Origin of the sequence: Acetatifactor muris (genome assembly GCF_024623325.1) — a bacterium.
GTDB classification, from domain to species: Bacteria; Bacillota; Clostridia; order Lachnospirales; family Lachnospiraceae; genus Acetatifactor; species Acetatifactor muris.
Genome location: NZ_JANJZD010000010.1, coordinates 57,456 through 109,303 on the forward strand (window position 1 = coordinate 57,456; position 51,848 = coordinate 109,303).

80 protein-coding genes (2 of these 80 cut by a window edge) are annotated in these 51,848 nt (G+C 51.1%); 3 read left to right on the forward strand and 77 right to left on the reverse strand.

The features are described 5' to 3' along the window. From NSB25_RS11210 to NSB25_RS11585, 77 genes are all read right to left on the reverse strand, one after another. A protein-coding gene (locus NSB25_RS11210; protein WP_242982407.1) for a Rha family transcriptional regulator crosses the window boundary here: on the reverse strand, window positions 1-250 show its beginning. Its footprint begins 560 nt before the window's first position; the window shows 250 of its 810 coding nt (coding positions 1-250); the start codon lies at window positions 248-250; its stop codon lies off the left edge, out of view. A gap of 81 nt (window positions 251-331) precedes the next feature. Further along, window positions 332-577, reverse strand: a complete 246-nt coding sequence (locus NSB25_RS11215; protein WP_103239750.1) for a hypothetical protein — start codon at window positions 575-577, stop codon at window positions 332-334. A 118-nt stretch (window positions 578-695) separates the two neighbouring features. Next, a complete protein-coding gene (locus NSB25_RS29930; protein ID WP_306817594.1) occupies window positions 696-869 on the reverse strand; it encodes a ribbon-helix-helix domain-containing protein in 174 nt (57 codons plus the stop codon). 63 nt (window positions 870-932) lie between these two features. Next, on the reverse strand, window positions 933-1,070 hold the full coding sequence (locus tag NSB25_RS29935; protein WP_416385568.1) for a defense against restriction DarA-related protein: 138 nt from the start codon (window positions 1,068-1,070) through the stop codon (window positions 933-935). Next, complete coding sequence (locus NSB25_RS11225) at window positions 1,045-1,266, reverse strand: hypothetical protein (protein ID WP_103239749.1); 222 nt, start codon at window positions 1,264-1,266, stop codon at window positions 1,045-1,047. Before NSB25_RS11225 ends, NSB25_RS29935 begins: the two co-directional genes overlap by 26 nt. Before the next feature lie 14 nt (window positions 1,267-1,280). After that, window positions 1,281-2,108 (reverse strand): Rha family transcriptional regulator, encoded by an 828-nt coding sequence (locus tag NSB25_RS11230; protein WP_242982408.1) that lies wholly within the window; start codon window positions 2,106-2,108, stop codon window positions 1,281-1,283. 81 nt (window positions 2,109-2,189) lie between these two features. Then, a complete protein-coding gene (locus NSB25_RS11235; RefSeq protein WP_103239750.1) occupies window positions 2,190-2,435 on the reverse strand; it encodes a hypothetical protein in 246 nt (81 codons plus the stop codon). Between the two features lie 119 nt (window positions 2,436-2,554). Then, complete coding sequence (locus NSB25_RS11240) at window positions 2,555-2,725, reverse strand: hypothetical protein (protein ID WP_172455084.1); 171 nt, start codon at window positions 2,723-2,725, stop codon at window positions 2,555-2,557. Window positions 2,726-2,811: 86 nt separating this feature from the next. Further along, window positions 2,812-3,117 (reverse strand): hypothetical protein, encoded by a 306-nt coding sequence (locus NSB25_RS11245; protein ID WP_103239751.1) that lies wholly within the window; start codon window positions 3,115-3,117, stop codon window positions 2,812-2,814. Continuing rightward, complete coding sequence (locus NSB25_RS11250) at window positions 3,114-3,290, reverse strand: hypothetical protein (protein WP_172455085.1); 177 nt, start codon at window positions 3,288-3,290, stop codon at window positions 3,114-3,116. The genes NSB25_RS11245 and NSB25_RS11250 overlap by 4 nt, the downstream gene beginning before the upstream one ends. A gap of 497 nt (window positions 3,291-3,787) precedes the next feature. Beyond that, entirely contained in the window at window positions 3,788-3,961 is a 174-nt protein-coding gene (locus tag NSB25_RS11255; RefSeq protein ID WP_172455078.1) for a hypothetical protein, read from the reverse strand. A 15-nt stretch (window positions 3,962-3,976) separates the two neighbouring features. Beyond that, window positions 3,977-5,575, reverse strand: a complete 1,599-nt coding sequence (locus tag NSB25_RS11260) for a phage tail tip lysozyme (RefSeq protein WP_103239752.1) — start codon at window positions 5,573-5,575, stop codon at window positions 3,977-3,979. 20 nt (window positions 5,576-5,595) lie between these two features. Beyond that, window positions 5,596-5,964 (reverse strand): phage holin family protein, encoded by a 369-nt coding sequence (locus NSB25_RS11265; protein ID WP_103239753.1) that lies wholly within the window; start codon window positions 5,962-5,964, stop codon window positions 5,596-5,598. After that, window positions 5,957-6,238, reverse strand: coding sequence for a hypothetical protein (locus tag NSB25_RS11270; RefSeq protein WP_103239754.1), 282 nt, complete (start codon window positions 6,236-6,238; stop codon window positions 5,957-5,959). Before NSB25_RS11270 ends, NSB25_RS11265 begins: the two co-directional genes overlap by 8 nt. Window positions 6,239-6,250: 12 nt before the next feature. Continuing rightward, window positions 6,251-6,580, reverse strand: coding sequence for a hypothetical protein (locus NSB25_RS11275; protein WP_103239755.1), 330 nt, complete (start codon window positions 6,578-6,580; stop codon window positions 6,251-6,253). Between the two features lie 127 nt (window positions 6,581-6,707). After that, window positions 6,708-7,904, reverse strand: a complete 1,197-nt coding sequence (locus NSB25_RS11280; RefSeq protein ID WP_103239870.1) for an RNA-directed DNA polymerase — start codon at window positions 7,902-7,904, stop codon at window positions 6,708-6,710. 394 nt (window positions 7,905-8,298) lie between these two features. Next, entirely contained in the window at window positions 8,299-8,712 is a 414-nt protein-coding gene (locus tag NSB25_RS11285) for a four helix bundle protein (RefSeq protein ID WP_103239756.1), read from the reverse strand. Between the two features lie 61 nt (window positions 8,713-8,773). Continuing rightward, on the reverse strand, window positions 8,774-9,847 hold the full coding sequence (locus tag NSB25_RS11290) for an SUMF1/EgtB/PvdO family nonheme iron enzyme (RefSeq protein ID WP_103239757.1): 1,074 nt from the start codon (window positions 9,845-9,847) through the stop codon (window positions 8,774-8,776). An 18-nt stretch (window positions 9,848-9,865) separates the two neighbouring features. Beyond that, window positions 9,866-10,204, reverse strand: a complete 339-nt coding sequence (locus tag NSB25_RS11295; RefSeq protein WP_103239758.1) for a hypothetical protein — start codon at window positions 10,202-10,204, stop codon at window positions 9,866-9,868. Further along, the gene (locus NSB25_RS11300; protein WP_103239759.1) at window positions 10,204-10,383 is read right to left on the reverse strand and encodes a hypothetical protein; all 180 of its coding nucleotides are present in this window, start codon (window positions 10,381-10,383) and stop codon (window positions 10,204-10,206) included. Before NSB25_RS11300 ends, NSB25_RS11295 begins: the two co-directional genes overlap by 1 nt. Beyond that, entirely contained in the window at window positions 10,380-10,784 is a 405-nt protein-coding gene (locus tag NSB25_RS11305; RefSeq protein ID WP_146040036.1) for a hypothetical protein, read from the reverse strand. The genes NSB25_RS11300 and NSB25_RS11305 overlap by 4 nt, the downstream gene beginning before the upstream one ends. A gap of 65 nt (window positions 10,785-10,849) precedes the next feature. Then, the gene (locus NSB25_RS11310; protein WP_146040037.1) at window positions 10,850-11,167 is read right to left on the reverse strand and encodes a hypothetical protein; all 318 of its coding nucleotides are present in this window, start codon (window positions 11,165-11,167) and stop codon (window positions 10,850-10,852) included. A gap of 19 nt (window positions 11,168-11,186) precedes the next feature. Continuing rightward, window positions 11,187-12,515 carry a hypothetical protein gene (locus NSB25_RS11315; RefSeq protein WP_103239762.1) on the reverse strand — a complete coding sequence of 443 codons (1,329 nt, stop codon included), beginning with the start codon at window positions 12,513-12,515 and terminating at the stop codon, window positions 11,187-11,189. Next, complete coding sequence (locus NSB25_RS11320; RefSeq protein ID WP_103239763.1) at window positions 12,512-13,960, reverse strand: hypothetical protein; 1,449 nt, start codon at window positions 13,958-13,960, stop codon at window positions 12,512-12,514. The genes NSB25_RS11315 and NSB25_RS11320 overlap by 4 nt, the downstream gene beginning before the upstream one ends. Continuing rightward, a complete protein-coding gene (locus NSB25_RS11325; protein ID WP_103239764.1) occupies window positions 13,942-14,304 on the reverse strand; it encodes a contractile injection system sheath initiator in 363 nt (120 codons plus the stop codon). The genes NSB25_RS11320 and NSB25_RS11325 overlap by 19 nt, the downstream gene beginning before the upstream one ends. 11 nt (window positions 14,305-14,315) lie before the next feature. After that, window positions 14,316-14,891: a Gp138 family membrane-puncturing spike protein gene (locus NSB25_RS11330; RefSeq protein WP_103239765.1), complete on the reverse strand. Its 576-nt coding sequence runs from the start codon at window positions 14,889-14,891 to the stop codon at window positions 14,316-14,318. A gap of 13 nt (window positions 14,892-14,904) precedes the next feature. Then, on the reverse strand, window positions 14,905-16,047 hold the full coding sequence (locus NSB25_RS11335) for a phage protein (RefSeq protein WP_207656159.1): 1,143 nt from the start codon (window positions 16,045-16,047) through the stop codon (window positions 14,905-14,907). Then, window positions 16,047-16,367, reverse strand: coding sequence for a phage baseplate plug family protein (locus NSB25_RS11340; protein WP_103239766.1), 321 nt, complete (start codon window positions 16,365-16,367; stop codon window positions 16,047-16,049). Before NSB25_RS11340 ends, NSB25_RS11335 begins: the two co-directional genes overlap by 1 nt. Before the next feature lie 11 nt (window positions 16,368-16,378). Next, a complete protein-coding gene (locus NSB25_RS11345) occupies window positions 16,379-17,038 on the reverse strand; it encodes a phage baseplate protein (RefSeq protein WP_103239767.1) in 660 nt (219 codons plus the stop codon). A 6-nt stretch (window positions 17,039-17,044) separates the two neighbouring features. Beyond that, window positions 17,045-19,729 carry a phage tail protein gene (locus tag NSB25_RS11350; protein WP_103239768.1) on the reverse strand — a complete coding sequence of 895 codons (2,685 nt, stop codon included), beginning with the start codon at window positions 19,727-19,729 and terminating at the stop codon, window positions 17,045-17,047. Window positions 19,730-19,731: 2 nt separating this feature from the next. Continuing rightward, the gene (locus tag NSB25_RS11355; protein ID WP_172455086.1) at window positions 19,732-19,896 is read right to left on the reverse strand and encodes a hypothetical protein; all 165 of its coding nucleotides are present in this window, start codon (window positions 19,894-19,896) and stop codon (window positions 19,732-19,734) included. A 35-nt stretch (window positions 19,897-19,931) separates the two neighbouring features. Beyond that, window positions 19,932-20,426 carry a phage tail assembly chaperone gene (locus NSB25_RS11360; RefSeq protein WP_103239769.1) on the reverse strand — a complete coding sequence of 165 codons (495 nt, stop codon included), beginning with the start codon at window positions 20,424-20,426 and terminating at the stop codon, window positions 19,932-19,934. Window positions 20,427-20,446: 20 nt separating this feature from the next. Beyond that, complete coding sequence (locus NSB25_RS11365; RefSeq protein ID WP_103239770.1) at window positions 20,447-20,857, reverse strand: phage structural protein; 411 nt, start codon at window positions 20,855-20,857, stop codon at window positions 20,447-20,449. A gap of 19 nt (window positions 20,858-20,876) precedes the next feature. Then, entirely contained in the window at window positions 20,877-22,010 is a 1,134-nt protein-coding gene (locus tag NSB25_RS11370; RefSeq protein ID WP_103239771.1) for a DUF3383 family protein, read from the reverse strand. Next, entirely contained in the window at window positions 21,988-22,605 is a 618-nt protein-coding gene (locus tag NSB25_RS11375) for a phage neck terminator protein (protein ID WP_103239772.1), read from the reverse strand. Before NSB25_RS11375 ends, NSB25_RS11370 begins: the two co-directional genes overlap by 23 nt. After that, window positions 22,586-22,990, reverse strand: a complete 405-nt coding sequence (locus NSB25_RS11380; RefSeq protein ID WP_103239773.1) for a hypothetical protein — start codon at window positions 22,988-22,990, stop codon at window positions 22,586-22,588. Before NSB25_RS11380 ends, NSB25_RS11375 begins: the two co-directional genes overlap by 20 nt. Further along, window positions 22,987-23,457: a hypothetical protein gene (locus tag NSB25_RS11385; protein ID WP_103239774.1), complete on the reverse strand. Its 471-nt coding sequence runs from the start codon at window positions 23,455-23,457 to the stop codon at window positions 22,987-22,989. The genes NSB25_RS11380 and NSB25_RS11385 overlap by 4 nt, the downstream gene beginning before the upstream one ends. Beyond that, window positions 23,447-23,875, reverse strand: coding sequence for a DUF4054 domain-containing protein (locus tag NSB25_RS11390; protein WP_103239775.1), 429 nt, complete (start codon window positions 23,873-23,875; stop codon window positions 23,447-23,449). The genes NSB25_RS11385 and NSB25_RS11390 overlap by 11 nt, the downstream gene beginning before the upstream one ends. Before the next feature lie 18 nt (window positions 23,876-23,893). Beyond that, on the reverse strand, window positions 23,894-24,286 hold the full coding sequence (locus NSB25_RS11395; protein ID WP_103239776.1) for a hypothetical protein: 393 nt from the start codon (window positions 24,284-24,286) through the stop codon (window positions 23,894-23,896). 16 nt (window positions 24,287-24,302) lie between these two features. After that, on the reverse strand, window positions 24,303-25,352 hold the full coding sequence (locus NSB25_RS11400; RefSeq protein WP_242982410.1) for a DUF2184 domain-containing protein: 1,050 nt from the start codon (window positions 25,350-25,352) through the stop codon (window positions 24,303-24,305). 20 nt (window positions 25,353-25,372) lie between these two features. Next, window positions 25,373-25,873: a structural cement protein Gp24 gene (locus NSB25_RS11405; protein WP_103239777.1), complete on the reverse strand. Its 501-nt coding sequence runs from the start codon at window positions 25,871-25,873 to the stop codon at window positions 25,373-25,375. Continuing rightward, window positions 25,873-27,309, reverse strand: a complete 1,437-nt coding sequence (locus NSB25_RS11410; RefSeq protein WP_103239778.1) for a DUF2213 domain-containing protein — start codon at window positions 27,307-27,309, stop codon at window positions 25,873-25,875. The genes NSB25_RS11405 and NSB25_RS11410 overlap by 1 nt, the downstream gene beginning before the upstream one ends. Beyond that, the gene (locus tag NSB25_RS11415; protein WP_103239779.1) at window positions 27,306-27,563 is read right to left on the reverse strand and encodes a hypothetical protein; all 258 of its coding nucleotides are present in this window, start codon (window positions 27,561-27,563) and stop codon (window positions 27,306-27,308) included. The genes NSB25_RS11410 and NSB25_RS11415 overlap by 4 nt, the downstream gene beginning before the upstream one ends. Window positions 27,564-27,578: 15 nt before the next feature. Further along, the gene (locus NSB25_RS11420; RefSeq protein WP_172455087.1) at window positions 27,579-28,508 is read right to left on the reverse strand and encodes a phage head morphogenesis protein; all 930 of its coding nucleotides are present in this window, start codon (window positions 28,506-28,508) and stop codon (window positions 27,579-27,581) included. Next, a complete protein-coding gene (locus NSB25_RS11425) occupies window positions 28,501-30,393 on the reverse strand; it encodes an anti-CBASS protein Acb1 family protein (RefSeq protein WP_103239781.1) in 1,893 nt (630 codons plus the stop codon). The genes NSB25_RS11420 and NSB25_RS11425 overlap by 8 nt, the downstream gene beginning before the upstream one ends. 18 nt (window positions 30,394-30,411) lie before the next feature. Continuing rightward, a complete protein-coding gene (gene terL / locus NSB25_RS11430; protein WP_103239782.1) occupies window positions 30,412-31,782 on the reverse strand; it encodes a phage terminase large subunit in 1,371 nt (456 codons plus the stop codon). Further along, a complete protein-coding gene (locus tag NSB25_RS11435) occupies window positions 31,775-32,257 on the reverse strand; it encodes a hypothetical protein (RefSeq protein WP_103239783.1) in 483 nt (160 codons plus the stop codon). The genes terL and NSB25_RS11435 overlap by 8 nt, the downstream gene beginning before the upstream one ends. Window positions 32,258-32,295: 38 nt before the next feature. After that, window positions 32,296-33,015 carry a methyltransferase domain-containing protein gene (locus tag NSB25_RS11440; protein WP_103239784.1) on the reverse strand — a complete coding sequence of 240 codons (720 nt, stop codon included), beginning with the start codon at window positions 33,013-33,015 and terminating at the stop codon, window positions 32,296-32,298. Then, entirely contained in the window at window positions 33,005-34,564 is a 1,560-nt protein-coding gene (locus NSB25_RS11445; RefSeq protein ID WP_172455088.1) for a ParB N-terminal domain-containing protein, read from the reverse strand. The genes NSB25_RS11440 and NSB25_RS11445 overlap by 11 nt, the downstream gene beginning before the upstream one ends. Then, entirely contained in the window at window positions 34,557-35,165 is a 609-nt protein-coding gene (locus tag NSB25_RS11450) for a ParB N-terminal domain-containing protein (protein ID WP_103239786.1), read from the reverse strand. The genes NSB25_RS11445 and NSB25_RS11450 overlap by 8 nt, the downstream gene beginning before the upstream one ends. Beyond that, the gene (locus NSB25_RS11455) at window positions 35,162-35,770 is read right to left on the reverse strand and encodes a ParB N-terminal domain-containing protein (RefSeq protein WP_103239787.1); all 609 of its coding nucleotides are present in this window, start codon (window positions 35,768-35,770) and stop codon (window positions 35,162-35,164) included. The genes NSB25_RS11450 and NSB25_RS11455 overlap by 4 nt, the downstream gene beginning before the upstream one ends. Window positions 35,771-35,864: 94 nt before the next feature. Then, window positions 35,865-36,368, reverse strand: coding sequence for a hypothetical protein (locus tag NSB25_RS11460; RefSeq protein ID WP_103239788.1), 504 nt, complete (start codon window positions 36,366-36,368; stop codon window positions 35,865-35,867). After that, window positions 36,361-37,185, reverse strand: a complete 825-nt coding sequence (locus NSB25_RS11465; protein ID WP_242982411.1) for an antA/AntB antirepressor family protein — start codon at window positions 37,183-37,185, stop codon at window positions 36,361-36,363. The genes NSB25_RS11460 and NSB25_RS11465 overlap by 8 nt, the downstream gene beginning before the upstream one ends. Next, window positions 37,182-37,472, reverse strand: a complete 291-nt coding sequence (locus NSB25_RS11470) for a hypothetical protein (protein WP_103239789.1) — start codon at window positions 37,470-37,472, stop codon at window positions 37,182-37,184. The genes NSB25_RS11465 and NSB25_RS11470 overlap by 4 nt, the downstream gene beginning before the upstream one ends. A 125-nt stretch (window positions 37,473-37,597) precedes the next feature. After that, window positions 37,598-37,765, reverse strand: a complete 168-nt coding sequence (locus NSB25_RS11475) for a ribbon-helix-helix protein, CopG family (RefSeq protein ID WP_103239790.1) — start codon at window positions 37,763-37,765, stop codon at window positions 37,598-37,600. 301 nt (window positions 37,766-38,066) lie between these two features. Further along, window positions 38,067-38,642, reverse strand: coding sequence for a hypothetical protein (locus tag NSB25_RS11480; protein WP_103239791.1), 576 nt, complete (start codon window positions 38,640-38,642; stop codon window positions 38,067-38,069). A 110-nt stretch (window positions 38,643-38,752) separates the two neighbouring features. Then, entirely contained in the window at window positions 38,753-39,013 is a 261-nt protein-coding gene (locus NSB25_RS11485; protein WP_103239792.1) for a hypothetical protein, read from the reverse strand. A gap of 1 nt (window position 39,014) precedes the next feature. Then, entirely contained in the window at window positions 39,015-39,236 is a 222-nt protein-coding gene (locus tag NSB25_RS11490; protein WP_103239793.1) for a hypothetical protein, read from the reverse strand. Further along, entirely contained in the window at window positions 39,190-39,639 is a 450-nt protein-coding gene (locus NSB25_RS11495) for a hypothetical protein (protein WP_103239794.1), read from the reverse strand. Before NSB25_RS11495 ends, NSB25_RS11490 begins: the two co-directional genes overlap by 47 nt. Window positions 39,640-39,678: 39 nt before the next feature. Further along, window positions 39,679-39,846, reverse strand: coding sequence for a hypothetical protein (locus NSB25_RS11500; RefSeq protein WP_172455089.1), 168 nt, complete (start codon window positions 39,844-39,846; stop codon window positions 39,679-39,681). A 13-nt stretch (window positions 39,847-39,859) separates the two neighbouring features. Then, window positions 39,860-40,243 carry a hypothetical protein gene (locus NSB25_RS11505; protein ID WP_103239795.1) on the reverse strand — a complete coding sequence of 128 codons (384 nt, stop codon included), beginning with the start codon at window positions 40,241-40,243 and terminating at the stop codon, window positions 39,860-39,862. A gap of 2 nt (window positions 40,244-40,245) precedes the next feature. Beyond that, a complete protein-coding gene (locus tag NSB25_RS11510; RefSeq protein ID WP_103239796.1) occupies window positions 40,246-40,983 on the reverse strand; it encodes a hypothetical protein in 738 nt (245 codons plus the stop codon). Then, window positions 40,984-42,120 (reverse strand): DUF1351 domain-containing protein, encoded by a 1,137-nt coding sequence (locus NSB25_RS11515; protein ID WP_103239797.1) that lies wholly within the window; start codon window positions 42,118-42,120, stop codon window positions 40,984-40,986. 12 nt (window positions 42,121-42,132) lie between these two features. Then, entirely contained in the window at window positions 42,133-42,282 is a 150-nt protein-coding gene (locus tag NSB25_RS11520) for a hypothetical protein (protein ID WP_172455090.1), read from the reverse strand. After that, the gene (locus NSB25_RS11525; RefSeq protein ID WP_330406117.1) at window positions 42,279-42,707 is read right to left on the reverse strand and encodes a RusA family crossover junction endodeoxyribonuclease; all 429 of its coding nucleotides are present in this window, start codon (window positions 42,705-42,707) and stop codon (window positions 42,279-42,281) included. Before NSB25_RS11525 ends, NSB25_RS11520 begins: the two co-directional genes overlap by 4 nt. A gap of 20 nt (window positions 42,708-42,727) precedes the next feature. Beyond that, window positions 42,728-42,910, reverse strand: a complete 183-nt coding sequence (locus NSB25_RS11530) for a hypothetical protein (protein WP_103239799.1) — start codon at window positions 42,908-42,910, stop codon at window positions 42,728-42,730. Between the two features lies 1 nt (window position 42,911). Beyond that, window positions 42,912-43,796: an ATP-binding protein gene (locus NSB25_RS11535; RefSeq protein ID WP_242982412.1), complete on the reverse strand. Its 885-nt coding sequence runs from the start codon at window positions 43,794-43,796 to the stop codon at window positions 42,912-42,914. Window positions 43,797-43,808: 12 nt separating this feature from the next. Continuing rightward, complete coding sequence (locus tag NSB25_RS11540; protein ID WP_103239800.1) at window positions 43,809-44,630, reverse strand: hypothetical protein; 822 nt, start codon at window positions 44,628-44,630, stop codon at window positions 43,809-43,811. Window positions 44,631-44,663: 33 nt separating this feature from the next. Then, window positions 44,664-45,467: a PD-(D/E)XK nuclease-like domain-containing protein gene (locus tag NSB25_RS11545; protein ID WP_103239801.1), complete on the reverse strand. Its 804-nt coding sequence runs from the start codon at window positions 45,465-45,467 to the stop codon at window positions 44,664-44,666. A 13-nt stretch (window positions 45,468-45,480) separates the two neighbouring features. Then, window positions 45,481-46,515: a recombinase RecT gene (locus NSB25_RS11550; protein WP_172455091.1), complete on the reverse strand. Its 1,035-nt coding sequence runs from the start codon at window positions 46,513-46,515 to the stop codon at window positions 45,481-45,483. A 14-nt stretch (window positions 46,516-46,529) separates the two neighbouring features. Continuing rightward, window positions 46,530-46,745, reverse strand: coding sequence for a hypothetical protein (locus NSB25_RS11555; protein ID WP_103239803.1), 216 nt, complete (start codon window positions 46,743-46,745; stop codon window positions 46,530-46,532). Beyond that, window positions 46,738-46,923 carry a hypothetical protein gene (locus NSB25_RS11560; protein WP_103239804.1) on the reverse strand — a complete coding sequence of 62 codons (186 nt, stop codon included), beginning with the start codon at window positions 46,921-46,923 and terminating at the stop codon, window positions 46,738-46,740. Before NSB25_RS11560 ends, NSB25_RS11555 begins: the two co-directional genes overlap by 8 nt. Then, the gene (locus NSB25_RS11565; RefSeq protein ID WP_146040039.1) at window positions 46,901-47,194 is read right to left on the reverse strand and encodes a hypothetical protein; all 294 of its coding nucleotides are present in this window, start codon (window positions 47,192-47,194) and stop codon (window positions 46,901-46,903) included. The genes NSB25_RS11560 and NSB25_RS11565 overlap by 23 nt, the downstream gene beginning before the upstream one ends. A 2-nt stretch (window positions 47,195-47,196) precedes the next feature. Next, on the reverse strand, window positions 47,197-47,823 hold the full coding sequence (locus NSB25_RS11570; RefSeq protein ID WP_242982413.1) for a cell wall hydrolase: 627 nt from the start codon (window positions 47,821-47,823) through the stop codon (window positions 47,197-47,199). Continuing rightward, window positions 47,789-47,962, reverse strand: coding sequence for a hypothetical protein (locus NSB25_RS11575; RefSeq protein WP_172455092.1), 174 nt, complete (start codon window positions 47,960-47,962; stop codon window positions 47,789-47,791). Before NSB25_RS11575 ends, NSB25_RS11570 begins: the two co-directional genes overlap by 35 nt. Before the next feature lie 9 nt (window positions 47,963-47,971). Further along, window positions 47,972-48,448 (reverse strand): helix-turn-helix domain-containing protein, encoded by a 477-nt coding sequence (locus tag NSB25_RS11580; protein WP_242982414.1) that lies wholly within the window; start codon window positions 48,446-48,448, stop codon window positions 47,972-47,974. 43 nt (window positions 48,449-48,491) lie between these two features. After that, a complete protein-coding gene (locus tag NSB25_RS11585; protein WP_103239808.1) occupies window positions 48,492-48,893 on the reverse strand; it encodes a helix-turn-helix domain-containing protein in 402 nt (133 codons plus the stop codon). A 244-nt stretch (window positions 48,894-49,137) separates the two neighbouring features. Here NSB25_RS11585 and NSB25_RS11590 point away from each other — a divergent pair, with 244 nt between their 5' ends. The 3 genes in view from NSB25_RS11590 to NSB25_RS11600 are tightly spaced (at most 47 nt apart) and all read left to right on the forward strand, a layout consistent with a single transcriptional unit that may run on beyond the window. Continuing rightward, window positions 49,138-49,506, forward strand: a complete 369-nt coding sequence (locus tag NSB25_RS11590; RefSeq protein WP_146040040.1) for a hypothetical protein — start codon at window positions 49,138-49,140, stop codon at window positions 49,504-49,506. 42 nt (window positions 49,507-49,548) lie between these two features. Continuing rightward, window positions 49,549-50,091: a hypothetical protein gene (locus NSB25_RS11595; protein ID WP_103239810.1), complete on the forward strand. Its 543-nt coding sequence runs from the start codon at window positions 49,549-49,551 to the stop codon at window positions 50,089-50,091. A gap of 47 nt (window positions 50,092-50,138) precedes the next feature. After that, window positions 50,139-51,848, forward strand: partial view of a recombinase family protein gene (locus NSB25_RS11600; RefSeq protein WP_172455093.1) — the 5' portion only. It continues 24 nt past the right edge of the window; 1,710 of the gene's 1,734 nt are visible here — the first part of the coding sequence; the start codon lies at window positions 50,139-50,141; its stop codon lies beyond the right edge, outside the window.

The following is a 51,848-nucleotide window of genomic DNA, read 5'->3' on the forward strand; positions in this document are numbered from 1 at the left end:
TTACCAAGTAACAAGGTGCTACTTTATTTTGCTCTGTGATATAGGTTGATTCTGTGAAAAAATCGGTAAGGCCAATCTTGGCCTCTCCTAATTGTTCACAATACCGCCTGATATCCCGAAGCAATTTCTTATGCTCTTTCCCAACCAACCTTGCCACTTCCCGGCTGTCGATGTAGTGGACAGAGCCGCTCTTGTACGGCTCCTCCTGGACTGCCCCCTGCTTCATGATTTCATTTTTCATTTCTTCCATGCCTTTTCCTCCTTATTCAGTTTTCAACGTCCATACAGCCCCAGGGAGCGGTTATTCCGCACCCCGGGATATTTTATATGCCTATCTGGTTCTCTCTGCCATATCGTCTACAACAGCCTTCAACGCTTCGCAGTCCTTAGCTGCTTTTTCCACCGCAAATGAAATAGTCACAGCTTTGCCTATCGCCTCCGGCTCACTTTGCAGATTATAAAGGGCGATGGATGCGGTCTCCAGGACTGCATACAGTTCAAACAGATTATTGCTCAATGCCCGGATTTCCTCCTGGCTTACTTCTTTTATTTCTGGGATTTCTCTGGAATTTTTCATGGTTCGGCTCCTTTTCGATTGATTTAGCCGAATTGATGTGATAGAATAGATTTATCAATCGTTTCGGCGGTTGATTTGCTGAAGGAAGTCTAAACTTTGGTCGGTGCGGACTTCCTTTTCATTTGTCCAGCATTTCCACTATCGCTTTTCTAATTGCCTCTGCTTTAGTGATTCCATTTGCTTCACAATATTTTTGCAGCCTTTCGTGTGTTTGGTCGTCCACACGAACCTTAATATCGTTCTGCTTTGGATTGCTGGATGGGGGTCTGCCCATCTTGGCACTCAACTTCATCACCTCACTTTTTGAGTTCCTATAAATATTATACTAAACGGAACTCAAAATGTCAATGCTATTCTACCACGTATTCAATTTTATAATTCCTGGGGCTGTTCTGGCTCCCTCCCTGGGAAAAGTCCCAGGAGAAACCGGCCTCTGTGTGCTATAATATTTAACCATCCTTGACCTCCTACCATGCGTATCCATATCCATCATCCGCGAACAATTCCTCCGGAGACTGCCATCTCTGCCGGTCCAGGTAGTATTCGCAGCAGCAACAATCCTCTCCTCCGCAGCCAGCGCACCTATCGGCATCCTCCCTCTCGATTTCAGCCAGGCGCTCTGCCAACCTCCGCTGATCCGCTGTCAGCAATGCGGTAAATTCTCCAGTTCCACTCAATCCCTTTGCCATGCCATATCCTCCTACTAATCAAACAAATTTTTTCTGGCAATTACGTCCTGGCACATCTCCGCCGCCTGTTTATAGAACCTGTCCACGCTGGCTATCACATGCAGATTGCAGGCGGTATCGTCTCCACGCTCTGACTTCATCACCATCAGGTACGGATTCAATGTCATTCCCAGGCTCTCCTGCAGCGTCTTATACAGAAAGTGCAGGACTTTGTTCCGCTCCATCTGGCACAAGTCCGCCACCTGGTCTACCAGGCCATTCAGCGTCCTCATGCGCTGATCTATCACGTCCTGCTGGACTGAGAACGGGTTCCAGGAAAGGATACCTGCTTTCTGGGTTTCCAGCTTTTCTAATCGCTCCATCACCTGTCCAATCAATCCAATAGTAGTCTGAATGGTTTCTTCCTGCTGCTGATCTCTCTTGCTCTGTTGAATCATGTACTCTTTCATGACATCGAAAAACTTGTCCAGTTCATCCTTCCCCTCCAACGCACCTTTCATTTCGTGAAAACGGTCTATGTACGCCACAGTAAATGCTGTGCCCTTTTCACTGGTCATCTTGTGGGCAATAAATTCACAACCCTTTTCCGTAACCAGATAACACGGATATTCTCTGCTCTGGCCTTCAACACGGTATAATGATTCGATAAAAAATTCAGAGAAGTCAATTTTTACTTTTCCCATTTGTGTGATATACCTGCGGATGTCTTTTAGTAAATTACTGTGTTCCTTTTCGACCATTTTTGCCACTTCCCGGCTGTCGATGTAGTGGACAGAGCCGCTCTTGTACGGCTCCTCCTGGACTGCCCCCTGCTTCATGATTTCATTTTTCATTTCTTCCATGCCTTTTCCTCCTTATTCAGTTTTCAACGTCCATACAGCCCCAGGGAGCGGTTATTCCGCACCCCGGGATATTTTATATGCCTATCTGGTTCTCTCTGCCATATCGTCTACAACAGCCTTCAACGCTTCGCAGTCCTTAGCTGCTTTTTCCACCGCAAATGAAATAGTCACAGCTTTGCCTATCGCCTCCGGCTCACTTTGCAGATTATAAAGGGCGATGGATGCGGTCTCCAGGACTGCATACAGTTCAAACAGATTATTGCTCAATGCCCGGATTTCCTCCTGGCTTACTTCTTTTATTTCTGGGATTTCTCTGGAATTTTTCATGGTTCGGCTCCTTTTCGATTGATTTAGCCGAATTGATGTGATAGAATAGATTTATCAATCGCTTCGGCGGTTGTGTGGAAATGGCGGTTACAAACTTTGGTCGGGGCGTAACCGCTATTTTATTTTGACAATTCATCAAAGACTTTCTGAATGCCCATTCTTATTACCTCGGCACGTTTCTTGGATGTTTTCTCACAGCAAAAATCCAGTTTTTCAATATCTGCCTCGGAAATTCTAATCTCGAACCGGCAAGTCTTCGGATCGTCAGTCGGTCTACCTTTCGGACTCATTCTATCGCCTCCTTTATGTCCGTACATATATCATAACATATGCACGGACATAAATCAACATTATTCTATCACATATTCAATTTTTCTTAGACCTCTCTCGCCTCCTCGTACGCTTTCAGAATCACTCCCCGGAACTCCCGGAGCCGCCGGTTTTCTTTCTTCACATCTGACAGCTCACGTTTCAATTCCCCGACCTCCTCTATCAGCCTTCCGCGCTCCATCACCAGTGAGTACAGAATATCAATCCCTTTTTCTCCCCACACCACGTAGATATATGACATCTGGGAGGGAGTTACGATTGCTTCTGTGTTCATATACACTAGCTGAATCTTCCGGAACTCCTCGGCGGAAATCGGACGCTCTATCAAATGTTCAAACTCCAGCTTTGTCATGCAGCCTCCCCTCTGGAGAGGATGCCTGCAATAATTGAATACGGACACTCGCAGACCTCCCGGCCTTCCGGGAAATCAAACTCCAGTTCCGCTTTGCCATCTCCGGCAGACACCACCTTTGCCAGTATCCCGATGTCCGCTACCTTTACAATCCAGCCAGCCTTTACTCTCATAGCCGATACCTCCTTGTGAGTTTTCTTTGCAACTTCCTTTTGTATATTAGTATCATAACACACTATAGGGTATTTGTCAATAGTTTTAATGACATAAATACCTTTTGGTGTATTTTGGACTTATATCTTTTTATTTATTATGGTTACGGTTACGGTTACGGTATGTTTGTGGATGTTCCTATGGATTGTCCACGGATGCGTCCACGGACAGTCCATAGGATGGTCTAAAATTCCAGGCACATTATAATAAGAAGAAACGGCTCCCGGAATCTCCGCCTGGATGCGCTGGAGAATGAGCGGAGATACTGCGTCCACGGACAATCCGCGGACAGTCCATAGGACAAAATGCCTTAGACTTCCGGACATTCTTTGGACATTTCCACGGACAGTCCATTGGACAATCCACGGACGGTCTAAAAAACGGCAATAAAAAAAGAGCCTCCCTGCCTGGAATTGACAGAGAGGCCCTTTTGCCTTATTGAGATGCAGATGCGGTGTTACTCCTTCTTGTTGATGAAATCTTCACAGTCAAGTATTCTGTATGCCTTTTCAAAGACGTCCTTCGGAGACCACGACACATAGCCATCCGGATACACTACCTTATATCCGGGCCTGCCGTCCTTCTCCTGCGGCTCCGCCTTTACGATTTTGACGCCGATGTAATTTTTCATACGCTGTATGCCCTCCTATGATCCGGAAACTTTGTCAGCATCCACCCAGCCGTACACGGTGCATCCGCTCCCGGTGTGCTTCAAATGGTAAGGGTGCGCCCCGGTCTTGTTGATGGCCGTCACCTTCGCGGTACCGCCTTTGCAGCTGGAGGATTTCGCCCCCTTGTAGCTGCTGGTGTAATGGACGTTCCCGGAATAGTTCACGGTATCGCCCACCTTGATTGCCACGGTTCCCCCGGAAGGACCGGAGCCGGATGCCGCGCCCTGGATGTCAGCAGCATCCACCCAGCCGTATACATTGGAGCCTTTCCCGGGAACCGCCACCAGATGGTACGGATGCGCTCCCTTTGCATTTATGGCCGTCACCTTCGCCTGGCCGCTCATGCAGGAGACCTTTTTGGCGCTTGCATAGGAGCTGGCGTAATGATTCTTTCCGGTGAATGTCACAATATCACCCACTTTCAGATTTCCGGAAGTGTTCGGCTCGTCCGGCTTGTCTGCCTTGCCTGCGTACTTCGGAAGGATATACCCTCTGATATACCGGCCGTTGACCTGGAGGTTCCTGCGGCCCACAACGCCGCCGCTCATATTGCCCTCCAGGACGGTAATGGTGCTGCCTGCCACCTTCTCCGCCATGCCGACATGATCGGGCCAGCCGGTGTTGTTCCCGATGCCGTTATCATCCCAATCATAGAGGATGATGTCCGCCGGTTCCGGTACATAGGCGTCGTTTTCTTCCCAGATTCCCATCTTCTTTGCCAGCTCTATCATCTGGCCGCATCCGCACTCCAGGGGGATGATGTCATCGAACCCTGCCTCGATTGCTGCTGCAGATATAGTGGTGGCGCAGTATGCGTCCGTGTACTTCACGGAATAGTTCCGCGCCAGCGGCTTATGTCCGTTGTAGGTATCAATAATTACCTTGTGGGAGCCGTCCGACCTTTTCAAGCCTACCCAGCCCTGCATGATGCTCAATATGTGCTGCCTCGCCTGCGTCTCTGTCATAGTTGCCTTACCTCCTTCTGGTTTGGTGCTTGTGCCTGCCGTATTGACCGATGCAGGCTTTACAAACTCGTCATAATACTTTTGTCCATATCCAGCCCTTTTCTTCTTTACAGCCTCTCCCTGGTTCTTCGGACGCTCAAAATCAATGAGGACGGCATCAGACGCCGCCCTCACAGAAGTTGCAGATTTCAGAATCTCCAGGACATTTCTGTAGCTGGTGGAAAGTTCCTGCATGAGGAAATCCAGCTGCATCTCCAGATCACCGATTGACACGCCCCTGGACTTTGCCAGGTCATAAAGGCCGGCTTTCCTTCCGGGTGATGTCCATTGTGCCAGCCCGTACCCGTACTGTTTATTCGGGAGAGGATGCAGGAACTCCTCTTGGCTGATTTCCCCGCTGTCCACCGCCACTGTGTACGTTTCATCCGTACAGTACAGCTTTCCGGCCTCTTTGAGCCGCGCCTCACAGAGATCCTCCAGGTTCTTAGGATTGAGCCTGGACTCTGCGGACAGATTCCCCATGAGGCCAGCCACTCCATGATTGCTTAGTCCTGCGGATGCCAGATAGTTCCATACCTGCTCCCGGACCGTACTTCCTTTCAGTGCCATAGCGTTTCCCTCCTCCTACATCATTTTGCAGTCTTTTCTCCCGGAGCTTCACCGGCAGAGTTATTGATAGTGACACCGGAGCCTGCTTCAATTTTCATCTGCTTCACTGCTGCTTCAATCAGAATGTCCAGCTGTTCATCCGAAAGGGCAATGTTCTTCTCAATAAGCAGCTCTTTCAGAAACTCCGTAACGTATGCCTTGCGTTCCGGCCCATCATCAGCCCACATGACCTGCTGGGCTTTCAGTACCGCGTACCGAACCCACTTCTCTGCCAGGGCCAGCTTATCCGCCCCGATGCGCTCCCTTACCCAGGGAATGGCATACCGCGTGATAAGCATGACTGCCACCATGATAACTACCTTCAAAAGCTCAAATAAAATCTCATTCATTCAGATTTGCCTCCATTTCTTTCTGTCTTTGTTCCTCGTGTTCCCTGTCCTCCAGCTCGAATGACCGCTCCCTCTGCCGCTCCTTCGTGGTCTTTATCCAGCCCATGACTCCACACTCCCCTCCGCAGGCAGCAAATACGCATGTGCAGAGCGTGTCCGGGATTGCCCCGGTCTGGTAGTAAAGCCACACCATCACCACGATAAAGAGAAGCAGGAAAACGGCAATCACCGCCAGGATGATGTCCATTGTCCGGACGCTTTTCTTTTCCTTCATGCCTCGCCTCCTCTACAGCCCAATCTTGGCAAATACAATAGCCAGGACAGCTCCCAGTATCGCGGTTCCGATGTATGCCATCGCTTTCCGCCACTTCTCGCCGTCCCGGTTCTCGATTTGCTCCAGGCGCTTGCTCTGCTCCTCCTGGACCTTCAACATGTTCTGCATGTTCACCGCCAGCTTTTCTGTGGACGCTGCCAGGTCGGTCATCTTCTGGATGCTGTTCTCCAGGACTCCGATGCGGTGATTCTGGCGGTCGTTTTCTTCCTTCAACCGCTCATTCTCCGACTCCATCAGCTGCCGGAACTGCTCCAGCTCCCTATGTGTCACCGGGTTATCCATAGCCTTTTCACCTCCTTCCACTGAAAAACCGCCCTCTCCAGGCGGTCTTAAATCTATTCTTAAATTCGCACATGCCAGACAAGGCTCCTGCCCTGCCGGTATGTGGAAATTCAAGCAATGCTCACACTTACCATACCAGCTGCAAGTCGTTTCGCATTTCCCATTCCCCATAGGACATACGCATTTCCTGCTGTATGGGGAGCATGTAAAGAAGTTCTTCCTCTCCATCCTCCAGCTTTCCTCCTTCCGCGGTTGTGAGAACCATCTCTTGATATATCTTATCTAAAAGAGCCTGGCTGTCTGTATGGCCCAACATCCCTATGTAGCTGTTGAACCGCTGCGTCACTTCCTGGAGCGTCAGTTTCCCTTCGGCATACTTCACACAGACACCGGCCAGGTTCCGTTTTATTCGTAATGATGTGCTTTTCCGCACGTTCACTTCGTCCGCCCACACTCTGTATCCTACAAATTCGATTCCCTGCGCTATCGGACGGATGCAGGTCTTTTGATTCAGATTAAGCTCCAGCTCCACTTCCAGGAAGGTGCCTATCCGGTCTTTCCATTCCCGGAGCTGCAATTTGCTGTTGCTCAATATAATCACATCATCCATATAGCGTATATAGTAACGGATTCCCAGGACGCGCTTGCAGAACTGGTCCAGGGCATCCAGGTAAATGTTCGCAAAGAGCTGGCTCAAAAGGTTCCCTATCGGCATCCCGACATCATAAAGCCGTTCCTCCAGCGGCACATCCTCCGGATTCTTGCCAGGTGGCAAGCCGAATGGCGTATGTTTGCAGTCGATAATCCCGTACAGAATCTCCAGCACTCTTTCATCCTTGATTTTCTTTGCCAGGATTTCTTTCAGTATCCGGTGTGATACACGGTAGAAATATTTGCTTATATCCAGTTTTAGGAAATACCAGGTTTCCCCTTCCTTCCGGGAGACAAGCTCCAGCCAGTATTTCAGCCGATTCATAGCTCCCAGGCTGCCCCTGCCGGGAATACATCCGTATGTGTCCTTGATGTATCCCGGAACCAGGAGCGGATTCACCACCCGGTAAATCGCCCATTGGACGATGCGATGACGGAAGGATATTGACATAATCATCCGCAGCTTTGGCTCATGGATATAGAAAATGTAATACCTTTCTATGCAATAGCCGCCGCTTAGGATTTCCTCTCTTAGCAAAGTGAGCTTTTCCCAGGCGTCCAGATTGTACGCCAGGACATCCTTCTGGTACCGCCTTCCGCTGGAGGCATCCTCCAGGGCGGCGTGTAGGTTTTCCATAGAGAAGATTAGGTCAAACACTCGTTTTATCTTCATCGCGTCATCCTCTCTAAAAATCTCTGTGTCGCGGCGTTCACATTTTGTGTTACTTGCAGTTTCCAGAGTTGCCTTCTGCTTTGTTTGTCTCCACAGAGGCGGCACCACATACGCACACATGGCACCATTTTTCTCCTGCCTTGCGGCCCGGAGCGGAAACAGGCTCCTTTAATCTCTCGCACTGCCGGGCAGACCGTAATCTGACCGGTTCTGGCATATGAGAGTAGAGCGGAGCGAAAACCAACGTTGTGGTTCGAGTTCGAGCGCGGGTTGTTCAAATTCACGTTGAACACGCCAGCGTTCGCGGCGTTGTTCCAGTTGCCCCCACAGATCGGCAAACGTAGTGTATAGCCTGCTCCCAAAAGGAAAGCACCCGGTATTCCCGGATGCCTCCCTACCTCTTGCCCTTTGCTGCAGGCGTCTCCTCGTATATGTACTTTTTATACCCTCCAATCATCGCGCCGATTTCTTTTGACCGGCGCGTCCATTCATCATAGGACGATGAACCTTTCAGATATTTCAGCGCATATGCCAGGGTGATAAAATCCTGCAAGGCTTTATTCTTCATATCCAGATTTTTGCACGGAGTTTTCTTATTCTGCTCGAACTGGAGAGCTGCCGCAAGCTCTACCATTTCATTCATGCAGTGGGCGATGTCATCTCCCAGGAGTTTCTGGTGCGCCACGCTCCACCGTTCTATGAGCGGCATCGCATACGCGGCCATGTCTAATACTTTCTGCCTTATCTGGAGATTTTCCGCCTCCTGCTTGCTTATGCCGCCGGTAGTGGCAGCTCTCTTTTCAGACATATTGCCTCCGTAAAGTTATAGCCCTGCTACCGCAGGGCGGTCAGTGATTCAGTGGGCAGTTTTACAGTTCTACATAAGCGGAGCGAAAACCAACGTTGTGGTCCGAGTTCGAGCGCGGGTTGCGCAAATTCACGCTGAACACGCCAGCGTTCGCGGCGCCGTTCCAGCGGCCCCCACAGAGCGGAAAACGTTCTCCGGCGTTGTTCATCCAATGACCGTCCCCAGCGTAATCTCCTCCGGGTTCATCCGGATAAATCAGAAGGACTTTCGCCAGCTCCGGAGCCGTCAGGCCGCTTGCCAGCGACATATCCTTGTACTCGCAGTAACGCCCGGCATCCGCCGCGACAGTAATTCCGGTTGTCAGCTGAATCTTGCCGGACACCCAGTCATATTTCAGAGTTGCAGCCGTCCCAGGCTCCACCAGGGAACCATCATTCTTGATAGCTTTCCAGAGAGTAGAGGAAGGCCCCTGGTCGCAGTCCGCTCCGAGTGCTGCATTGTTGTACGGAATCACCTGGATTTCTCCTTCTTTCAGACGCATGCCGCCTACCCACTCCCAGACGTTGCCGTTCATGTCCTGGATGCCAAACTGTGTCCAGTCATGCCCCCAGGTTGCCGGACCGGAACCGGTAAATGTACGTCCGTCATACTGTTTTCCGCTGTCTGTGTACTGGTAGCTTACCTGGCCTTTCTCATAGCTGTGGCCGTGATCGCATCCGTAGCTGTTGTTGCCACGCGGCATCGTTCCATTCTTCCGGCACCAGAGGGCAATGCAGGCCCATTCTGCCATCGTCCCCAAGTGGAATCCAGGCCCCTTTGCATCGCAGGCTATCTTTGCCTGGTCGAAATTGATGTACACATTGGGGTCTCTGTGTGCCAGGGAGTAGGCTCTGCCGTTGATAATCACGTTCTGATACTTAGAATAATAGAATACAGAACGTTCCACCTGGGCGCCGTTCTCTGCCACACTGAAAGCAGGATGGATATTCTGGCTCAATCCAGTAACCAGGTCACTATTTTTCATCTTGTAGATAGGCACATAAATGGACGGCATATCCATGTCATCCAGAAGAACCACATTCTTGCCTCCCGAAATCTCTTTTACAGCTGCTGCAAACTGGTCGTAATTTCCCATGATATAAAATCCTCCTTCTTAGATTGCGTAAAGTTTAAGTGTGACATTTGCCATGTTGAAAGGTACCGGCTCCTTCTTGATGGTTGTTTTCTGGCTCTGGGGGTCCTCCGGGTCATAATCCGGATTGTCAATGACTTCCTCCGTGTACTGGCGCTCCGGAATCTCAATCTGGGCAGCATACCTCACTCCCAGGCCGGTAGTCACCATGCCGAACTTGTCAATGCAGATGTCGATGGAGACCGGATAGTCCCTCTCGCGTTTCTCCAGGTTCAGCATCAGCTCGTCAGCGAACGTGATTTTGTTCTTACTGACGGAATACTCCATTTTCGGTCCTTCATTCACATTGATTACATTCATTACCTCTTACCTCCTATTCTGTGCGCCTCATGGTAGGCTCTGTTGGTTTCCATAGCGATGCAGTCCGCCATATCCTTCTGATGTGCGGATGCTCTGGAAGGGTCGATTCCATACTCCCTTAGCGCCTGGTCGCGCTGGTGGTTCCTCTCGTCACTCCGGATGATAACATTTGCACTCATGCCGCATTACCTCCGTGGACATACAGCTTCAGCGTTACTTCCGGGGCGCTCCCGGTGTATTTGACCTTGAAACCGTTCAGCTGCTTGTCATAGATGACTACATCGCCAACATTGGTTACATCACCCTGGATTTCTGCATCCACCCGGTAGTCCAGGGTATCCCTTGCCACAGACAGCGCCACCGTCTGGGCGGAATTATTGTTGTAGAAATCCTCGTTGGTGTTCTTGAGCGTCCTGGTGATGACTTCGCCGCCCACGTTGCTGATCTGGCGCTCGTGCTTATACACGACTTCCGCCAGGAACTCCCCCAGGAGGTTTCCGCTGTCCACCCCATCCTCGATGTTGTTGAAATGGAACTCGTCCTGCGGCGTCCCCTCCTGGATGCCCGGCACGTCATCCACCCACGGCGTCTTGACGTATGTGCCGGTCGCGTTTTTGTGTAGATATGGCTGCTCTCTACCGTACATTACTGCTCAACCTCCTTCTCATAGATTGGGAACTCAAATTTTACGAGTACCCCCTGGTTCGTGGCCCTCACCACCTTCGTCTCCTGGTAGCCGCACTGTTTCCCCTTCACGTCGATTATCCTGACCGCCGTGATAGTCTGTGATCCGGTGGAAACCCTGGGAAGGCTCACGATGACTTCCACCGTGTTCCCGACTATGCGCTTGGTATTGATTTTAGCCTTATACCAGGCGTCACCCACACGGTACTCAAACAGCACCAGGGCTTTCAGCCAGTCGTTCCTCCGGTCATTCATAAATTCAGTTGACCAAAAAGACATTTTCCTGCACCTCCTTCATTTATTTTCCACAAACGCCGGTACCGCATCTCCGCGATGTTGCCGCCGTGATGTAGACAGATGGTTTTTCTCCGGAGACTCCTGCCGATATGGAAAGGACTGTCTCCTCTTTAGCTCCGCATTTTTTAGCGTCTGCCGCTGCGATAGACACTGACGGACTGCTGGATATTCCGGAAGAAATAACCAGCATTTCCTCTCCGCCGGTACCGCACTTTTTGGCATCCGCCGCCGCGATCCGGACAGACGGCTCTTTGCTGGAGACGCCTGCCGATACGATTAGCGATTTCCCCGGCTTCTGCCCTCCGGTTATCATGGTACCGGAGAGCGGCACGTCATCGGCCACATTGCTGATGGTTTTCCCGGCCTCAATGCAGCTGCCTATCATAACGCTTTCTGTTGATTGCCCTGGCACTGTGCCGGACAATGGAACGAAAGCGGATGCACTCGTCACGTTTCCGCCGACTACTGCATCCGCTCCTATGAATACTCCATTTACCGCCTGGTGCGGATGCGTCCCACAGACAATCTGGCCTGCCAGGATGACGTTCTGCACCTCATACGATGAATTGATTTCTATTTGCACATCCTCTGTAATTACCTCGCCTATGGTGGAATCGTACAGCTTTCCTCCCACCCGGATTGTGCCGGTCTTTTTTAGCTCAAATACACGCTGAATCTCTTTTATACCTATCTCTGTCTGGAGCAGATAAATCCTCCCCAGGGAACCCCGGCGCGGATGCGTTCCGCATACCAGCTGGTTTGTGAGAGGCACATTGTAGACGCTGTATATCCATCTCACAAGCGTCTCCACCACTACCTTGATGCGGTACTCAAATTCTATCCGTACACCAGCGGCTTTTACCATCGGAACCTCTCCCAGCGTCACTACCTCCCCTCCAGGCTTTAGGAATGGCATGGTGAGGATGATTGTTGCCGGCATATCCGGGTCTTCAATGTAGTAGATAGGGGAAACATCCCAGAGGAGCGCAAGCCCATCCATAAGGTCATAGTAGGTACATTCATTGGTATTTACCAGGAGCTTATACCTCAAAAACTGCCGGTACCTTTCATCCGAAATGACTGGCTCCTCTACATTAAGGCCAGCCAGCTCTCCTGCCTCCTTCCTGGTAAGTGGGATGATGGTTCCGACATAATCCAGATTCTGCCCCATAGCAGTATCGAGGTCGGTCTTGCTGTTCAGCTCGTCAAATACCGTGTCAAGCTCCTGCATCTGCCTGGCAAATGCTTTTATGAGGACTTCTATATTCTTTTTTCCCAGGAACTGCATAGGCAGGTCCCGCAGCCAGTCTTTCAGTATATCCGTTGTCACTTGCGGACCACCTCGATTCTGTTCTCGTCAATGAGAACTTTCTGCCTGGATGTAGCCATAATGTTCTCGTCCCTCTGATAGTCCCCATCACCAGGAATAACCGTACTGTCCGTGGTGTATGCAGTATAGATGATGATTTTTGTAAGGCCGGCCACCCGGTCATAAATGCCCTCATTCAGCAGCTGCGTAAGGAGGCTTGTGCCTGCTGTCATCTGGGCGCCATCCTCCATGAGGGACTGCTTCGTAAGTGAAGAATAATTGACCGGGATTTTCGCTTCATCACCCTCCAGCTGCACTTTCAGCCAGGCGTACAGATACTCCGGACGGTTGAACCGGACCGGGATTGTGTCTCCGTATTCCCCGGGTACGTTCACCACTACGCTGCCGTGGGTCTGGATGCCGCCTGCTTTCCTCCGGAAGATCGCCTTTGCAATCGCCGTGTTATCACCGCCCTCTACGATGATTTCTATGCTATGCGGCGGCAGGCCCCTCTCGTCTGTCACGTCCATGTCGTTCTCGTACCCGGATGCGGATTCCACATCCTCCACATTGTTCAGAAGCTCCGCGATGATGCTCTCTATCATGGTGTTTGACCGGAGAGCCGACTTCGCTATGTAGGACTGCCGCAATTCAATATCCGTCTCCCTCTTTCGCCCATAGGTAGGCTCCAGAAGGTTTGTCACCGCCGTAAAGCCGGTGATGTTGTTTACCATCCTGGTAACGATGTTATAAGGCAGGGTGATTTTCCCATAGTCATTTGTGAGGAAATTTGCCAGGGATGTCACGCTGGAAGTAGTGAGATTATCCGTGAGTGTCAGCACATTCTCCCTGGTCTTTGTCTTATCATTGATGATAAGAACATCGTCCTCCACTTTAACCTCGTAACCTTCATCCTTTATGGCGGCTGCAAGTCCGGCCAGGATTGCTGAAGATTTTCCGCCTTGCGGATTGGAATAGCTGTACTGATTGCCGTTGATGGAAACGGTATACACTCCGGTATCTTCGGATGCCACAATGACAGAAACCTTATTGAACCGCTCCCTGGCAATCTGAAATTCCTCCGCTGAAAAAAGCCGGATTTCCGGAGTTGTGTTAGTTGCCACAACAGCATTTTCACGAACATACGTCCCATCATCACCGGTACAGTGGAGGATGTAGCTGGTTCTCTTGTCTCCGGCCCTCTTGATGCCGCCATACTGTACAGCATGATCCAGGTTCAGCTCCGTAGCCGTTGCCGGGTACTTCGCATAATAGCTGTCCTGCGCTGTCTCCCATAGGTTCGCTATCTGGTTCCCAAAAGTCGTTATGAGCGTATTGAGGAAAGAAGTGCCTGCAAGCCTTGTATCTACCTTCCATCCGTCCGTCAAATCCGTATGGATTTCTTCCAGGATGGTATCCAGCCTTTTCAGCACAAATCCTTTGTCTGTTATTCCGTAATCTGGCAATTTATATCCACCTCCTCCTTTATGGTCTCATAGTCCGTACTGGCTACAAACCGTATTTTCGCTTTTCTGGTGGCTGCATCGAATGTGACAGACACCTCCCCCACATCCGTTACCTCGTCAACCTCAAAAATCTTCTCACGGACGACTCCCTCAAAATAATCGGTGTCCGGGTTCTTTACCAGCAGGCTCTCCGTGTAGGGAAGCCCTTCGTCACGGTTCCACCTCCATTCAGCCTCGAACCATTTCAGCCGAATCTTGATTTTCTGTGCTACAGAATCAGAGAGCGTTATATCGCCATTTCCGCCAACGAATAAATCCCCGGACCGGTCAAGTAATATATCCATACAGCATCTCCTTATCCTGTCTCAATGACCTGCTTGCAGGTTATCTTCCCATCAACCTCCATGTCTCCTTTTGCCTTGATGCCCTTCCCGGTGATTTTCAATTCTGTTTCCCCGGATGCAATCTCAACGCCTGCATCATACACCATCAGCTCCGTTTCCCCGGCCTGGATGACTACCGCATCTTTGCTGCAGGCTTTTTCCACGATGGCACCGCCTCCGTTCAGAAGGCCCGGTATCACCATCGCACTTGTGAGGTCAAACCGCAGGGAGCTTTCCGATTCTGCGCCGCTCCTCCAGGCATCCAGTTCCACTTCGGAGATGATGATTAGGCAGTCATCCTTCGGCTTGACCGGAAAAGCTATCCCTATCCCTGCCGACTGGCAGAATGGGAAAGCCACAGGCGCGTCCGTGATGGGTGGATATGCCAGCTCCACTCCGTCCGATGTGACAAACTTCCCGGACGGCTTTACTACCGCTGTCCCTGCCCCAGGATTGAACGACACGATTTCTCCAGGGAGCGCGGTGTGTATCTGGTTTACTGCCGCCCTGGCCGTATCCTCCACTTGCTGGGAAAACTCTTGTAACATATATAAACACCTCCTATGCTTTGGCAAGGTCAGCAGCTTTCACCGCCGCAGTGACCGTACTTCCGATTCCGATAACTACCCTATCGCCTTTTACCTGGATGACATCGTAAACAGAATAATAGCAGACGAATGTCCCTCCGGAATATTGATATCCTTTGGTCTTATTCCCCTGCTGAATAGTCCGTATCACTTTAACCTTATCACCTTTTTTAAGCGCTCCGGAAGAATCGCCTCCGGAGCCAGAACCGGAGTCTCCGCCGGAAGTGACTGCTTTCTTGTCAAGTTTCGGCTGCGCCCTGATTACTAACAGCTGGGCTGTGCAGAGCCAGTCACCTTCCATGTTGTCACCGTCTATGGTTACTTTGTGTACCAGGAAGAATCCGCTTATCTCGTCACTCTGGAGCTTCACGATGTCATTCACTCCGATTGCCCCATTGAGTAGGTACTGCACTTCCCACCCGGTCTGTGATTCGTTGTTGTCTCCGCCGGAGGAAATCGTGATCCGCTTCGGCCGGCCGATAAGGCCGGAACTGCTGTCCAGAAGATAGCCCCTGGTATTTACTGCGCGGCCGGGCCATGTAATCTGTATAACCTGGTTCTGGATTGTCCATCTGTGGCCGCAGCATCCAGCTATCTTTTGCAGGGCGTTCTTCGCTTTTCCTACATAGCTGAATCCGTTGGGCAGCGTCTTATAGGATAAATCCTTTGCAAATACGATGGAACATCCCATCTGCCCTGCGATGTACTTATAGACATCCTGGCAGTTTACGGAACCATTGAGGGAAACGGTTATATTCGTATCCCTCAATTCCACCCTGCCGTCCATGACCTCTATTTCCGTCAGCCGGTCCGCATTGTCCGGGATTGTGGTAACGCTTGTGATGTTCCCCACCAGGATAAGCGCCATTGAATCCTCATACCCTGCTTTCAGCTCCAGGGCGCAGTCTTTCGTGTCCAGGATTTTTAGATTCTTGTCGGAGAGGTTCCATACCTGGACTTTCGCCGTATTTGGCGATTCGGCGTTTGACTTCTCCACACTGAAAGAAACATGCAGGGCATCCTCCCTGGCACTGTGGATATTGCCTATTTCAAAACCTCTCCCTCCCATCTTTCCGCACCGCATGATATAGCGGCGCATAAAGTTCTCATTTGCCATTATTCGTCCTCCAATTCCACGTTTGGTATGTAGATGAACTCCGCCGTCCTTTCATTGAACGCCTGCCTCCCTACCTTCTCCTTCGTGGACACGCACCCGAAAATCCCGTCCGGGATGGCGCGGTCGGAGTAGAAAAAGAAGATAGGGAAGTTAGGCACAATCCGCGTCATGGCGATGATCGGGTTTTCGTCCTCGTCATAAAGGCCGAAGCTCCAATAATCATACTTCTCGTTATAGGTGAACCGGAGTATATATTCAGTGCCGTCTATGGACAGATTTGATACGCTATCATTCATGTCCGGAACCTTGATATACAACATTTCCTGCCTCCTTAGATGAATCCTAACCCACTTGCCACTCCATAAAGGATTGACTGGTTTTTCTTTGCACTGGAGCCTCCGGAACCGCCAGAGCTGCCAGAACCCCCGGAACCGCCCCCAGAGCTGCTGGAGGAGCCAGAGGAGCCGCCGGTACTTCCGCTGGCCGTCCCTGCGCTGCTTGATGTCGTGGATGTTGATGCGGTACCGGCGTTTGCCATCGTTTCCCCAGCTTTAAGAATATAGCTGGGGATGCTGGCGGTCTTTCGGCTCGTCACCCTTACTTTCTGCGCCGTGATGGAGATTTCCCTGGCATACCCTATCTCCTTTGAGTGCTTGATGGATATGCTGGTGATCCCCATGTTCTTATATACCGTATCTGTAGTTACAATTTTCACCAGCTGCTTTGAAAGCCACAGGTTCTCTATCCGGTTGCAGATATTGTTTACCCTGCTGTTGGAAGTGCCATGTCTGTACAGCCATGTTACCGGCGTGTTGGTGACATACAGCGTCATGCTGATGCTGATAGGCTCCAGGATGATTGTATCTGATACCGGGAACCCCTCCTCCACCGGATAGACCGGGATAGTGGCAGACAAGGTTTTCTGTTCATCTATCAGAGCATCAAACTCAATGCCTGCCACCGATACCGGCTTTAGATTGCTTCTTGCCATGTCTGCCTACCCCCTTGCGTATGCTAATCCTCTTGCCATGTATGCGGTCGCGTCACTGGCAGATTTATTCATCGCCTTAGAGACGTTTTTCTGCACTTCTGGCGTTCCTCCGGTGTAGCTGTTCGCTATGTTCACATTCTGTGTCACACTGGAGGATGAATTGTTGTTTACAGTTGATGCGGTCGCGGTAGATACGTCTGCCGTTGCCGCCCTTGTGAGGGAAGAAATACCCTCTGCAAGCCCTCTGACCTTATCCAGAACCGTCTCCTCGTTGGAAGAGATGCCCTCTGCCAGTCCGCTCATAAAGTCTGGCATCCAGCTCTCATAGTCTGTCAGCGGCCCTTCGTCCGGTACAGAGAAGTGTAGGAATGACCTAATCTTGTCTCCGATTCCTTTTACCGCATCGACAATCCCTTGTACTCCGGACATGATGCCGTCTTTCAGCCCGCCGATGAAATCCTTGCCCCACTGGATGGCCTGGCCCGGTAGGCCTTTGATGAAATCCACCGCCGAGTTGATGCCGTTTACAATGGTGTCCTTGATGTTCCCTATCGTTGATGTAATGCCGGATAGGATATTCGAAAATATCCCGCTCACCGTGGATGCTATAGTGTTGAAAATGTTGCTGAAAAAGTCTCGTATAGCCCCTAGCACCGATTGTATGACTGAATAGGCATTATTTATCGCGTTGGAGATTGTTCCGGTAATAGCGCTCCAAATTCCGCTTAAGAATGAGCATATGCCGTTCCAGATGCCTTGGAAGAAACTGCTTATGGCTCCCCAGACAGTTTCCCATATTGCCTTGATTGCACCGAGGGCCATATCGAACAACAGTTTGATTGTCTCCCATACCGCCGTGATAAAACTAACGATTGCATCCCATATCCCGGTAAATATCTGCTTGATGGCGTCCCATGCACCCTGCCAATCTCCAGTGAATACCGATGAAATGAAATTCGCCACTCCCTTGACGATTTCTAGGAAACCATTCAGAACCCCGCCGATGGAATCCCACAGCACCTTGAACCATGACAGAATCTCCGAACCCCAGTTGTTCCAGAATGTCTGTATCCATCCGAACACCGTTTCAATCACCGCCGCAATGGCGTTGAAAATAGCGCTGCCGACTTCATATAGCGCATCCCAGACAGCTGATAACGCCTCCAGGATTGCTCCCCATACCTCCAGCAATTTGTCCTTCGTGCTTTGTGTACTTCCGTCTATGTTGTCCTCTGTAGAACCGAACAGAGTAGCGGCCAGCTGCGAGATGAACGTCCACACCCCTTGCAGGAATGTTTTGATTATCCCCCAGGCCCTTTCAAAATTCTGCCGGATGCTCTCTGAATGCCGCTCAAAAAATCCCTTTACGGTATCCACCCACATCCCTGCCGCCTGCTTTATGAAATCCCACACGTTCAGTAGGAACTCTTTTATCTTTGTCCATGCCGCCAGGATTTTCTCCCTGGCATTGTCCGCGCCGATACCAGCCTTGTCAAACAGCGTCCCGATGACTGAATCGTTACCCTGCATGAAATTGATGAAATCCTCAATAATCAATGCCAGTATCACGATGACCGCTATAATCGCCATAACCTTTAGGTTCGCCAGGCTGAAAGCCTTTGCCACCTTGCTGATGATGCCTGCAAGTCCTCCGGCGGCCTTTATAAAGCTCATTATCTTTGAAACCGCAAGTACGGCCATGAAAGCGCCTGCAGCAATCGCCGCTATTTTCAGCACGTTCTCTATGCCGCCAAACTTTGCGACTATGTTCTTTACCAGGTCTATGCCCTTCGATACTCCCCTGGATAGCGTCTGCGCCATCCGGTCTATTGCAGGCTGGAGCCTTTTCACAAGCGCATGGAGCCGGTCAAACGCCCTGGTGAGGAACCCGGTCTCGCTTGTCATGTTCTGGAGCCATTTTGTTGCGCCCTGCACCATCATGCTTAGGAGCTTCAAGACCTGCACTGCCGGTTTGAGGAACACGTTTCCGGCGGCTGCTTTTAAGTCATTGACAGACTGCTTCAAGTTTCCCAGCTGGTTAGACCAGGTATCGGATTCCCTTGCTGCCTGCCCCAGCGCTCCGGAGGCTTTGTTTGCATCCTCGACCATTGACAATAGCGTGAACTGCTTTTCTGCCTCGCTCAAATCCTTGAACGATTTCCCATACAGATTGTTTGCCGCCGTGTTCCTGGTGGTTTCCGTACACGAAAGCCCCAGGGCGGCATCGTTCTCAAAATTTCCCTTCAAGAACGATTGCAGGGAATTTGTCACATCCTCGATGGAGCGGTCATAGAAAGCCGCGGAATCTGCCACGGCTATCATTGATCTGTTCGCTATGTCGAGCGCGTCTGCCTGCTCCACACCTGCCGTCTTGGAAAAGGCAGCTATCTGTGTGAAGCTGCCTTTCATGCGGTTCACCAGGACGCCGGTATCCGCCTCTATTGCCTCCAGCTTGCTTGCCGCTTCATCTTCCATCTCGCCAAACACCTGGGAGAACTGTGATTTCAGCGCCTCCGCTTCTGCTGCGGTTTCTGCTAAATTACTGAGACCAGCTATGGAAAATCCTATGCCGATTACACCGAGAAGTTTTGTAGCGAGATTCTTCAACCCTTTGATGGAGTTTTCCGCCTTTTTCTCGCTCTGTGAATCCACCTCAAACCCGAATGCCACAGCTATGTCTCGTATAGTCAAGTTTACTTATTCCTCCTTTCCAGCTCGTCAGCCCGCCCCTTTTCCACATCACGCTCCATGAGGTAGAGCGCGTACAGCTTCAGCGCCTCGTCCAGGGTATAATATTCCTTAAGCTCCTGCATGGACGCGATGCCTGCCTTTATCAGGATGTAGCAGCGTAATTCCAACTCGCTAAATTGTCCATAATCAAACTTGCCGTATTTCAGATAACCTTGCGCGGCTTCTTCGGAATCGCCAATCCTGCTTTCCCAGATAGGCCGGCGATTTTCTTGAAAAAACCGTTGAAATTCAGTTTGATTACATGGAAACAAAGGATGAACATATCCTGGACTTCCCCGCAGAAAATCTCATTTGCAATGTCCATGTCCAGACGCTCCGGCTTAAACTCACCCTCCTCGTCCGGCAGCTCCACAACGATATGCCCTCCCAGGAGTAATTTCTGCATGAGCTTTTCCATCTTGTCACCGGAGATATTGGTGCAGTTGGACAGCGCCTCCGCCGCCTGCGCCGCATCAACGTCCATGAGGCTCCCTTCTTTCTGATCTGATACCAGGGGTGCTAATGCTCCCAAAAGGGGAGCCAGCACGGATGCCAGCTCCCCGGTAAGGTTCGCTGCCTTAAAAGCAGCAAAAGGTTTGATATAAAAATTGTAACCGCCGACCGTCTCCTTTGTCGGCTCCATCTGTTTGAGTGCCATGTGTTTATCCTCCTATACTCTTATTTGAATTCTCCCTCTGCCACCACAATCTCCCATTCCCGGTTCTGCTGCGTCTTTCCGCGAACCCACGATGCCGGTTTTGTCACCCAGGCGATAGCTCCCACGAACTTCTCCGCCCCCAGGATGTCTGCGATATTCACAGAGAATGTTCCCTGGCCGTTCTTCTGGTCCTGCCGGTATTTCTTCTCCAGGAAGGAATTGCTTCTGGACGCCTGCAGCAGAGCGATTTTTACAGTGTAGATTTTGGACGGGTCAATGCTCCTGGCAATCTCGCCGTCCGCGCCGCTCACATAGCTGGTTCCATCACCGGCAGGCTCCACGGTAATGAAACTGTCATCCGCGAATCCGGACATAATGTGATTCCCCAGGGCGCAGGTCACTTCTTTGGGATTGTAGGTTGTTACTCTCATAGCTTTTCATCCTCCTCTCTTAGAATCTCAACGTGCCGCCAATTTCCACCAGATGGATGGCGCCTGCAAGCCGCGCCCGCCATCTACAGTTAGGCAGCTTGCGCGATTTCCTCTGGTCCTCCGTCAGATCGCTTGCCAGGGGGACGGTAGTAACGTACCCTGGAATCTCGTTATCGTCAGCATCGAATGATGTCTGTGCGATTCCTCCATGCGTCTGCCCTTCCGAAAGGGCTTTTTCCATCGCCCCCTGGATTGCCCCGATGCCGCTGTCCTCGAACGGAACCTTCGTGTTGGCTTTCAGAACGCCGAACACAAGGAACTGCATCCTGTTTTTCAGCCAGTCACGGAAACGGATGACGTCAATCCACTCACCAGAGAGCATCTTCCCACCCATGTTGCAGTTGCAGCTTGCATACCGGAGGTTCACATTCATATTGTTTGCCTCCAGCGTCTTTTTCTGGTCGGACGTGAGCCGGGAGGGGACGATGGTTGCCTCCTCTTTAAGGTTCCAGGTCTCGGAGCCGGGCTGGTACCCGAAACACTTTGCCATAATAGCAAGCGCAGCGTACTCATTCTCCGCAGGCTTTTCCCCATTTTCGTATCCGTCCGCCAGTCCGGAGAACTTCCCGAAACTCCGGTAATAGGAAAAATTCTTGATCGGGCAGCTGTCAATGTCCGTGTACTCGAACCCAAAAATCTTCTCCTGCGTCTCTGTCCAGCTCACCACATTGCGGACATCATCCGGGTCTTTGAAATCCGTAATATGGATGCCATAGAAAGACGCCTCCCGGTTTGCCCTGGCAAGCGTCTCCCGGATGTCCTCATACACCGGTGCAGGCTCCGTGGTTTCGCCCTCTCCCTCCACCACTTCCGGAATGGTTGATTTCCGCACCGCCACATATACATCCCCCGGTGATGGAGACTGCGAAAACGCCACCGATGCCGCCAGGTATGCGCCATCCTCCACGGTGTATCCGTAGTTGAGCAGTTCATCGGCCTTTGAAATGGCCGTGGTCTTCGTGAGCTTTGCGATGCCTTCCGCCTCCGGAGCAGGCACCACCAGCAAAATGCTGTCAAACGTGGCGTCATCTGATCCCGGATTTGCAATCTCAATGTCACATTTTACAATGTCATCCAATGGATTGTTCTGCATTGTCTTTACCTCCTTCTGATTCTTCTATCAATTCTACATTTTCTATGGCATCTGTCGTTGCAGCTGCCATATCGCTTGTGCCGCCTCCGGAGCTGTTCGGAACCATCGGCATACCGCTGATGCCATACTGTCCGTCTGCCTCCTCGACATAGGAAACCGTAAACTCCGCCATCGCCCGGTACCGGTACTGTGTGCTGTTCTGCAAGCCGGTAAGGTTCCGCACCGGGGGCATGAGAAGAATCCCCATGCCTCTCTTGCTGAAAAAGTCCGTCATCCTCTCTGAATCCAGAAAGATGGCGAACTCTGATAAATCGGATGTTGCGGTATCAATGAAATTGCCAGTCTGATTCTTCCCGGATGGCATCGGCTTTCCATTCGTGTATAGGTTCACTTCCAGGGTGGTACCACACTGGTATACGCTGCGCCCCTCCTCGTCAATAATCGGGAAAGCATCCCTCCGGATGCCGCCGGTTTTAAGGGTGACATACGGCACTGGCGGCTTCGTGTTTATCTGTTCTGTCCAGAGGATAGCTGCCCCGGCGAAAAACCGCGCTGTGGCATCGTAAAGTGATTCCTTAACTTCCACCAGATTCATCCGCCGTCTCCTCCTCTCCCTTTTCCTCCTCTCCAGGCCCCGGCCCCTGGTCTTGCTTTAGGCACTGGACGAAAGTGGCCGTGTAGTGCCTTAGGGGTGTGTTCTCACTTAACCTGCTGGATTTACAGTCAAACCACTTGCCCTGGTACCAGAGCCGGTCCGACTTCTGCTGTTTCCCTTCATCCTCAACCTTGATTTCATAATCGCAGAAAACCTTTAGCCTCTGGACTGATTCCGTGCCGTCCGGCGTTGTCACAGTCGCGTCCTCTAATGTCTGTACGTCCATAGGGAGCGTTATATCTTCATAGGGTATAGTAGAATACCCCCGCACATAAACCGGCGCAGAATACCGCCTTATCGTGTATGGCCTTTTCAGAAATTTCAATCATCACCACTTCCTTTCTTCTGGATGACGTAATTCACAGACTGCCGCATCCGCCCGGTGTCAACCAGCGGCTTGCTGCTGCCTTTCTTCTTGATTGTGGATTCCGCATTTGGTGCAAAGCTCCCGGAAGTGATTTTGTCCTGCATGAGGTCCTTCTGGAAGATTCCTATCTCTTTCAGTATTTGCTCCGCAGATTTCCCCTGTGCAAAATCCTTTACCTCCTCTTTCAAGAATGAATTTATCTTGCTTTCGTTGTCATCCACACTCTGTCTGATGAATGGCCTGGCCGGTATGTGGTCCGTCCCCAGCTCATTAAAAGCCGCCACATCGCACATGTCCGTCCCGTCCTCTTCCTGGGACTTTCCTCTCTGGAATCCGACACGAACCTCCAGTTCCTTAAGCTCCGCCAGCTCCCGGAAGAAACGCTGTCCCTCCGGAGTGAGCCGGTCTCTGAACCTAACGCCCATAGCTTTTCGCCTCCCCTGCACTGATAATCGGGATGATGGCATTTCTCCGGAGCGTAAGGAACTCCAGGCCGTATACGGTGAGTGCATACTCCGCATCGACCTGGAGATTCGTCTGCTGCCCGGTGGCATAGGTGATAGAGGTTTCTCCTTCCGAATAGGAGCTCACTCGCAGGGAATCCCCGATGGTTCCGTTTTCCGTGTTCCCGTAGCCATTCATCTTTAATTTGTGGGCGGTCAGATATGCAAGGGCTTTCTGGTATGTTTTGCCAAACCTCTTTTCTGAAATCTGATCGGAATACAGCTCCAGGAACGTCTTGACGCCATAGGTCTTTTTTCCGGTCTCCGGGTCTACCACATCATCATCCGGCACGTCCGCGAACTCTGCCGCTACAATACGGAAAATATCGAGTGCGTCCATATCGTCAGTACCTCCCTCCTATTTTTTCTTTGTCAGCGCCGCCTTGACCTTTTTCAGTACATCGGCCTGGTCCTTGCACTCCGCCGGATTGATTCCAAGCTCATTTGCCAGGGATGCCAGGCCCTCCTCGCTGATTCCCTCCAGGGATGCCAGACGTGCTTTCCGCAGCTCCTCCGCATCTGCCGCAGCCTTTTCAGCCGCAGCCTTTTTCTCTGCCTCTACCTCCTCCTGGGTTTTCGCAGGCGCGGACACTTTGCCGGTGATCCGGGCAAACCCCATCTTTTTATAGACCTCCAGGATGGGGCTGGCCTCGTATGCTGCAGGAATCTCCTTTACCTCTCCGGGGAGGATAGTAACCTCCCCGATGCCGATAACCTTTCCATTGGAAATATTCTCCATCTTCATAGCCATGTGTTTTCCTCCTTCCTTAGACACCGACCGCAATAAGCGCGGACAGCGGATAATACAGAACAATGCCAGCGATCCTCTCCTCGCAAGGGATGATTACCTCCAGGTTGCGGTTCTGGAGAGGGTACTGGTAGAACGCCATCGGAATCTCCAGGGAGAACTTCTCCTCGCTGTTGGTGTAGAGCATCATCACATTCTTGCCGTAAGGGTTCGTGGACTTACTATTACCGGACATTTCCGGAGCGGGAATGATGTCCTTCAAATACGGCGCGTTCTCCAGCAGGAATTTCTTCACCGTAAATCCGGTATTCGGAATCTGCCTGGTGGAAATGTCGATGTAGACATCGGAGGGCAGCATCAGAGTATCCGCTCTCTCTACGTCCTGGGTAATCCTCGCCATATAGCCGAACATGCCGTTAATGTCATCCAAAATCTGCTGTGCGCTCTTGTACTTGAACTCCGTATGCTGTACCCCGTCCACTTCCACGGTAGAGAGCGTGTACAGAGGGATGTTATTGTCGGCGGACAGCATACCCATGAGCTTATGCTTTTTATCACCGGCAAATGCGATGGTGTTGGCCGTCCGGTCGATAGCATAACGCGCCGCATCTGCTTTTCTGGTGTCCAGGCTCTTTCCTGCATGTCGGCTGGCCCTCATTTCCTGGATGGAGTAACCGTAGCTGTCACCGATGGACTTCACGGATGCCGTGGTCGGCTCTCCCTTCACATCAGCCCTGGGAAGGTCGGTAGCGTAGTTGCTGATGATAGCAGCAAAGCCGGTCTTCTCATAGCTGTAATACGTCATGGTTTCCGCACCTTCCGGAACCTCATGGGTGATCGGAAAATGGTTCAGAGCGGTAAACTCCGGATAAATCTTGTCATAGGCCTTGGACTTTACATAGTCCAGCTCCCTTGCAAAGAAAATACTCGCATCCTCCGCGCTGTCAAAGTGCATCCCCTTTACGGTTGCCAGGGTAGGAATGATGTTGGATGCCTTCAATGCCTCATAGTCCGCCTGGTCGTAACCTTCGGACGGCATATCGGGATTGTACCTCTTGTTTTCGTTCATTGTTCAGTCTCCTCCTTTTCTTAGCCTAACTCAATGACTGCAATGCCATTATCAGTATCGCTTACGTTGCCGAACTTCGCCCCGATGTCCAGGTTCGCCGCCCCATCATCGCCGGTCTGGGTCTCCAGGTGGGTAAAGGCTCCGGCATCTTTCCCGGAAGTCACCACATAGGCCGTCTGTGCATAGGTGGGAACCGCATCAGCCGCAAGCCTGCCCCATACATGCCCTTTACGCATGATGCCGACCGATACATCCTTTTTCAGAATGACCTTCCCGGACATGTCCTGCTCCGTGTTCGCCGCATGGAGGACAACGCCCTCGATCTGCGCCTTTGTGGTGCCAGCTGCCGGAACCTTGACCGTAGAGCCTGCGGACGTTCCCACAGCTGCCGCCATACCGAATTTGAGAACGCCATCGGCCTCCTCATTCTGCCTCGTCACTACCTCGTCATACGCAAGGTCTACTTTGCCGCCTGCGACACCCTTCGGAGTATCGAAACTGTAATTCATCTGTGCTGCCATTACTGCTTACCTCCTTCTCTATCAATCATGCGCTGTCTTGCCTGCGCCGCTGCGCTTTTACCGGCAGGATTACCGTCTGCCCTGGTTGCCTGTGCAGGAGCCGGTTTTCCGGCCATCTGCTTTTTCTGGAAGGAAACATCCTTCCGCTTATTGACCTCATTCACAGCCATGTCATAGGCGGCATCCACATAGGCCCGGCTCTTTCCGTCAAGTCTCATGGCCGGAAGGACTTTAGCGATGATAGCCTTTTTACCCTCCAGGATGCTCTTATTCTCCAGGCCGTCCATGCGGAGCTTGTCACCGATCCGGCAGATGCTCAAACGCTGACGGAAGATTTCATCCGCTGAATCCGCGTTTAGGGAACCGCTCTTGTCATCGGAACCATCCTCCTGGTCGGCATTGTCCGCCTGGTCGGCAGCATCGGCTCCGCCGTCTGCGTTATCCGCGCTGTCCACTGCCGCATCGGCCATCATCTTCTCCAGGCAGGCCAGGAGCATGTCAATGTCCTCGTCCTGCTGTGCGATGACGCCCATAGCTCCTTCAACATCCTTCGGGTCTTCCTCTGCATCCCTGCGGTCGCGCCGGTCTTTCACCATCTGCGCGATGTCGGCAGGAGAACTCCCCTCCTCCGATGCAGGCTCCTCACACCCTTCTCCGTCTGCTGCTTTCTCCTCCTCGGTTGCAGGCTCCTCGGTGGGTTCCTCTGCCTCTGCCATAGCTGCCCCGGCTTCATCAGCTGCCGGTTTCTCCTCGCCCCCGGCGGCAGCTCTACCGGCCTTGCGCTCCTTATACGCTTCTATGGCCTTTTTAAGCTCCTCCGGTGACATTGCGCCGCCATCTGCGCGGCTTCTTGTTTCTCTTGCCATCAATTTACCTCCTTTAAGTTCTGGTTCGTCCGAACCGTCAATGTTGAGCCTGGCCTGCTCCCCGGCTCGTGCCGATGCCACAAGTGCCAGGTGGTTTATGACAATATTCGTCTGGATTGCATCGTAAGGTTCGCCGTTGTAAGTCCCCGGCTCCTCCACCAGGTCCAGGTTGTACCCCAGGGAGAGTTCTTTCAGTCCGCTGTCCTTCATGGCATCCGTATTATGGATGATGATTTCGGCACGGACATCCTCTCTGTCCTGGTACCCATTTGTGAGGATGGTTCCAATCTGCTCCTTATCCACATTATCTTTGCTCACGATGCCTGCCTCGTGGGTGATGATAATGGGCTTGCCTTTGTATGTAGCCAGCGATTTCCCGTTGAACACATGCTCCGGCAGTCGCAATTCCCTCCGAATACTACCATCGGGGTTTGTGTATTCAAATATCCCACACGATGTAAGAATCGGGTGGTCTACCAGATACCCTTCTTCTGTGAAGTACGTCCTATCGTCCTTATCCAGCCGGATAGTGTCCAGGCGCCGCACTTTCCTCAATTTCGGTTCAGTCATTCAGCCTCCCCCTCCCCTTCCGGCTCCCCTCCAGATTCTGCCTCTCCAGGCTCCTCTCCGGAAGTGATTAGCCTTGTAAGCTCCAGTGTAAGATTCTGGATATGTTCCACTGCATCCAGGCGCATACCGTCAATCGCTTGTGCTGTTGTTCTGGCGTCGCTGGAGCCTAAAGCAGCGATTTTATCAGTGTGACTGATAACTAATCCAGCCTCCTCTATTAAAGCCTGGCAAATCGCTTTTACAGCGTTTTCCATCTCTGATACCTCCTATCATTTGATTGTTACCTTTATGCCGCCATCCTCCTTTACCGGAAGGTTCAGCGTGTTCCGGTTGAATACCGGCCTGCCTATGCAGCGGCAGTTGAAATCCTGGCCGGGATGACAGTGCCTCCCATTGTCGGTCTCCGGCCCTTCCCCTTCCCAGGAAAACTTCTGGCCGTTCAGCCTCCGGTGGCTCCTGCGGACACGTTCATCTCCACAATCACTCCAGATATACTCCGTGATTCCTGCATCCATCTGTTGGGCGCGTTGAATCTGGCCGTTGAGTTTTGCCGTCTGGTCCCTTGCTATGAACCGCGCCTTTTTCCTGCTCACGCCATATGCAAGCTGGATGTCCTTTGCGATGTCCGTAGTCCTGCGCCCGCGGTTGAATCCATCCAGGACAATATCCTTCATCTTATCCAGCGTATTCTCCGGTATGGAAGTGATTAAGTCCACATTCTCACTCACCCACTTTGCCAGCTGATCTAAATAAAAATCGCCCAGGTAGTAGTCCTTGCGGATGTCTATTCCCAGGCTGGTACGGATGACCTTTTCCCATTCTTTGGTTGTCATCCGCCGGTTAATAAGCGCCAGGTTCAAAAGCCTTTTCTTCAAGCCGAAGGAAAGACACCTAGCAGCTACTTTGTTCCGTATTCTGTTAAATATGCCGATTACCGCCAGAAGGAAATCCGTTGCCGAATCTTCCCGTCGCCCCTGGACTTCCGCATCCCTCTCCCTCTTGTAAATCTCTTTGAGTGTAGGGAACTCCGCCTCCAGCTCCTCTTTGAGGATGCCGGTGTATTCATTCACCATGCGGATATACTCGCGTTCCGCGCCCTCCGGAATCTTCGGCGTATACTTGCTGTATAGGTTCGTATGTCCGTAGAACTTCCGGCTGACTTTCGCCATCAGCTCTTTGTTCAGCATCTTTTCATCCATCCGGACCGCCCCCATTCAGAATCTCCAGGAGAATGTCCAGGCTTTTCTCAAACGGCGGAAAGAGGTTTTTCTGGTAAAGCTCCGGCAGCGTATACCATGCCGCATCCAGCATCTCGTCACCATCTGCCTCCGGCTTTCCGGTAAATTCATCCGCAAAGAAAATCTGCGATGAAAGATACGGTCCGCCGGGGCTTTCGTATATCCCTATCGGTATGAGATTTAGAGGCATGATGTTGAACTCCTCCATCGCCTCCCTCTTTGCCGCATCCTCGGTGGATTCCCCACGCTCCACCTTCCCGCCAGGCCCGCAGATGCCCTCGCTGCCGCGCCTGGATGCCGCCAGGATTTTCCCGTCATGAATAACCAGGACCGCAGCGGCTGGTAAATCGTCCGCGTCCGTTGCCGCCTCCTCTCCGGTTGCTGCAGGTTCGGATGCCGGTACCATGCCGTGATCCGGAATGTTTCCAGGCTCCATCCCCTCCCCGGTAATGTCCAGGTCATCCTCCGTGATTAGGTTCTCAATCTCAAACTCCCCCTCTGCTGCCAGGTTCTTTCTGACTTCGGAAGGGTCAATGACAGAAGAATCCATGTAGATTTGCGCTGTCTGGGCTTTCACAAGCTCCGTATCCGCTTTGGTTTTGGATATATCCGCCTGCTCTTTGTCGGACGTAGACCAAAGAGCCGCCATCTTTACCTTGTACCTGGGAATCTCCTTGAACCGTCCCTCGCGCTTGCCCTGGATAAGCATGAGGTCTATTACCGTCCGGGAGCTGCCTTTCATGTTCTCCTTCTGGATGTTCTCCACCATGTTATAATAATTCTCCATGTCATTCTCGCCAGTGGAGTTCATCCCGGCAGGAGAGCGTCCGAATAGGATTGTCTGTGGAATGTCCGTAACAGCTGACAGCATATTGCATGTAGCATCCAGGATGTCCTTCACCCCTGCCATCGTGATATTCTTGAAATCGTAGTCCTCCCCCTCGGTATCAATGGCTATGCTGTTCAGAATACCCCTTGCCATATCAATCAGCTGGAGCCTCCGGATTGCCTTATCCTCACCCTCGTCCGTTGCCAGCATATTAGAGAGGTTCTTCATCTTGTATATGGCCTGGACGCACCGCTCCAGCAGTTTCACGCCGTTTCCGTGGGATGTTACGCACTCCCGGAGAGCGCTTCTTATCTTCACATACTCTGGGATGCCCCAATACCGGTAATTGGTGTTCGTGGTCTGTTCTGGCAGGCGTCCGTTCCGGAATACCAGGCACCGTGACTGATGCACAACGAAATAGCCATATACGCTGAATACCTGGTAATACTCCGGCTCTCCAAACGGCACATCACCATCCATGCTGTCAGCAAAATTGAAATGGTAGAGGTTCGTGTAGTCCGGCTGGACAACCGCCCTCTCGAACACTCGCAGCTCCTCGATGCTCCGGACATCGCTCCAGTTCAGAGGCTCCTCCAGCCCCCGGCCATCATCCACCAGCATGACGATGATCGCGCCACCGTAAAGTCTGGCCCATTTTTCCGCCGTTGCAAACTTATCCTCCAGCTGTAATGAATCCATCCGGTCCTCTATATACTCCGATACGTCAGAATCCCCAAAATCAATATCATAGCCATGCTTAACAGCCTCCTCGGAAGGGCGGTCTATAATCTTCGCAAAAAGCCCATTCCCTTCATACAGCCTGGTAAGCTCCATGTCAGAGACAAAAGGCTCCTGCGTGTAGGTGTACGCGGTGGAGTTATCCTGCGCGGTTCCGTATTTATTGAGCATATTTGAGTAACCGTCCTGCCGGAACTGCTCCTGCGTACCCTCAATGATGGCCGCGCCTCTCTGTAGCTGCCGCTGCTTTTCCAGCCTGGCTTTCTGTGTATCGTCCATAAAGTCCTCACTTCCTTCCTACAATAGGTTGTCAATATTGAATGCCATCCCCAGGGTAAGCTCATTGAAAGCGGATGAACCGGCATCCACCATATCCTTGAACTTGCTTTCCGGGAATGATTCCAGCTGATTAAAATATGCTTCGTTCCATGCCCCAGCCACGACATCGAATAATCCCAGCTGCCATTGAGCTGCCATAGGCTCCGCCCTGGTCTGCTTGCTACCGGATTCCTGCTTTGTAACCACATCATATCCTGCCAGCATCTCAATATAGCTTTGTGCCTGCTCTTTACCGGCCTGCCCCGGGTCTTGCGGTAGCCTCTGCCTCACATATCCATATTTGGCATTGTCCACCGCCGATGTTGTCCTAACCAGTTTCCGGACATCACCAGCTTTCAGCTGCTGGTTTATCACGTCTATCACAACGAATCTTCCGTTGCTCCTCTTTGCCATAAGAACGCCGGATGTATATGCCGCATCATCGTCCTCGTCCATATCGGTAGCCGCAAGATCCCATCCGCGTACAATGGAAACGATGTCATCAGGCACAGCATCCAGGATTGTGCCAATCTGTACACGCTTGAAATACAGACCGGCCGCAGGCTTGATTTTCCAGTTGCCGTGAAGCAGGCGCTCCCTCTCGACCAAAGGTAAAGCCTCCAGGTTTGCCTTATACCCTGGGTCTTTCTCCATAAGGATTTTATTGTCCGCCAGGGTGCTTGCTATGAATGTGACGCTCTTAACCTTGTCGGCCTTGATGCCTTTATCCAGAAGCTCCTTCCTTGTGTCGGCCCATACCACTTCATCATCCACACGCGCCATATACCGTTTTTTTCCAGAGCGCTCCGGAATAGGGTATCCGGTCTCCGGGTTTATCCACCAGGAAATGAACTTTGCCACCCATGAATCCGCGTCCGGGTTGCATGTGGCTCTGACGTAAGGCTTCACTCCGCAAGTGGAGCGGTTACGCGACAGCATATAAAAAAACTGGCGTTCTGAAAAATGCGTCAGCTCGTCAAACCCTATGAATGTTATCTGGGAACCCTGCCACTTCTCAACATCCGCATCCCTCCCCAGGAAATCAAAGTATATGTTAGCCTTGCTCTTGAATGACCACCGGAATTTTGGCGTCTGCACGGATTTGGCACCGGCTATGTCTCCGTACATCTCCTGGCTCTCGTCCCATATACCGCCGGATGCAAATATCTGGTTGAAATTCTTCCGGAAGATGACTGCCCTATATCCCTTAGTGTTGATGTACCGCAGCGGCTCCATGAGTATTGCATAGGTCTTTCCTCCACCGGCGGCGCCTCCGTAAATCGCTATATCCGCGCTGGTAGCCAGGAACTTCTCCTGGGGGCCTTTCTGGGGACGTATCACTTTATTCATCCTCGTCAGCCTCCTTCTCCGGCATATAGACCTCCACCCTGGTCTGCTCCTCCTCGTCTATCGCGTTATCGCTTGCAGACACGCTCCGGTTCAGCCTCTCCAGCTCGGTAGCAATCTTGATATACTCCTTGATGTCCCTCGGCGTCATGTCCTCAACTTTCAGCTTCTCCAACGCCTCCAGTGCCTTTTTCTGCATCTGAACAGCAATCTTGGTGTGGCGCTTCGTCATGTCCTTTAGGTCCTTGACTGCCTCCGCGTGTGCCTGGCGCTCCATCTCATTGTCATAAGCCCTCACCCTTTCGTCCCATCCGTACTTAGACTTCCAGCGTGAAATGAGCTGTCTACTCTTAGACAACCGCTCGCAGACTTCATGGTTAGACCTCTTTAGACCTAAATCCCGGTAGATTGCAAACGCCTCAAATGCCTGCTCGGTTTCCCCCTTCTGGCGTTCCCACGGCTTTTCGGTTTTGGACACTTCGCCCACCTCCTTCGCTCCGCGGTACTACTTCCGGGTTATTTTATGGCAATCCATCCACAGAAATTAAGGCATCTCCAGAACATATCCACAACCTTAAACCCTGCATTGTGCAGCATCTCCACATTCCATCCAGGCTTCAGCGGAGACAGCACGTTTTCCAGGCTCTTCCGCTTTTCCACTATCTTCTCAATCGTGTAGCCGTTCCGGCGCTTCATCTCATAGTACAAATCCACCAGAAGGTCATCCGCCCCTCCGTCCGCCACTACCTTCTCTACAAAGACAAGCGCCCCTCCGTACAGCATGTGGTCGTATATGTCATTCAGCATTTTCTGGCGGTACGATGTGGGCATGAACTGCATGGATAGGATGGACAGTACCAGGCTGTTTGCCAGGGGCATTTCCACTTCAAAAAAGTTACCGTTTACGCATTTCACAAAACCGGCCCCGATGCCTACCGAAAATTTACTCCTGCACTCCTCCAGCATTGCTGCGGAGTTGTCACAGAGGAAATACTTGTTTTCGTCCGCGTGTTTCTCGTAAAAAGGCTCTATTGCAAGCCCGGTAGAGCACCCTATGTCCGTGATCCAGGTGTCGGGAGTGATGAACTTTTCTCCTATCTCATAGACCAGACTCCTCATGCTCCGGTAGTCCGGGATGCTCCGCTCCAGCATATTTGCAAAGCACCGCGCCACTTCGCTGTCAAATTCCCACTTCCCATTCGGTGACACGTTATCGACATTCCCATTACTTCCCATAGCTCCCCTCCTTTCCCGGCAGCTTCACGCCTAACCGTTTTTCAAACACTTCCCTCGCCCGGCCCGCAAGCCCCATCGTGGAGCCGTCCGGATAAGGAAGGTCAAACTCAAAATCCAGGGCATCCGCCAGCGCGTCCACATCCAGGATAGGTTCGATTGCCTCCAGGTACCAGAATTTCTGAATGAGGTCCAGCCTCTTAACCTTCCGGAACCTCGGCGCGAATATCCCGGTCATTTCCTCCCTCGTATGCCCCTTCTGGACTTTCGGGTGCTTTGAAATATCCCCCAGGATGGTATTGGGTTCATAGTCCAGGTCAAATGTCAGCCTCGCTTCATCCTGGACGGATTTTTTCTTCGTGGCCGTGAACTGGTGCGCCTCGTTGCTCTGGCACCAGCATACCACCTGGCCCTTCGGATAGCAGAGCGCAGCCGCGATGGCCGCTATCTTCTTTCTGTCCTCCATGAACGGCACGGAATTGAAAACAGAGGATATGAATACCGATGTGTACTCCACGCCGCTCCCTACCTCCTCCAGGAACCGCTCCGCTATCTCCAGGCTCTTTTGCTTGTGTATTTCATCGCCAGTAGTGACAAAATAAGGCTCAAATGCAGAGACGTACACGCCTGCGGCCCGGAGCGTCCTGGTGTTGTTCAGCTTTCCAGCGCCGAAATCCACAATCTTATCCCCATACCGTCCGGTCCAGGCTTTTAAGACATCGCCCTCCAGCTTGAAAAAGTCCCTGCCGTTGTTGTTCGGGAATACCCCCTTGAAAAATCCGTCCCCCAGGGCGCAGTTGCCCTCCGCATCCGTCTCCCTGGTGTTGCGCTCCCTCATAAAGGAATTGTACCGGAGTACGTCCGCATATTCGGATTCCATAGAGAAGTCCATTGATAATAGGTTCAGCATCGCGGACGCGAACTCCCTCTGGGCCTCCGTCACTTCCACGCACTGGATGAACTTCTTTCCGGCCTCCGCCGCCACCTGGAGCCTGCCGATCCCGTTCACCACATCCATGTCCGGGCCGATGACTACCGGCATAAGGCTCCCGGTCTTTTTCTCCAGCGCCTTTGCCAGGGCTTTCATGTGGGAATCGAAATCCCGGTGGTTCTTCTTTGCCAGCTGCACGGTATCAATCCGCCTGCAAGCGTACACGCACGGATAGGATGCCTCGCTCCCAGGCTCGATGTCCGGAAGGCCCGCGCACATGCCGTCTACGTCCATGTTATAGAGGCGCTTCTTAATCTTCGTACATGTGTCCTGCTTCTGGAGGTCATTTGTTGCCCGGTTGAACAGTACGTTGAGTGCCTTTCTGCTGTTCAAATCCTCCTGGTCTACATACTGGACCGGTATCTTGTCAAAGCCCATGCGCTCCGCCACCAGATGGCGCTGATGCCCGGATAATATCTCGCCGTCCTTATCCGCATAGATAGGCAGCAAAAAGCCCAGCTTTCGCAGAGACATTTCTGTGAGTGCCAGGCGCTTTTCATCATTCTTTCTTGGATTGTATTCTGACGCCCTCACGTCGCCAATAGGGACTAATTTAACCATTAAGTATCCTCCTCTTAATTTCATCAGAAATCGCCTTAGAATCGAAAATACCGGCGTCTCGGATGGTATTTAACATACCCTGGTACTCCGATATGGTGATCTTGAACTTGAAATTGCCAATCTTTACTACTGTGGTACCCTCCGGACCGGCAGGCTCCTCCGCCTCCTCCGGTTCCTCCTCCGAAAGTTCGGGCGGCTCCACATCCTCCAGCATCCGCTCCAGGTCTACCTCGCCCTCCTCAAAACCGGTAGGAAGAGAGAAAACGGCCTCGTCCTGGAGCAGGGCCGCCAGCATATCCATATCCCATTCGCCCTTTATCCTATTAAGGGCAACGCATAAAGCCTTCTCCCTGGCCTGGTCCGGCTCCTCCACCATCACGCATTCCACGGACTCCACGCCCATATCCTTCAGCACGGATAAGCGCTGATGCCCTCCCAGGCAGCACATGTTATGGCTGTTCGCCACCAGCGGCTCCACGAACCCAAATTCCCTTATGCTGGCCGCTATCGCCTCATACTCCCTGGAACCCTTCTCCAGTGTGATGCGCGGATTGAAAGAGCTTGCCCGGATGTCTGCTATATTCAGAGTTTCTATCTTCATCCCATCAGCCTCCTTTTCATTTCTCCCTCTACCATCTCCTTAGAGAACCCGACCTTCTCCCGGATGTCTGCCATCATATCCTTGTACGGCCCATCCGGAATCCGGAATTTATATTCGCCCACGATGCAGGGGATTCCCTCCGTATCATCGTCCTTCTTCGCCACGCCCTCCACGTCCGGGATGTCCTCTGCCGCTGCATCCAGCTCCCCCAGAAGCTCCGCGATGTCGTGATCGGAGAATCCGGTGGTCGTTGTGTCAATCCCTTCCGCATCCCGCAGCTCCTCCATGATGTCTGCCAGCTTTCCATAGTCCCACTCGCCGGTTATCTTGTTCATGGCGATGCAGAGAGCCATTTCCTTTTTCGGCTCCATGTCCACGATGACAACCTCCGTCTCCTCCACGCCTTTTGCCAGCATGACATTGAGCCTCTGGTGTCCACTCACCAGGTTCCCGGTCTGCCGGTTCACAATCAGAGGAACCACCAGCCCGAACTCGTCAATGCTTGCCTTTAGTGCCTGGTACTCAAAATCCTTTTCCGTCAGTGTTACCCTGGGATTATATACCGCCGGTACAATCTCTGCCACCCTCATTGTCTGTGTTTCCATCCGTTTCCCTTCCTTTCTTCGTTATTTGCATTAAAAAGCGGCACATCCCAGGAAGGAACATGCCGCCTAATAATCTGTATGCAGTTATGACGCCTTAGTCAAATAGGGAGAGCTGCTGCATCTCCGGCTCCGCCGGTGCAACCTTTCCGTCCACCCCTACCTTCTTTATGAACTCCGAATACGGCTCTGCGTGGATGCCGTATTTCTTATACATCGCTCTGGTCTTAGGATTGCTCTCCACCGCATAGAACAGTGATCCGTCCGTGCCGTACTTAGGGAAGATGAACCTTTTGAGCGCGGATTCCTTGAACACATGCGGCTCCGCATTGATGTCATTGAAATAGACTTCCACCGGTTCCCATCCGGTCTTTTTGAGGACGTTCTGCATCGTCTGCACCCTCTGGTAGTCCGGCCTGGCCGTAATGATGATGACATAATCGCCCTTGATGGCATCTATCAAGTCCATCCGGTACTCCTCGCCCTCCATCCTCCTGGAGAACGGCCGGAGCATCCGCGTGTCCATCTGGTTTGATACCAGCGTATAATTCAAGTCTAGCAGACATATCCTTTGTCCTTGCTTTATTATCCGATTATCCATAAATCCTCTTCCTTTCGATTACATCCTCGTTCATTTCTACTGCCATATCATATAATCGGTCAACTTTACAAATCACATGGAGATTGCATAAACCATCATCTTCCATTTCAGATTGAAGCACATCCAGATACGATTTGAAATTTACATGTGCTTTCTCCTGCACTGTCAGGTACATATAGTGCAAAGTTTTATTCCTGTCCAGATTGCATAAATCCGATGTTTGGTCAATCAGATGATTCAGCTTTTTCATTCTCTCACTGACATCCGTCATTCCCAGGGAAAACGGATTCACTCTTATAACAGAGGACGGGCCGTCCTGTCTTCTGCCTTCCAGTGCATTCAAGCGTTCCATTACCTCCCGGTTGACCTCCAGCTGGCTCTCCATGAACCGCTTCTGCATTTTGGCCTGCTGGTCCAGGAAGTCCAAGACCTGCTGGTCTAAGTGGTCTAAGACCTCTGCCACCTTATCCGCAGCAAGCCTCTGAACCTCTTTATACTTTCTCTCCACCTGGATAAAGTACCTGCGCACCTGCTTACCTTTCTCGTTTCGCTCCAGCATGGCCATCTCTTTGGCAATGTCCAGCTTGATGATGTGGTCTTTTCTGGCCTGTCCGGAAGGCGTCGAAATTTCGACACCTTCAAAATCCTCATTTTCCAATGCATCAATATCCTTCAACCTGCGCTTTGCCCATTCCCGATAATTACTTTTCACTCCCAGCACTGTATGAAGCTCCGTGCCATATACAACCTTTTCACCTGTATTAGTTTCATACACCGGAACTAAATCATTCTCTATAACCTTCAATTCTTCCATCATGCGTGTCTCCTTTCCATGCCGGTCTTTCTTCCCTGCATATCACTAAATATCTGGAATGCGATGCTGAACCCATCCTTGAAACCCTTGCGTTCCCTCTGCTCCCCATAGGTGCATACCGCACCCAGCAAATCGGTACTGGCTGCATTTTTCGCCTTGATGGCCTGCTCCAGCGTCTCTTCGTACTTATCAAATGCCGCCTGCACATCTTCCGTGTCCGGCCCTTCACATTCTTCTGCAAGATACCATTCAAAAACTTTGTCTAACCCTTTCTTCATTTCCTCTGTCATAGAAATAATCTCCTCTCAAATTGTTCTTGAAAGAAGTCCCTCGCCATGATAGAATATTTCACGGAAGGCAACTTCTCGAGAGAGCATTGATTTCATTGGTAGTGGAGCAATGCTCTTTCCCTTTCTTAGTCTTCGGTCGCCAATTTTTCTATAGCCCTTCTTACTGCCTCCATCTGATTTGTTCCATTGTTTTCACAATAAGAATCCAAAATTTTTTTTGATTTCTCATCCAACCGAACAGTTATTTTATAAGGCTTAGGGTTATCTGTGGGGCGACCAATTTTCTTAGTCATTTCATCACCTCGCTTTTGACTGTCTTAATTATACTATTTTGACGGTCAAAAGTCAATATACTTTAGAAATATTCTATCAGGTTTTACGCAAACGAAAAGCAGCCAGGCGGCGGCTGCTTTCCATCGAGTATAAACTCTGCCTTATAACCGTTTTTCCGATGCCGGAGCGGATATTGCACCGCCCTGGTCTGGAGGGAAAACACATGGTTACTCTCACAAAATGAGCATGACATTGGGGTTTTCGGCTGATACCATATTAAAACCTGGCTACTGAAATATCAATGACATCTTTTTGACACCGCTAATACCGGAATCCATAGATCCCGAAAAACAGTATCGCCAGACGCTTGCAGGCAGCTTTCACGTCCCGGAACACGGTTCTCTCCGTGATATGTTCCTCCTCCGCTATATCCACCGCAGTCTTAGGCTCCGCATCCAGGTAAAGCCCCTTGATTACCCTATATCTTCTCATTTCCTCTGGGTCTGCCGCTATTTCGCATTGTTTTTTATATACATCCAGCATAGTGTCCACATGGCTCATAATCATCTTTGTCTTAGCCTTGCCCTTCTCTATGCTCAATACTTTAAGGTCGCTGTCTTTGAAATACCCCTGCATCAGTGACAGCATATCTTTCAGAGAATCATCGGAAGTCGTGTCCATGTCATACTCCGCGTTCTCTATGTAGTCCTTGAACCGCCGGTAATTCGTAAGCAGGGCTTTGGCATTGTTCTGTACCCTGCTCTGGCGCTCCGCCTCCTCTTTCCTATGCTCCTCTTTGTACGCTTCAATCCCTTTCTCGGCAGCAATCGCCGCTATGACATTTATATTCTCCTCGGTGAACTCATATCGTACCGGCCTGCCTTGTGATTTTCCCATGTGCAATTACCTCCTTGACATTCCTCTGATAACCCCCCTATAATAGGGGTAGTTGATGTTATAGAGGAATGGGGTTGTGCTGCACAGCGGTATGACCTTTTTTCTTTGCCCTACCTCCTGCGTCTGAAATTCTTCGCGTTGCTGCAGGTGGCAAAATGCGATGTATAACCGGAACCATCCGGGTTATCCTGGGATGAAACGATGGTACCGGAGACCACTTCCCCGGTCTGGAGAACGATTTTATCCTTGCCTCCATCCGCCTTGTAGTCCACCAGCAACGTATTGCACGGCATGTTCTTCCCGGCTTTCGTCTTTATCCAGATGATCTGTGCGCCGCATCCGGCACACCTTCCAAAATTCCCTCTTGACATATCAGTACCTCCTATCCTCAATCTCTTTCAACTCCTCAATCGTCACCAGCTTACAGTTTGGCAGCAATATGAGCATCCCCCCCAGGTCAACTTTCTTCCCTGCGATTGCTTTCTGTGGATAGCTCACCAGTACGTTGCACTCCTGGGCCAGCTGGTAGCACATATCCGATATGAGCTTAAATGCTTTCCTGGCATTGACCGGAGCCGTCCTCCTGCCGTCCACCGGTATTTTCGCAAGCTCCTCCAGGAGTTTCTTCTCCTCCAGGAGAATCCTCTCGTAGACCTTTATGTACCTGGTCCTCTTTTTCACCGTCCGCACTCCCTTCCGCCTCTGCCCTTCTCGCCATCTCGTATGCACCGGCCATCACCGCAGACATATCCTCAATCCTCACGGTCAGCATGATGTCATGCACCCGGTCCGATATGGACACAACCCCCAGCTCCACGCTGGCCTTGATGTTCCCGGGGACAACCATCTGCTTTGCCATCCTCCGCTGATCGCCTTTCCCCCGGAACCTCGTATGTGTACTCTGCACATCCAGGCTGATGCCGTCTGCCGGTCCGTCCGGAATGTTCCTTGTGTCCTGGCCTTTGTTCCTGCTCTTATCCATCTTTTCTCCTTTCATGCAGCGCGGCTCCCGGAAGAAACCGCGCCGCCCTCTGATCTACTTTCTGCCGCGTCTCCGCTTTTTGGTAGGCCGGTCCGCTCCGGATGCCGGATGCCCATTCTCCCTCCACGCCTTAGTGAAGAAATAATCGAACATGTCCGTAGTACCGCTCTGCCGATAGCTCTTGTTTGCTGCTACAGTTCTGGCCAAACTTCTCAATCCCATGATTCAATCCTCCTTAATCTCTAACCGGTAAAGGGCAGCTGATTTCATCCCTAACGATTGTCACCCTTCCCTCTGTGATAACAGCTGATGCGTGGGGGTCATAATGCTTATTCAGATACTCCAGCATCGGCATAGCCGCCTCTGTAATCTCCTGGAAGTCCTTCTGCATCTCCTCACTGCTCTTTCCAGCATTTTCCACCGTAATCTGCACCGCGCAAATCCCACCGGATTTTTCTGCGGCGGCGTCAACCTCGCCGGTAGCCGCCATGACTTCCTGCTCCACCATATTGACCAGCAGCTCCGTGAACCTTGCCTGCATGTCTGAATCAGTGGCATTCCTTACTCCATCCAGAAGCGCTTTCTTGTGTCTGTTCCACATCCTCTTGTTCATATCCATGTTCAATCCTCCTCTCCCGGCTCTTCATAGCCGTATCCATCATCTTCATAATCATCTCCGTCATCGTCACTGAACGGAATGTGTCCATCGCCACCCTCCATGCCCTCTCCATCCTCAAATAAGGCGTCGGTAGCGTCCAATGGAGCGTTTTCTTCACCGCCCATAGAAGAAATATTATCCTCTCCGGTACCGCCCGAATCCGGGCTTTCCGTGCCTTCTGCGTCCACTTCCTTAAACTCCCCATCTATCACATCCGGCCCCGGAAGTCCCAGGACTTTCCTTCCGGGAAGGGCAGGCGTTCCGCTGTCCTCCCCCTCTGCCTCTGTATCCGGTTCATCTGATCCGGAGAACTGCCCCCTCATGTCATCATCAAAGAAGCTCCTCTGCTGCGTGTTCACGATGGGCCGGAGTACATACATCCCGGTATCGTCATCCATGGCAAGCTCCATCTCCGTGTCCAGGGTACCTTTCTTCTCGTCTGTGATTTTTACAGAGGACGAAATCTTATGCTCGAACTTCGGCTTCTTGACCTCCCGGCTCTCTCCCTGGACGTTCGGGTCATAGTTCGGGATATACTCTGATTTGAGGGAGATTTTCAGATTCAGAGTTATGGAACCTTCGTCACAGTCCCTATCCCTCATTGTCTCCAAAAGCCTCTGGAGTACGAAATTGTAATCCCGGCTCATTCCGCTGAATGTATCGCTATCCAGCGTCAGCTTCTCGTCAAACCCTTTTTCCATCTACTTTCCCACCTTTCCGTACTTGATATTGTGTTCCCTCATGTACGTCCCCAGGGCTTTTATCTCCTCCAGGGTACCCTCGCACCAGAAGGTAGCGCGGTATCTCTTTACCGTGGCATCCGGGGCGTTTTCCGGAACGATTTTGGTATTTCCCGTATTATTCGGGGCATTTTCCGGAACATTTTGGCCTTTTCCGTTATCAGAAGCGCTAAAAACGTTCACAGCCTGGGAATTTCCGTTATCATGTTCCGGTTCCTCCTGGGATGCCTGGGCCGCCTGGGCAGCTGCCCTCTCCTGTGCAGCCTGCCTCTCTGCCTCCCGGCGTTTCGCCTCCTCTGCCTGCCTCCTGGCAAGCTCCTGGCGTCTGGCCTCCTCCTGCTCAATCCTTCGGCGCTCTGCCTCCTCCCTTGCCCTCTTGTCTGCCTCCATCTTCTCTTTCAGATCGCGCAGGCGCTTTTCCTCTGCCATCGCCTTAGACAAGTCCAGGGTTTTCAGATAAATATCCTGGGCGTTGGTCTTATAGTCAGAACACATTTCATCAATGGTCTGGAGGTCTGTCTTAACCTTTTCAATCTTGCCCTGGATGTCTGCTATGGCTTTCGGAAGGGAGAATGTGGTATTGAGGTACCTGGGGTCGAACAGCCTCTCAAACGCAATTACCTTCTCCAGTTCTCCGATTGCTGCAGAATACGCCTCCCGGATTTTCTCCTTTTTCTCCTCCTTCTTCTGGTTCTCATAGTCCTTGATCTGCGTGTCGATGATGCCTACCGGTTTGTCAATGAGCGCCAGGATGCCTTTCAGCTCCTTCTCAAATACCGTGTACGGCTCATTGATTACCTTTTTCACAATCTTCCGCCGGTCCTCAATGGCGGTTTTCAGCTTATTCAGCTCGGCGCGGTCTGCCTTTGCTGCCTGGATGGTATCGTCCGTGTAGGTGACGCCCTCGTACTGTGCCACCTTTTCCTTGACTGCCGCCTCCAGCTCGGCGCGGTTCCATTCGATACGCTTTAAGAATCCGCCCTCCGTGGGGTTTATCAGCCGGAACTCCATCTCCGCCTTGACCGGAGCCAGCACCGCCCCCTCCGTTCCTTCTGCTACAACTTCTCCCTCCACCATCGGGATTTCATTCTGTGCCATGTGTCATCCTCCTTAACTGAATATTTGCAAAGCCACAAGCCCTGCGATACATATTGCCAAACCAGCGAGTAGCCGGTATGCCACCTTTTCATTCTTTTCTGCCACTACCCCGATGCCGAACACCACCACCAGGATAATCAGCACTACCTTAGTTGCCGTCATTCCTCCACATTTCCTTTCTTGACTTCCTGGATGATAACCTCAATCCGGGGCTGTTCAGAATAGAATTTCCGGACCTGGCAGTCTACAATCTGCGTATCATCCTTGTATGCTACCTGGTTGAGCGCATCCGCCACCATCTTCACCACATTATCCATATCCGGTTTTTTAGTCGGGCGGATGATGTTTGCCAGCTTTTTAGCCTTCTCAGCCTTACTTCCGCTTTTCGGTATGGAGTAGTATGCCAGAATCCTCATGTCCAGCATCGCTTCATCCGGGAACCGGAACCCCTTGCACTGTACCATGTACTCCGTATGTACCAGCGTCTCATAGTTGACCGTCTGCTTCGGTGTGAACGCTCTTCCGGTCTGTGTGCTGAAGCGTGGCCTGCCTTTCCCCTTCGGCTCTCCCAGGACTGTAAATTTCACTTTGTCCAAATCAGTACCTCCTACTTCGATGTATCAGCATTGTCTCCATCCTCTGATACTTTGAGGAAATAGTCCATCGTCTTGCCGGTGGCTGTCCTCTGCCTTTTCCCCTGGCTCACCGTGTAGCCGTTCTTAATCAGAATAGCCGCCACCGAAAGCCGGTCCTCCTGGTTATAAATCTTTAATTCCACTGCATCTGCCATATCATCCCTCCAGTATGCTCCTCATGTCCTCGAACCTCTGCGCCGCCTGCCCCATCCTCCAGGAATCTCCATACACCCGGAAGGGATAGCACATTTCAAAGATCCGGTCATATATCCTCTTGAACCTGGTGTCCTGCGCCTCCTGCATCTCCGTGAGCGTCAGATTCGTTGTGAGAATCAGAGGCTTTCCGGATAGATACCGGCTGTCTATCACGTTGTAGACCTTCTCCAGGGCATAGTCCGTGTTGCGCTCTGTCCCCAGGTCATCAATAATCAGTAACTTTGCCCGGTTCAGCTGTGCTATGTACTGCGCCTCGTCCACGCTGCCGCCCTGGATGTTTTGGAGAATCTTCACGAAAGAGGTCATTATGACCGGAATCCTCCGGTCTAACAGTTCATTCGCGATGCAGGCGGCGGTAAAGCTCTTTCCGGTTCCCACCGTCCCCCAGAAGAGAATCCCCTGGCTCTTTTTGTACATGTCCTCGAACTTTTCCACATACCGCTGCGCCATCTTGTAAAGATTCTGATTGTCCCTGGTCTTGACGAAAGAGGATAACCTTGCCTCCCGGAGCCTGCTTTCAATAAGGCTGGAATCCCGGAGCCTCTGTAGCTGCTGCATCTCCTCCCTTTCCTTTTCCCTCCGGGCCATTTTTTCCCTGGCCGCTGTCTCACAGTCACACATACAGCGTACCTTCATCTTGCGCCTGGTTCCGTTTCTGTCCAGGTACCCAGGGAACTCCAGCACTTTCTCCTTCGGCTTGTGGCACTTGCCGCAATGCAGAAGGCCATCACCGTCGGTATAGTCTCCGGTACTGCTTTCCGCCTCACCTGCTTTCTGTGCCGCCTCCATGAATACACCGGCGGCGATCCCTTCCAATTCCTTCACGTTATCCGCCTCCTAACCTTTAAGGAATTTCCCAAACGGATTCGCTCCATCCGTCTGCTCTTGTTTTGCTTCACTTTGCGATTGCTTTTTAATGTAGTCCACAAACGGCAGGGTATCACTTAGGAAGGTCTTAGCCATCTTGATATATTTCTTTTCCGTCCGTTCCCTCGCGCACCGGCTGGCATAATTCGTAGCCGCCTCCAGAAGCTCCGCTTCGCTGTACCCATCTTTGAGCCGCGCCTTGTACTTCTTGTATGCCTCGCCTTTTCCTTCCTTGCGTGGGTATACCTTCCAGAACTCCTCAAATGCAGGAGTACGTTCTTCTGCTGCTGTCTTTTTCGGTTTTTCCGGATTTTCTGGTATAGGGGAATCCTCGGTTTCCGGTGATGGAGCTGCCGCCGGTTCCGGTTCCGGTTCCTGGGAGATGGAATCCGTTCTCCTTCCTGCATCGTTCTGGAGCCTTGACCGTTTCCTCTCCTCACGCTTTCTGGCAGCGTCCCTCTCCCTCAATCCGATTGCTTTATACCATTGTTCCTGCCATTCTTCCCAATCATGGATATATAAACCATTTGCAATATCTATCCATCCAGTATTTATCATCGCCTCTACAACTATCTCTGGGTCATATCTCTTATCAATGCCAATATTCAGAACATCCGCCACATCTGCTTTATCAGCCCCGACAATGAATCCTTCCTTATTGGCATTGTTAATCCCCCAGAGCCATAGGCGTATGAGCAGACCCAACGCTTCATTTTGGGAGCATCCGATTTCTTTTGCCAGGTTTCTGAGTTTACCCCCTATTACCTGTTCGTGGACGCTTATCCATGCCATACTTGCATCACCGCCAATCTGCCGTTCTCGGTTTCAAATATCCTTTACCAGGTCTAAAATCGTGATCGGATTCCGTAAAACCTTCGTACTCCTGCAGCAATCGCAATTCTCACATCGGTCTGGCTTTACCTCTCCGCTCTTCACCTGGAGAATCCTGGGCATAGCCGCCTCCACCATTGACATAGCATCTTTGAGGAAATTGTCCGTCACATGAATGACCTCGATGTTGGTTTCCTCTTCCTTGCTTGCCGCCGCTATGTAGAAGGGCAGGCGCTTTCCGGTATTCTGGCGGACAATCTCCTGGTAGATTGCTCCCTGGATGTCATATCCCCAATACCGGATAAAGTCCAGGTACCCTACATCACGCACATACTCATGCTTCGTGATAGATGACATGACCTTCAAGTCAACAATGACCTTATCCGCGATGTAGGAATCTATTTTTATCTTCCATTTTGCTCCAAACAGCTCACCGGTCATAACTACCTGCTTTTCTCCAGAGAGGCACATCATAAAGAACTGATCGCGCTCTATCCTCCGGATGATGTCATCTGCTTTCAGATATTCTGCTTTCAGACCTTTGTCCCCGGTCTTTTTGAAAATCTCCGGATTCTCCGCCTTGAATTTGTCCAGGCTCCCCTCAAAATAAGAATCCACATAGCTCCCCACCAGAAGGGCAGTTGTTTTCTTTTCCTCCCAGCGTCCGGCCAGTTTTTCCATCGCTCCGTATTCGCATCCCAGCTTTCCGTATGTCCCAGCAAAATCCTTGTACTGCGACACGCTCATATATTCCTGGTTCGCTTCCGCACTGTAATAATTATTTGCCGATAATTCCAATGTCTTTCCCTCCTTACTTAAACGGTAACTCCTCTAAACCCATGCTTTCCATGAAAGCATCCACTTCGTCCGGGTCTACATATCCTCCTTCATCTGCTGCATCCGTCCCGGTTTCTGCCATGCCTTCCGCGCTCTCCGGCTGTTCATCCTTCTGCTGTCCAGCATCCGGCCCCGGCAGCTCGAACACATTCTCCGCCTCGATTGCGTCCGGCTGGTTATCGCCGTATGATGCCTCTCCCTCTTCGTCAAATGTCTTTTGGTCATCCTGGATAGCTCTCTGCATATCAACAGATAAGATACCCCATTTGGAAAGCAGGAGCTTGATGACCGTCTTTAGAGCCATAGCCTCAAAATCAGTAGTCCACTTGCTGTTTTTCTTCCCTTTGTTCAAATCGCTCCGGTATGCCTGGGAATACTTCCTGGCATGGTTATCAACTGCTTTCTTCGACATGTACAGTTCCTGGCTGTACCCGGTCTTTAAGCGGAACCACGCATAGTATCCGACCACCTTATCCGTCTGCCCTTCATCCCTCTGCGTACATTTAGAGAAGTCCGTCACGAATACAATCTCTCCGGTGATGGGGTTATAGGAAACAAGTTCATCCTCATACACTACAGCGTAATTCATCCTCTCATAGTACCCGGAACGGATTGCCAGCTGGATGAATCCTTTGTACATCATCTGGAACTGGGCCTCCATGTGGTCCTCATACTTCTTGGTCTGCGGATTGTATTTGCTGTTGTTGTAAGGAACGATTGCCGCAAATCCCAGGTTGCTGTCAATCGGCAGATCGTATGTTGCCGCCACAAAAGCCGCTGATACAATGGAATTAGGGTCTGCCCTTTTCAGCTGTGCGCTCCCGGAGACTACGTTCGTTAATGATGCAAGAAACTGTGGCGCTTTCTGCCCCAGGATTTCCGCGAATTTCTTCTTGCAAGTATCCCTGGAGATAATCTCTTTCACAAGTACAGCTGAACTCTTAGGCCGCTGTCCTTCCCCTTGCTGGCCCTGCTGTGCCGGTGCCTGCCTCTGCTGCTGTCCTGCCATATTACTATCCTCCTTCATGCTTTTTGCAGCTGTTCGCCGCATATTTCTATCAATTCCCTGGTAGACATGTCATCCAGGCACTCCATACAGACCGGGCCTTCTGCTGTCTCCAGGTATTCATCATCCTCCATGATTCCATACCCGCACTTGATACAAGTGCATTTACCATCCGGCTCCTCCGCGTTCGGGCATCTCGGATGGCACGGAATCTGTCCGCATATCTCACACACTGACTGCCACCCCCATTCTTCTTAATGCGGTGATGGCGTTTATTCCTCTGCGTATGATGAAATTCTTTACTTCATCCCGGAATAGGCGCGGCAGATATTCCTCCTGGTTCTCAATGCCGCATATCTCCATTTTCCGGAGGCAAAACCGAAATATTTCATCTGCTTCGCTGTCCGTCACTCCGCCTGCGGTTTCCCGGAACCCTTCGGTGATCCGCTTCAATTCTTCTGGCATCCGCATCCTCCTCTCCTTCAAATGTCACTATCACGATGCTGGCGATGTCCCTTGCCGTGTTTACTGCCATCAGCAGAACCGGCAGCACCAGCCATTCCCCTCCGTATGCCATGTATCCGCGCTCCTGGTATGCGTATTCAGCAGCAAACCGTGTGAGGATGATTCCCAGCGTTATCCATATCCATTCCCGGTATATGAACCGCTTTACTTTCCGCAATGTCATCCCTCCTTGTAGAAATAATGTTTCCCATGTTGGAAAAGGAACTGCAAATGATTCTGGTGCCAGGTAGAATCACTCCGGCTTTCAAAATACAGCGCCCCTTCGGATTCATCCCAGTCTTCCAACGTTACCAGCTCCAGCGCCTTGTAGCAGTCCTCGTCCGGTTCCACCTTATACCACCGGCCTCCCTCCTTGGTGACGCTGAACTGGCGGACTCCGTTATGTTCCTCCATGATGACATCCTCCACCGTGTCCGGGAACCCTTCGCTCCGTACCCGGTTCAGAACCACCAGGATAACCAGTGCTTTACCTTCGGTATCCTCACCTTCCGCCTCCGCCATCGCCAGCTTTGCCAGCAGATAAGAATCTTCCGCATCCCATTCAGAGGATTGTTCGGTTTCCGGTTCCGGTGCCAGGACTTTTGCTCCCTGGCTTGCTTCTCTCCCGGAAAATTCCCGGATGCCTGCTTCGGTGACTGCTGCTGTACTTATGACCGAATCCGGTTTTATCCCTTCTCCTGCATCCGTTACAATCATCCTTATTCCGATTGATGTATAGACGGTAGCAGCTGCAATAGCCGCCAGCTTCACTCTACGCAATAGCCGTCTCTGTTTTCTTGCGTCCATCCCTGCTCCTTTCCATCAGCGGCATAGTGAACAGCCCCAGGTTTACTCCAGATGACTTTTCAACTGCCGTGTTGAACTCGCTATCATCTTTTATTCCATATTGCGTTTTCAGAATCTCCCTCAACTTGGCAGCATCCATAACCATCCCTCAACCTTTCAGTGCCTTTTCACCTGCTATCTTTAGCTCACTGATGGCAATCGCCATCTGGTCCAGCCTCTCCATGATTGATTTCAGAGCCGGTTTCTCTGTATCGTCTACAACACCGTCCTCTGTAATCTCAATTAGGTCCTTCTGAATGTTTTTCAGTTTATCGGCGTCAAACTCCCGGATAAGCCGAAGCGCGATTCCCTCCAGGTTCTTTGCCTGCGTTGCCATCGGCATCAGCTTTCCGATTGGACACTCATTCTTGCAATAGCTGTATTTCAATTCCGGACAGTTATAGAGGTCCGCCATAAGCACCACTTTATCCACCGGAACCACCTTTGTATTCCCCAGCTCATAGTCGGCCAGCGTTGATACGGACACTCCCAGCAGTTCCGCCGCCCCTTCCCTGCTGTATAGCCTCTCGTTGTATGCTGCCGCCTTTTTCCTGGCAAGAAAGTACACATTATCATTGTCTTTCATAGGGCCATTCCCCATGTCATTCACCGTCCTTTCGGCTTATAATCTAAGTAGCATCCGAGGAAAGAGCGGCTGCGTCAATGTTCAGTACATCGCTTATGGTTCTTACTGCCTGGGAAGATTGCACTCTGCCATTGATTATCGCCGATGTATGGCCCTTGCTCATGTTTGCCGCTTTTGCCAAATCCAGCACACTCCATCCGCGCTTTACCATAGCTATCCTCACACTCTTGCACCAGGAATCAGATTTTCTCTTTTCCGGGCTTTCGATGTTCAACGTATCGCTTATGAGCTTCATGGTCGCTTCGGATTGGACTCTGCCATTGATAAGTGCCGATGTATATACACGCGACATCCCAATAGCATCCGCCAAATCTTGTACGCTCAATTCGCGTTCAATCATGGCAATTTTTACGTTCTCGCACCAGGGAGTTAGCTTTTTCTCCATCTCTCTTACCTCCTTTGCTATGATGTGCGTTACATTTTGACTTTACATTTTAACGATACATTGTTAAAATGAATATGTGCGCTCTGCCCTTTGTAACGCAATTCAGAGCGTTTATACAGATGTGCCGTTTGTCGTGGAATATAAATCGCACAAATGTATCTCGCATATATATCATAACTCACTATAAGGTATTTGTCAATAATCTAATACCTTATGGCGTATTTTAATTTAGGAGAGTGATGCTGTGTCTTTTTTAGATAATGTTTTGCAATTATGTGAACAGAGAGGGGAAAAGCTCACCCCTCTAATGAAACAGCTTGAATTGAGCCCAGGAAATGTACAGAGATGGAGAGATGGAGCCACGGTAAACTCAAAAATACTTATGGATTTTTCAAATCACTTTGGTGTATCTGTTGATTTTCTTCTTAATGGCAAAGAATATGTTTCTCCAGATAACTATAAAAAGCAATGCAGCTCTCCAGAAGAAATTGAACTGCTTGCAATGTTCCGCTCCATTCCGGATTATGCAAAAGAGATTGTCTTAGGCTCTCTTAGGGCGGCCTATGATGCTGAAATGCGCCGTCAAGAAGAGGAAAAAAGATTATTAGGATAGACCGATTCCGAAAAAGGCAGAATTAAAAGATGGAGGTAGATTATGTTGCCAGATTATATGCGTCCTATTCCTGGGGACGGTACCGGGAATGATATGCGGTGGGATAGCCTCACTCTGGAAGTAGAATTGTATTTGAGAACCGGGAATTATCGCCTGCTCCGGGATACCCGTGTGCGCCAGGGCCGGTTCGTGGAGCTGGAAGGGAGCCTGCGGATAGCGGTTGCTTATTACTGTATGGCGTTCTATTCCGACTTAAACGGCTTTGACAGTATAGAGCGCCTGCTATATTACCAGCAGGGCAATTTCCGTAGCTGGAGAACGACTGCCTCTGTAGATGCCGGTATTGTGAATAAAATTTTTGACCTCTGCTGCAGATGCGGCATATCAGAAAAAGAACTCCTAACCATCTGCCGCAAGGCTTTTATTCCTGGTATTTACCAGTGCCATCTATTCACAACAAAAGAGTGTCGGGAGCTGCTGCTCATGTCCAGGGACAGAAGAATCGGGGAGATAAACTCCAGGATAAGCCAGGCGGAAACCCGGTTCCTGTCACAGTTCGCTTGCCAGCGGCAGGCTGCGATATAGCACACAAGCCCCATTTAGGGGCTTTTCTTTTTGGGGAGGTATTCCTTATGGCTTATAAGAAAGTAAAGGCATTGATGGAGCGTAGCAAGGTGCGTGTGGCTATCTATGTCCGCGTCTCCACCCTATACCAGGTAGATAAGGATTCTCTGCCAATGCAGAAAAAAGACTTGATTGCGTATGCGTCACTCCTTCTGAATACAGACGATTATGTGATATTCGAGGATGCAGGCTACTCCGGAAAAAATACTGACCGGCCAAAATTCCAGGAGATGATGTCCCAGATCCGGCAGGGAGTTTTCACGCATCTCCTTGTCTGGAAGATAGACCGCATCTCCCGGAACCTTCTGGACTTTGCCTCCATGTACAATGAGCTGAAAGAGCTTGGCGTCATTTTTGTAAGCAAGAATGAACAGTTTGATACCTCTACCGCTATGGGAGAGGCCATGCTCAAAATCATCCTGGTCTTTGCGGAGCTGGAGCGCAACATGACATCAGAGCGCGTGACCGCTACCATGATTTCCAGGGCAAATAACGGTCTGTGGAATGGTGGCCGTGTTCCGTATGGGTATAATTATGACATCCAGACCGGGGAGTTTTCTTTCAATGAGCCAGAGAAATCCGTTGTGGAAATGATGCACAATCTTTATGAGGAGCATCGTTCACTGATCTGCGTGGCCAGAATCCTTAATGAACGCCAGCTGTTCTCTCGTGCCGGAAATCAATGGTCTGCCACTACTCTCCTAATCATCCTGCGGAATGTGTTCTATTGCGGAGATTACCAGTACAACCGGCTAAAGGAAGGGAATCGCCAGAAAAAGAAGGATAAATCAGAATGGATAACCGTCCAGGACCATCACCCGGCGATGATAAGCCGGGAGCAGAAAGAGCATGTAATTGCTATCCTTGATTCCCAGGCAGAACAGTACAAAATCCACCAGAGGAAACACGAATCAAAACATGTTCATGTGTTCGGCGGCCTCATGTATTGTAATGCCTGCAAAAAGCCTATGAACAGCTCTCCAGGCAACGTGACAAGGGATGGATGGAAATATTCAAAATACTCCTGCTCGACACGCCGGAAGTCTCCTGCCGCCTGCGGCTGCCCAACTATCTCTGATCCTATTGTAGGGGAGTTTGTTTTTAACTATATACTGAATATGCTTAACGCGCAGCGTGGCTTTGCCGAAATATCCTCTCCGGAGGAATTGCAAAGGCGCCTCCTCTACGGTGATACCTTCATCCAGGTAAAGGGAATTGAACCGGATGGACTGAATGACCTATACTCTGTCCTGGCATCCGGGAAAATATCTGGAGACGTGTATGGGAAGGGGGTCAAAATCAAAAAGGACGAAAAAAAGCAGCATTCGGAACTTTCAAGGCTCCGGAAGGAAAAGCAGAAGATAGAACGCGCCCTGGAGCGTCTGACGAACCTTTACCTTTATTCCGATGATGCGATGTCCGAAAAGGAATACATCATTGAAAAAGAAAAGCTCATTGAGAACCTGGAGGGCATCAATGAGCGGATAGGAATGGAAAACCCGGACACCTGGAACCAGTCCGTGTCCGATGAAATCTTTGTGCAGAGGGCCAGCGAGTTCATCATATCGCAGAACCTATCCGGGAGAAACTATGTCAATTATAAGCGCCTGGCATCGTCTGTGGATGCGGATGTCTTGAAAACATTCCTCCGTGGAATCATTGACAGCATCTCCATTATGGACGGCCGCATCTGCTCCATCGTTTTCAAAAATGGACTG

What these genes read in the sequence shown, in the direction of transcription:
- NSB25_RS11595 (WP_103239810.1), top strand. Translation starts at nt 49,549, where the DNA reads ATGTTGCCAGATTATATGCGTCCTATTCCTGGGGACGGTACCGGGAAT.
- NSB25_RS11575 (WP_172455092.1), bottom strand. Translation starts at nt 47,962, where the DNA reads ATGGATGCTGCCAAGTTGAGGGAGATTCTGAAAACGCAATATGGAATA.
- NSB25_RS11515 (WP_103239797.1), bottom strand. Translation starts at nt 42,120, where the DNA reads ATGGCACAGAATGAAATCCCGATGGTGGAGGGAGAAGTTGTAGCAGAA.
- NSB25_RS11375 (WP_103239772.1), bottom strand. Translation starts at nt 22,605, where the DNA reads ATGAATCTGGTGGAAGTTAAGGAATCACTTTACGATGCCACAGCGCGG.
- NSB25_RS11360 (WP_103239769.1), bottom strand. Translation starts at nt 20,426, where the DNA reads ATGGCACTCAAACAGATGGAGCCGACAAAGGAGACGGTCGGCGGTTAC.
- NSB25_RS11290 (WP_103239757.1), bottom strand. Translation starts at nt 9,847, where the DNA reads ATGGGAAATTACGACCAGTTTGCAGCAGCTGTAAAAGAGATTTCGGGA.
- NSB25_RS11530 (WP_103239799.1), bottom strand. Translation starts at nt 42,910, where the DNA reads ATGGCAGATGCAGTGGAATTAAAGATTTATAACCAGGAGGACCGGCTT.
- NSB25_RS11425 (WP_103239781.1), bottom strand. Translation starts at nt 30,393, where the DNA reads ATGGACGATACACAGAAAGCCAGGCTGGAAAAGCAGCGGCAGCTACAG.
- NSB25_RS11440 (WP_103239784.1), bottom strand. Translation starts at nt 33,015, where the DNA reads ATGGGAAGTAATGGGAATGTCGATAACGTGTCACCGAATGGGAAGTGG.
- NSB25_RS11445 (WP_172455088.1), bottom strand. Translation starts at nt 34,564, where the DNA reads ATGGTTAAATTAGTCCCTATTGGCGACGTGAGGGCGTCAGAATACAAT.
- NSB25_RS11265 (WP_103239753.1), bottom strand. Translation starts at nt 5,964, where the DNA reads ATGAATGAGATTTTATTTGAGCTTTTGAAGGTAGTTATCATGGTGGCA.
- NSB25_RS11405 (WP_103239777.1), bottom strand. Translation starts at nt 25,873, where the DNA reads ATGGCAGCACAGATGAATTACAGTTTCGATACTCCGAAGGGTGTCGCA.
- NSB25_RS11215 (WP_103239750.1), bottom strand. Translation starts at nt 577, where the DNA reads ATGAAAAATTCCAGAGAAATCCCAGAAATAAAAGAAGTAAGCCAGGAG.
- NSB25_RS29930 (WP_306817594.1), bottom strand. Translation starts at nt 869, where the DNA reads ATGAAGTTGAGTGCCAAGATGGGCAGACCCCCATCCAGCAATCCAAAG.
- NSB25_RS11285 (WP_103239756.1), bottom strand. Translation starts at nt 8,712, where the DNA reads ATGTCTGAAAAGAGAGCTGCCACTACCGGCGGCATAAGCAAGCAGGAG.
- NSB25_RS11520 (WP_172455090.1), bottom strand. Translation starts at nt 42,282, where the DNA reads ATGACGGCAACTAAGGTAGTGCTGATTATCCTGGTGGTGGTGTTCGGC.
- NSB25_RS11280 (WP_103239870.1), bottom strand. Translation starts at nt 7,904, where the DNA reads ATGAAGATAAAACGAGTGTTTGACCTAATCTTCTCTATGGAAAACCTA.
- NSB25_RS11325 (WP_103239764.1), bottom strand. Translation starts at nt 14,304, where the DNA reads ATGGATATATTACTTGACCGGTCCGGGGATTTATTCGTTGGCGGAAAT.
- NSB25_RS11385 (WP_103239774.1), bottom strand. Translation starts at nt 23,457, where the DNA reads ATGGGCGTTAGGTTCAGAGACCGGCTCACTCCGGAGGGACAGCGTTTC.
- NSB25_RS11510 (WP_103239796.1), bottom strand. Translation starts at nt 40,983, where the DNA reads ATGGAAAAAGGGTTTGACGAGAAGCTGACGCTGGATAGCGATACATTC.
- NSB25_RS11335 (WP_207656159.1), bottom strand. Translation starts at nt 16,047, where the DNA reads ATGGCAAATGAGAACTTTATGCGCCGCTATATCATGCGGTGCGGAAAG.
- NSB25_RS11415 (WP_103239779.1), bottom strand. Translation starts at nt 27,563, where the DNA reads ATGGAAAACGCTGTAAAAGCGATTTGCCAGGCTTTAATAGAGGAGGCT.
- NSB25_RS29935 (WP_416385568.1), bottom strand. Translation starts at nt 1,070, where the DNA reads ATGATGGATATGGATACGCATGGTAGGAGGTCAAGGATGGTTAAATAT.
- NSB25_RS11395 (WP_103239776.1), bottom strand. Translation starts at nt 24,286, where the DNA reads ATGGCTATGAAGATGGAGAATATTTCCAATGGAAAGGTTATCGGCATC.
- NSB25_RS11240 (WP_172455084.1), bottom strand. Translation starts at nt 2,725, where the DNA reads ATGAGTCCGAAAGGTAGACCGACTGACGATCCGAAGACTTGCCGGTTC.
- NSB25_RS11225 (WP_103239749.1), bottom strand. Translation starts at nt 1,266, where the DNA reads ATGGCAAAGGGATTGAGTGGAACTGGAGAATTTACCGCATTGCTGACA.
- NSB25_RS11475 (WP_103239790.1), bottom strand. Translation starts at nt 37,765, where the DNA reads ATGACTAAGAAAATTGGTCGCCCCACAGATAACCCTAAGCCTTATAAA.
- NSB25_RS11505 (WP_103239795.1), bottom strand. Translation starts at nt 40,243, where the DNA reads ATGGATATGAACAAGAGGATGTGGAACAGACACAAGAAAGCGCTTCTG.
- NSB25_RS11400 (WP_242982410.1), bottom strand. Translation starts at nt 25,352, where the DNA reads ATGAACGAAAACAAGAGGTACAATCCCGATATGCCGTCCGAAGGTTAC.
- NSB25_RS11500 (WP_172455089.1), bottom strand. Translation starts at nt 39,846, where the DNA reads ATGGGATTGAGAAGTTTGGCCAGAACTGTAGCAGCAAACAAGAGCTAT.
- NSB25_RS11275 (WP_103239755.1), bottom strand. Translation starts at nt 6,580, where the DNA reads ATGGATAACCCGGTGACACATAGGGAGCTGGAGCAGTTCCGGCAGCTG.
- NSB25_RS11465 (WP_242982411.1), bottom strand. Translation starts at nt 37,185, where the DNA reads ATGATGGAAGAATTGAAGGTTATAGAGAATGATTTAGTTCCGGTGTAT.
- terL (WP_103239782.1), bottom strand. Translation starts at nt 31,782, where the DNA reads ATGAATAAAGTGATACGTCCCCAGAAAGGCCCCCAGGAGAAGTTCCTG.
- NSB25_RS11245 (WP_103239751.1), bottom strand. Translation starts at nt 3,117, where the DNA reads ATGACAAAGCTGGAGTTTGAACATTTGATAGAGCGTCCGATTTCCGCC.
- NSB25_RS11460 (WP_103239788.1), bottom strand. Translation starts at nt 36,368, where the DNA reads ATGGATAATCGGATAATAAAGCAAGGACAAAGGATATGTCTGCTAGAC.
- NSB25_RS11390 (WP_103239775.1), bottom strand. Translation starts at nt 23,875, where the DNA reads ATGGACGCACTCGATATTTTCCGTATTGTAGCGGCAGAGTTCGCGGAC.
- NSB25_RS11310 (WP_146040037.1), bottom strand. Translation starts at nt 11,167, where the DNA reads ATGTCTTTTTGGTCAACTGAATTTATGAATGACCGGAGGAACGACTGG.
- NSB25_RS11485 (WP_103239792.1), bottom strand. Translation starts at nt 39,013, where the DNA reads ATGTCAAGAGGGAATTTTGGAAGGTGTGCCGGATGCGGCGCACAGATC.
- NSB25_RS11330 (WP_103239765.1), bottom strand. Translation starts at nt 14,891, where the DNA reads ATGTTACAAGAGTTTTCCCAGCAAGTGGAGGATACGGCCAGGGCGGCA.
- NSB25_RS11345 (WP_103239767.1), bottom strand. Translation starts at nt 17,038, where the DNA reads ATGGCAAGAAGCAATCTAAAGCCGGTATCGGTGGCAGGCATTGAGTTT.
- NSB25_RS11580 (WP_242982414.1), bottom strand. Translation starts at nt 48,448, where the DNA reads ATGAAAGACAATGATAATGTGTACTTTCTTGCCAGGAAAAAGGCGGCA.
- NSB25_RS11540 (WP_103239800.1), bottom strand. Translation starts at nt 44,630, where the DNA reads ATGGCATGGATAAGCGTCCACGAACAGGTAATAGGGGGTAAACTCAGA.
- NSB25_RS11255 (WP_172455078.1), bottom strand. Translation starts at nt 3,961, where the DNA reads ATGAAAAATTACATCGGCGTCAAAATCGTAAAGGCGGAGCCGCAGGAG.
- NSB25_RS11340 (WP_103239766.1), bottom strand. Translation starts at nt 16,367, where the DNA reads ATGTTGTATATCAAGGTTCCGGACATGAATGATAGCGTATCAAATCTG.
- NSB25_RS11300 (WP_103239759.1), bottom strand. Translation starts at nt 10,383, where the DNA reads ATGAGTGCAAATGTTATCATCCGGAGTGACGAGAGGAACCACCAGCGC.
- NSB25_RS11250 (WP_172455085.1), bottom strand. Translation starts at nt 3,290, where the DNA reads ATGAGAGTAAAGGCTGGCTGGATTGTAAAGGTAGCGGACATCGGGATA.
- NSB25_RS11550 (WP_172455091.1), bottom strand. Translation starts at nt 46,515, where the DNA reads ATGGCAGGACAGCAGCAGAGGCAGGCACCGGCACAGCAGGGCCAGCAA.
- NSB25_RS11570 (WP_242982413.1), bottom strand. Translation starts at nt 47,823, where the DNA reads ATGGACGCAAGAAAACAGAGACGGCTATTGCGTAGAGTGAAGCTGGCG.
- NSB25_RS11585 (WP_103239808.1), bottom strand. Translation starts at nt 48,893, where the DNA reads ATGGAGAAAAAGCTAACTCCCTGGTGCGAGAACGTAAAAATTGCCATG.
- NSB25_RS11450 (WP_103239786.1), bottom strand. Translation starts at nt 35,165, where the DNA reads ATGAAGATAGAAACTCTGAATATAGCAGACATCCGGGCAAGCTCTTTC.
- NSB25_RS11235 (WP_103239750.1), bottom strand. Translation starts at nt 2,435, where the DNA reads ATGAAAAATTCCAGAGAAATCCCAGAAATAAAAGAAGTAAGCCAGGAG.
- NSB25_RS11260 (WP_103239752.1), bottom strand. Translation starts at nt 5,575, where the DNA reads ATGGCACTGAAAGGAAGTACGGTCCGGGAGCAGGTATGGAACTATCTG.
- NSB25_RS11365 (WP_103239770.1), bottom strand. Translation starts at nt 20,857, where the DNA reads ATGAGAGTAACAACCTACAATCCCAAAGAAGTGACCTGCGCCCTGGGG.
- NSB25_RS11470 (WP_103239789.1), bottom strand. Translation starts at nt 37,472, where the DNA reads ATGACAGAGGAAATGAAGAAAGGGTTAGACAAAGTTTTTGAATGGTAT.
- NSB25_RS11455 (WP_103239787.1), bottom strand. Translation starts at nt 35,770, where the DNA reads ATGGAAACACAGACAATGAGGGTGGCAGAGATTGTACCGGCGGTATAT.
- NSB25_RS11230 (WP_242982408.1), bottom strand. Translation starts at nt 2,108, where the DNA reads ATGGAAGAAATGAAAAATGAAATCATGAAGCAGGGGGCAGTCCAGGAG.
- NSB25_RS11410 (WP_103239778.1), bottom strand. Translation starts at nt 27,309, where the DNA reads ATGACTGAACCGAAATTGAGGAAAGTGCGGCGCCTGGACACTATCCGG.
- NSB25_RS11480 (WP_103239791.1), bottom strand. Translation starts at nt 38,642, where the DNA reads ATGGGAAAATCACAAGGCAGGCCGGTACGATATGAGTTCACCGAGGAG.
- NSB25_RS11420 (WP_172455087.1), bottom strand. Translation starts at nt 28,508, where the DNA reads ATGGATGAAAAGATGCTGAACAAAGAGCTGATGGCGAAAGTCAGCCGG.
- NSB25_RS11270 (WP_103239754.1), bottom strand. Translation starts at nt 6,238, where the DNA reads ATGAAGGAAAAGAAAAGCGTCCGGACAATGGACATCATCCTGGCGGTG.
- NSB25_RS11370 (WP_103239771.1), bottom strand. Translation starts at nt 22,010, where the DNA reads ATGCAGAACAATCCATTGGATGACATTGTAAAATGTGACATTGAGATT.
- NSB25_RS11495 (WP_103239794.1), bottom strand. Translation starts at nt 39,639, where the DNA reads ATGAAAGGAGAAAAGATGGATAAGAGCAGGAACAAAGGCCAGGACACA.
- NSB25_RS11295 (WP_103239758.1), bottom strand. Translation starts at nt 10,204, where the DNA reads ATGAATGTAATCAATGTGAATGAAGGACCGAAAATGGAGTATTCCGTC.